The sequence below is a fragment of the Ascidiaceihabitans sp. genome (genome assembly GCF_039986515.1).
Taxonomy (GTDB): Bacteria; Pseudomonadota; Alphaproteobacteria; order Rhodobacterales; family Rhodobacteraceae; genus Ascidiaceihabitans.
In genome coordinates this window covers 281437-338338 of sequence record NZ_JBDWQO010000014.1, presented here as the reverse complement: position 1 = coordinate 338338, position 56902 = coordinate 281437, and the positions used below count along the sequence as shown (strand labels likewise).

The following is a 56902-nucleotide window of genomic DNA, read 5'->3' as shown; positions in this document are numbered from 1 at the left end:
ACTGGAAGCCGCAAACGCGGCAGAGAAAATGGAAGCTGCGCAGCTTGATCTTAGTCGTACGCTTGCGGGGCGCGACCGATCGTTGAGTGGCCCTTTGATTATCACGGCCCCGTCGCTGGTTATTGAACGCGTGCTTGCGCCGATCCTTACAGCATTTTCGCAAACCCATCCCAACATCGACATGTCATTGATCGCCAGCAACACACCGTTGAACCTGGCAAGGCGCGAAGCAGACATCGCCTTTCGGATCGCGGACGAGCCAACGGAAACACTTGTCGGCATCCGGATTGGTCCCCAGAAGGCATGTGTTTATGCGAGCAAAGAAATAGTTGCGGGTTTGGGGAACCCAAGCATTACGACTTTGGATTGGGTGCGGTTTGCGCATTGGCCGGGCTTGCCTGCAGAAATTCGCAGCGCTTGGCCGAAACGGCGTGTGACGGTTGTTGTCGACGATATGGTTGCAGCGATCGGGGCCACGCGTGCAGGTATGGGAGCCACGCGCATGCCATGTTTTCTGGGCGACAGTGATCCAAATCTTGCGCGGGTGCCTGGAATTGCACCGTTTGACTATCCTGCAATTTGGGTTCTGACCCATCCCGATGTGCGTGATGTTCCACGCATAAAGGCTTTTATGGGGTTCGCAGCCATACATCTGCGTGCGATGCGCCCCAAATTTTTGGGGCACACCGACGGTGCAACTTAGGCTTTCAATGCCAATTGCGGCGACAACACGTCTAGCCCCAAGGCTTTGCCAACGGCAAAATAGGTCAGCTTGCCTGCATGCACATTCAAACCAGCAAGCAGATGTGGATCATCTTCGCAGGCTTGGCGCCAGCCCTTGTCGGCCAGAGCAAGCATGAACGGCATCGTGGCATTGCCAAGGGCAATGGTCGAAGTTCGCGCAACGGCGCCCGGCATGTTGGCGACGCAGTAATGCATAACGCCATCCACATCATAAATCGGGTCCTGATGCGTGGTGGCACGGGACGTTTCAAAACACCCGCCCTGATCAATCGCCACATCCACAAGGGCTGCCCCCGGTTTCAGTTCGGACAATTGTGCGCGGCTGATCAGCTTGGGGGCCGCAGCGCCCGGGATCAGCACGGCGCCGATGATCATGTCGGCTTCACGGGCCAATTCGATGGTGTTGCCCGCGCTGGCGTAGCTTGTTTTGAACTGCCCGCCAAACACATCGTCGAGGTAACGCATGCGCCCCAAAGACCGGTCCAGCACGGTCACGTCGGCGCCCATGCCCGCCGCGATGCGCGCCGCATGCGTGCCGACCACGCCGCCGCCGATGACGACCACACGTGCAGGACCCACACCTGGAACGCCACCCATCAAAACGCCGCGCCCGCCGTTGGCTTTTTGCAAAGTCCATGCTCCGACTTGAGGGGCCAGGCGCCCTGCGACTTCGGACATCGGGGCCAGCAACGGCAAGCCGCCCGCGGCGTCAGTTACGGTTTCATATGCGATGGCTGTGCAGCCTGATTCCAGCAGATCGTGCGTTTGCTCTGGATCGGGGGCAAGGTGCAGATATGTAAACAATAGCTGGCCTTCGCGCAGCATTTTCCGCTCACCTGCTTGGGGTTCTTTTACCTTCACGATCATATCTGCCGAAGCAAAGATTTCCTCTGCTGTTGCTGCGATTTCCGCGCCTGCTGCGATGTAGTCTTCGTCCGGAAAGCCAGCACCTGCGCCCGCATTCGTCTGGATCACGACGGCATGGCCGTGTGCGACGGCTTCGCGCGCAGCATTGGGCGTCATACCGACGCGATATTCTTGGGGTTTGATCTCTGTTGGGCAGCCGATACGCATGTGCGTTCCTCGTTGGGTTTTTTGAACTGCCTAATTATTAGGCAAGTAGATGCGCAAATTGATACGGAAGATTGGCCTTTTGGGTGGGGTATTGTCGAAGATTGTGTTAATAATTTTGTGATTAATCGAAGGAATCTGCGCATATGAGCTTGGACACAACAGACCGTCGCATCCTAACTGTTCTGCAACGCAAGGGGCGGATGTCCAATGCGGACCTGTCCGAAGAAGTGAACTTGTCAGCATCTGCGTGTCACCGGCGTGTGCAACGGTTGGAAACGGACGGGTACATAAAGGACTATGTTGCCTTGTTGGATGCGCGAAAACTGGGCGTGCCGACAACTGTGTTCGTGGAAATTACGCTGCGGGGGCAAGCGGATGACGTGTTGGACGCATTTGAGAAAAGTGTGCGCCGCATCCCTGATGTGTTGGAGTGTCACTTAATGGCGGGAACGGCTGACTATTTGCTTAAGGTCGTGGCCGAAAACACCGAAGACTTCGCGCGCATTCACCGCCAGCACTTGGCCCGTTTGCCTGGGGTGCAGGGGATGCAGTCCAGTTTCGCGTTGCGCACGGTGTTCAAGACAACGGCCTTGCCTGTCTAATTTTCGCTGAGTGGCGTGGATTGTAAGGGAACGGGATTTTGATGCCTGCATCGTCCAAGGCGCGTTTGACAGTGGCAACCACCTGATCACGCGACTGGCGCACTTCCACCGGTTTTGATCCGGTCCACCACGTCACCTCGAAATTGATGGAAGACTCCGCGAACTCTAGCGCGACGATCTGGATCGGCTTGTCGTCTTGATGGACAGTGTCGCAGGTTGAGACAGCTGTGGCGATGACGTCGCGGGCTGCGTCGACATCCTCATCATAGGCGACACCGCAAATCACAGTGACGCGGCGCGTGCCCCAATCTGCCCGTCCGTGCGGCGGATATGGCTTTCGCGGATCGCAAAGTGATCAGCAAAGAAAACAAGTCTTTGAGGCTTTGACGCAACTTCGTGTGGGTCAGCGCGCGGCCAAAGATGAAATATACCAAGTGGTTGATACCCCAAACAGCCACCAGCACGACGACCGCAACAGCAATTTGCGGGATCATTTCGATGCTAGCACGCAAAATTTGCTCAAGCTGTTCGATCAGGATTTTGACAGGTTCCATGGGTTGCTTTCTGTTGGTCTACAGTCACAACGCACGGCGGCCAGAAAGATTCACGGGAAGCGGAGAAAAAGACCCCCCCGCTGATGGCCCAGCGGGGGAGCTACGTCTACCCAATGGGCAGTGTTTACGCCATCAGGAACACATCCTGATCTTGGGGAACAATGTACTCGTCCAGATCGAAATCGCGCAATTGATCCAAAGCCATGGTCTCTGCGGCAACAAACGGTGCTGCCGCGTCTTGTGATGCGACAGGATCATTGTCCTGGGAAGCTGGTTCTGTGGGGGCGACGGTACGCAATCTGAAGCTGTCCCAGTCTCCCCATTCGGTACCGTCGTGTGCTCTGATTTTCATATTCCCGCGATCGCCCATGCTGTCGGCTGTGATACGAAGGCTTTCAATGTCGTCGGCGTCGATGCGGTAGGTGCCGGGATCATCAAAGGTGCGACCGTCGATCTGGATTTTGAAATCATCCAACTTGTTGCGCACCATAAACTTGGTCGGGGCATCACCATCAGCATCGCGAAATTTTACAAGTTTGCCAGCGTCCAACCATTCATTGGGTGAAAAGGTCAAACGGTTCAGCCAGGCAACGGGGGGCATGTTGTCTTCGGGTTCCGGGTCCGGCGGCGGGGGTGTCGTGCCGCCGTCAATGCGCAAAGGCGCATCAGTTGCGGCAAAATTCTGGGTGACCATCACGGAATCATAGCCTTTGTAGTCGCCGCGCTCGATGCCGATGCCGATGACCTCAAAATCGGGATTTAAAATGTTCGCTCTGTGTCCGGGGCTGTTCATTAAACCGGCATGCAGGTTCTCGACATCGTCTGAAATCCCTGTGCTTCCGCGCTCTGATTGCCAGGCTATGTTTTCGCCCGAGGTCCAATTCCCGCTGAACTCGAAATCCGAATCCCGCATTCTGTCACCCGGGCTTGAGTCATTGCTGCCAGTGTGTGAAAAGACGTCGCTGTTTAACATCCACTCGCTGTGGTCTTCGCTGGATGCGTTCAGCCGTAATTCCAACTGCAAGGGATCCAATCCACGGGATGTGCGTTCTTCGTTGATCAGTTCCAGCATCTGCTGTTCAAACAAACTTGCTTTAGACATTTGGTTCTCCATTGTTGTCTGCGTGCCAGTGCTACTGTCGCGCTTTGCAAGCTGGCCAGAGGATCGAGGAGATGGAACCGGAATGGGCTGAACCAAGCCTGTTTCGCTGTTCACCATCGGCAGCGTCCAGCCGTTTTGAAAAAGTGACCAAATCGGCTGTTTCGCGCTGAAAGAGCGCAGGCAAATGAACGCCCAGTATAACGCGGATAAAAGAAAACCCCCGCCGATCACTCAGCGGGGGGTCTCAAATTTCCGACAATGCGGGGCTGACTTACATCATACCTTCGCGTTGTGCTTTCTTGCGTGCCAATTTACGGGCACGGCGGATCGCTTCGGCCTTCTCGCGTGCTTTTTTCTCGGACGGCTTCTCGAAATGTTGCTTAAGCTTCATTTCACGAAACACACCTTCGCGCTGAAGTTTTTTCTTCAGGGCGCGCAGCGCTTGATCGACGTTGTTATCGCGAACACTAACCTGCATGTGGTTTTCACCACCTTTCTAGTTTGAAGTTGCAAGGATTTGCAGGAAGTTGGCCAATAGCAAACCAGACCTATATTGTCTAGTATATAGCTTGGAATGCGCAGGAGAGTCCTATGACCACCCCCTATGAGACCACAAAATCGCAGCTTTTGGATGCCGCATTGATGCATGTCGCCTTTGATGGCTGGTCTGAAGCCACATTTCAGGCGGCGGTGCGGGATGCAGATGTCGAATCGCCGATGGCGCGGGCGGTGTGTCCACGTGGGGCCGTTGATTTGGCCATTGCCTACCACAACCGTGGTGATGCGGTGATGGTTGAGCGGTTGAAAACAGAAGACCTAAGCGACATGAAGTTTCGCGACAAGATTGCAGCCGGTGTTCGTTTTCGGATTGAAGCTGTCACGGACAAAGAGGCGGTGCGGCGCGGTACCACTTTGTTTGCTTTGCCCACGCATGCGGCGGATGGTGCGAAGCTGGTGTGGGGCACTGCGGATCATATCTGGACGACGCTTGGCGATATGTCGGACGACGTGAACTGGTACACAAAACGTGCCACATTAAGCGGTGTTTACAGTGCGACAGTTCTGTATTGGTTGGGTGACAACAGTCCCGACAACGCAGCGACGTGGGACTTTTTGGATCGGCGTATTGACGACGTGATGCAGATCGAAAAGATGAAAGCCCATGTGCGCGACAGCCCGACCCTTAGCAAGCTGATGGCTGGCCCCAATTGGCTTTTAAGCCACATAAAAGCGCCGACGCGGATGCCAAATATTGATTTGCCCGGCAGCTGGACCAGCCCGCGTGACTAAGTGCGTAGGGTGATCAATGTGATTCCCAACACCACAACGACAAAGATGTGTGCTTGCACCACAGCGTGGCCTGGCCCGACAGCCACGACCGTGGCCAGTTTGTAAACGATTTGTAGTGTAAACAACACAATGGCGATCTGGTTTGCGTCCATGCCGGCATTGTTGGTGAGCAATGCGTAGGTCAGTGGGAAAACGATAAGGCAGTTTAACGTGAGGGCGAAGACGAGCAAGGATGCTCCTTTGCGGCTTTGCCATGGCAGATGCACCTGATACGCAGGGGGAAAGCGAAAGGATCACCCATGACCACCACAATGCGTGCGATAGAAATCACCAAACCTGGCGGACCGGAGGTCTTGCAGGAAACGACGCGGCCTATGCCTGTCGCAGACCATGGCCAAGTTGTTCTGAAAGTGGCGTTTGCTGGGGTGAACCGCCCGGACGCTTTGCAACGCGCTGGCATGTATGCTCCGCCTCCGACGGCCAGCGACTTGCCCGGTCTGGAAGCATCCGGTGAAGTGGTCAGCGTAGGCGATGGTGTGAGCGGTCTGGCTGTGGGCGACAAGGTTTGCGCCCTGCTGCCCGGTGGTGGATATGCGCAATACGTAGCGACCCCTGCGGCGCATTGTTTGCCTGTGCCTGCGGGCCTATCGTTAAAAGAAGCGGCTTGCCTGCCCGAGACGTTCTTTACCGTATGGTCCAACGTCTTCACGCGGGGTGGATTAAAAGCAGGTGAGCGGTTTTTGATTCACGGTGGATCCAGCGGGATTGGTACGACAGCCATCCAATTGGCGCACGCCTTTGGCGCACGGGTGTTTGTGACAGCGGGCTCCGACGAAAAATGCGCAGCCTGTGTGGCGCTTGGGGCCGAGCGGGCAATCAATTACCGCGACGAAGACTTCGCGACAGTCATGAAGGCCGAAGGTGGCGCCAATCTGATCCTTGATATGGTTGGTGGGGATTACATTCCGCGTAACGTAGCCACTTTGGCCGAAGACGGGCGTCTGGTACAGATTGCATTCTTGCAAGGGCCAAAGGTGGAACTGAACTTTGCGCTGATGATGATGAAGCGATTGACGATCACAGGCAGCACCTTGCGCCCGCAAAGCGACCTTGCGAAAGCGCGTATTGCCCAGGATCTGGCAGAAGCTGTGTGGCCCCTGATCGAGGCCGGCAAAGTGAAGCCCGTGATGGACGAGACCTTTGATTTTGCAGATGCGGCGAAGGCACATGCGCGCATGGAAAGCTCCGCGCATATTGGGAAAATTGTTCTAAGCGTTGCTGGCGGCTGAAACGTCCAGACATTTTGGTACTTTGAAACACCGCAGCCCGTCTTAAGCGTCAAACCTTAAGGCGGGCTGTTTTTCTTTGTTGCTTGTTTTTCCAAAGAAAAGCGCAATGCATGTCCGGGGTCCGGCGAAAATTTGCGATTGTGAAAAATCAATCTTGCAAATTGCGTCTCATATGAGACATACATGTCTCATGAAGGCGCTTAAACTCACAACCGAACAAGCAATCATCGAAGCCGGTTTTGCCGTGTTCAGCGCAAATGCCGGGGCATCGATGGCCGACGTTTCCAAGCATGCCGGTGTCGGGCGGGCGACTTTGCACCGGCATCATCCATCCCGCGATGCGCTTCTGAACACGCTTGCCAAAACAGCTTTGACCGAACTTGATGCTGTTGTTGTGCAGGCCACCGAAAACGCCACAAGCTACATGCAAGGCTTGGAATGGGCGCTGGGTGCAATCCTGCCTTTGGCCAACCGACAGATGTTTCTGGCAACTGCAATTTTTGAAGCAGATGCTGCATTGCAAGAGGCATACGCAGCTGAAGACGCAAGCCTGCTCAGCGACATCGACAAGGCCAAAGCGGAAGGCGGGTTTGACCCTAATCTTCCAACCGCCTGGATAGCCGAAGCCTACACACATTTAATATATGCCGCCTGGAAGCTGGTTCAGGACGGCGCCGCGACCCCAAATCAAGCAGCCGCTTTTGCGTGGCGCACACTTTTGAAAGGCAATGGCCCATGACATCCGAGACATTGGCACAACTCTCGACCCAGATTGATGATGCATTCTTAGTGCTTGGCGCATTGATCCTGTTGATCGAAATCGCTGAGACGCTGTTTAAAGGATCCCATAAAGGCAGAACCTTTGCTGAGATGTTGGTAAGCGCATCAACACAGATCCCGTCCATTTTGGTGGAGGTGACCATTCTAACCGCGGGCTACGGGGCCTTCTTTATGCTGTCCGATGCGTTTGTGCCTTGGGTAATGCCCATAACATGGTGGAGCGTTGCGTTGGTCGTACTTGCAGCAGACATCGTATACTATTGGGAACACCGCATCGCCCATCAGGTGCGCTTGCTGTGGACGCAGCACGCGGTTCATCATTCATCGCGCGATTACAACATCATCACCGGTATTCGTTTTGGTCCCTTGGAAGGGCTGTGGTCATTGATTGCGCATTTGCCGTTGGTTTTTGTCGGCTTCCCACCGCAATTGATTTTCTTCGGACTTGTAATTGTGCTGGCGTATCAGACTTGGATTCACACAGAAACGATCGGCAGGTTAGGCCCGTTGGATCGTATCTTTAACACACCCTCAAACCACCGTGTGCATCACGGATCAGATGATAAATATCTGGATCGCAACTATGGTGGTATTTTGATCGTGTGGGACCGTTTGTGGGGGACATTCCAAGCGGAAGAGGAAACACCGCGCTATGGATTAAAACGCGATTTCGATAGCCGCAATCCTTTGCGGGTGTGGTTTTCAGAGCTTCCGGGCCTGATGCGTGATGTCAAATCTGCCCAGACATGGGGGGATGTCTGGGGATACTTGGTGAAAGCGCCAGGCTGGAAACCGAGCCATTCACCGAACCGGAGTGAATAACGCGTCTTTCATTTTGCAATCACGCACCACGTCTTGGCCGCAAGGCACGGGTTTCAAATCCCGACTTAGGCAAATGCGCGCTTCCTGGATATGTGCCTGCTTGCAGGTGATGGTCACGCCGTCCCGTTCCAGCGTGGGGTTCGCTTTCAAGAACGCGTCTTCGACAACAGAGGCTGGCAGTTTCACGTCTTTGGTCAGTTTGCGGAACACCTCCGGACGGGTCACGGTCGCGTAAGCTTCGCGGGACAGGGCATAATACTGGGCGGCACTTAGACCTGTGCAGGTGCCGTGCTTTTTCCACTGATGCCAAGCCAAGCCGCCGGTGCCCATAGTGTCTGCCATGGCGTTTGTCATGCCGCGTGACGGGGGGCGTTCCGCTGTAGGGCAATAAGACGGGAAACCGCGGTGGAATTGCGGCCACAGCCCATGCAGGATCCACCCATGATCGTGGCGTGCTTCGCACTGTGGCGAATTCCGGGAATCGCCTTCAAGGGCGCACCAGTTGGGTGACCAGCTTAGCGCCATGACATAGTAATCAAACTGCCCCGCTTTTTCGCCCTCTGATAGCGCAGGCAGTGTCGCCGTCAACCAGATCAGAAACGCTGTCAAATACCTGTGCATATGGGTCTTTCCTTATTGCTTGGTCCCGACTATATACGCTTCAAGTTCCCCTACAATGGAAACCGCCTTGACCGCCAAGGCAGCCTATTTCAGGCGACGGGGAAGATATGGTTGACGATATGCATAAGGAGCATGTGACATGGCAAAACCGATTATGGCGAAAGCCACGGCTGTTTGGTTGGTAGACAACACAACAATCAGCTTCAAACAGATTGCAGACTTTGTTGGCATGCATGAACTTGAAGTGCAGGGCATTGCAGACGGTGACGTCGCTGCGGGTGTCAAAGGTTTTGATCCGGTGACGAACAACCAGTTGACCCAAGACGAAATCGACGCCGCACAAAACAGCCCGTTGCACAAGCTTGCGTTGAAATTCAACGCTGCAGCGCAAGGTGAAGAAAAGCGTCGCGGGCCGCGTTATACGCCACTGTCCAAACGTCAGGATCGTCCGGCGTCCATCCTGTGGCTGGTCAAGTTCCACCCCGAATTGACAGATGGTCAGGTCAGCAAGCTGGTTGGTACAACCAAGCCGACGATTCAAGCCATCCGGGAACGCACGCATTGGAACATCGCCAACATCCAACCCATTGATCCGGTCGCTTTGGGGCTGTGCAAGCAATCTGAATTGGATGCCGCGGTCCAGAAAGCTGCTGCGAAAAAAGCCGCTGCGGGCGAAGTCATGACAGACGATGAGCGTCGCAAGTTGGTCAGCACCGAACAATCCCTGGGCATGGATGCGGAACCAAAGATCCCGACTGCTATCGAAGGTCTTGAGACGTTTTCGCTATCGGACGACACATCCGATGATGAAGATGACAACACATCCGGTTTGGTTGATGCTGACAGCTTCTTTAACCTGCCGTCAGGCGGCGGCGACGAAGACGAACAACCCTAATCTGTTGTTTGGACACGAAACCTAGATTTTTGCAGGGTTTGGCTTAGGGGCGTTTAGCCCTATGCGTTCAAGCTCTGCAAAAAGATCTGCCCTTTTTAGCGGTTTAGGTAAAAAACCGTCCATCCCCATGCGGCAATAGTTGCGCCGTGCGTCGTCAAGCGTATTGGCCGTAAGTGCAATGACCTTGGGGCGCAGAACATCCTTGGGCAGGTTTTGCATTTTGTCAAAAACCACTGTTCCGTCCATGTCTGGCATTTTGATGTCCAACAATAAGACGTCCTGATCCGAGACTTTCATTGCCTCAAGCGCCGCGGTTCCGCCTGAAACAATTGTCACCTCAGCCTGTGTGGAATTTAGAAATTTCTCTACGATGTACCTGTTTGCGGGGGTGTCGTCAGCGGCCAGAATGCGCCAACCCGTCAGGTCAGGTGTCTTGTTGTCTTGTACAGCTTGGGAGGATGCGGCGGGCGCTACGCGGGTACATGGTAGGGTCAAAACAAATTCTGATCCTTTACCGATTGTGCTACGAACTTTCAGTGTTCCACCCATTGCCGTTACCAAACCATGTGAAATGGACAGACCCAATCCTGTCCCCATAGCTGCGCGGGCATGTTCGTCGTCGACTTGACTGAAATCGCGAAACAATTGCCCCATTTCGTCGTCGGTCATGCCCCGCCCGCTGTCGGCCACGATGACTTCCAGAATGGGCAGGCCCCTGTTGTTTGGCATCAATGTCGTTTTGACCACCACGCTGCCTTGGTCGGTGAACTTGATGGCGTTTGAAACCAGATTGGACAATATCTGTCCGATCCGTAACCGATCCATTGAAATGGTCAAAGCTTCATCGTCGGGGCGAAATTCGCAGCGCAATTCCAAATGCTTTTGTTGGGCGTTGGCCTGAAACAACGCAACAGTGTGCCTTACGACATTGCGTAAATCTACCGGTGCATAGATCAGTTGCATTTGCCCGGCTTCGATTTTCGCTTGATCCAGAATGTCATCCAGAATGGATTTTAGGCTTTCGCTTGTGTCGATCAGGATGTTTGCCTGATGTAGGCTATCTTGGGTTTTGGCCTGGCTGCGTTGAAGTTCTGCAATCCCCATAATTCCATTAAGAGGTGTTCGAATTTCGTGGCTGATGGTTGTCATAAAGCGCGTTTTGGCTTTTGCGGCTTCCGTAGCTTCGTGCTGGGCTTTGTTTTTGGCCCGCATAACGGATCTGGCTTTGTAAATAACCATGATGGAATGCAAGCTTAGAATAAGTAGTCCGGCCAGTCCTGCCCATTGGTGTTCGGTGCTTTTAGTGAAATACATTGTGATGGCGGATGCAATACACACGGGAACTATGAGGCACCCGTAGCTTAGGGCGATACTGCCTACGCCGATCAAAAGAGGCTGGGTCATGCAGCCAACGATAACCATAAAGCCCATCATGACAGCGGTCGGCGATGAGTGCGTGACCAAGAACAAGGCGAGGCTGCAAAATGAGAAAGCGGACAAGATATTGAGGGACGCCCAAACCCCATACAGTTTTAATGAAAAATGTGCTTTGCTGATCCGAACACAGGCAATTTCGGCAACCTCTGCCACAACGATGGCTATGGCGATCACTGCAATGACTTGCCACTTTAAAAAGTAGCTGGAAAGCGCAAAAATCGCGATAACTGCAGATGTACGGGCAATAAAATCAGCCTGAATGGCTGCAGCACCCGCTGCCATATCCTGTTCCAGCATTTCTGTTAATCGGGTCAAAGTCATCATGTGACCGAACTACAGCCGACTTCTTAAAAGGAGGTTATGGCCGGTAGACTAAAGTGACTTCCGCGCACGCATCGCTGCCGATATCGTGCCGTCATCGAGGTAATCCAGCTCACCGCCGATGGGCACACCTTGGGCCAAAGACGTCAACTGAACCTGCCCCTCCAATTGGTCAGCAATATAATGGGCTGTTGTTTGACCGTCGATGGTGGCGTTCAAGGCCAAAATGACTTCGGAAATGCCTTCGGCTTGCACCCGGTTCAACAATTTAGGGATGCGCAGTTCGCTGGGCCCCACTGCGTCCAGGGCTGACAACGTGCCACCCAAAACGTGATATCGGCCTTTGAACACGCCGGATCGTTCCATGGCCCACAGGTCTGCCACGTCTTCCACCACGCAAAGTTCACCGTTTGCACGCTTTTCTGACGTACACAAATCACACACATCCAAAGTGCCGACATTGCCGCAATTCAGACATTCTCGTGCTGTGGCTGCGACGGTTTGCATCACATCGGCCAAGGGGGTCAGCAACAAGGCGCGTTTGCGGATCAGATGCAGCACCGCACGGCGGGCGGACCGTGGGCCTAGGCCCGGCAATTTCGCCATCAATTCGATCAAGTCATCAATGTCTTTGGTGCTGCTCACTGTGCAACCTCTTTGGGGGTCGGGATACGGTCCACTTTAAAACCGGCGTCTCTTAGGACTGCGATCATGCCTGTTTCGGTAGGCAAATGCCACGACCCGATGGCCATAAACAGCCCGCCTTGGGACAATTCAGGCAAGGCCGCTTCCAAAAATTGACGATTGCGTTCGACCAGCAGGTACGCGTCGACACGGTCCACAAGTGCGGGCCCAATATTATGTCCAAAAAAGGCCTGTGCGGCACTGCGTTCCCACATCATGGCAGCGCCGTTGCGGCCCTGAAGGTACAAGGCATAGCTTGTGGCGCGGGCTGTGTCCGGGGCAGCAGGATTCAGCGTCGCGCCGTACAGGTTGATAAGATCAAATGCCAAGCCGCGGTTTTCCGGTTTGTTCAGATGCTCAAGAAATGCATCTTGGGGCTCCAGTCCCATAATTTTCGCCCCTGCAATTGCACCCAAAGTCTGGATCAGGCTGTCTTGGGTGGGATAAGTGCCTGATGCAAAATCGGAGCAGGGGTCGTTCAGCATGATTTCTGCCAGACCGGTGGGTGTGATCCATTCCACGGCATCCGCCCCCCAGCCGATCCCGTCCAGACGCGCTTTTAACCATGCCAGGATACGCAGATCAATTTCTGTGTAGACCTCTGATGCGTCTTCGCCCGGCTCGCGCAGAATGTCCAAGCCAGAACGGACCTGATCCATTTTTGTGCGTGACTGGAAGACGAAATTGGTTTCCAACGCAACAACGCGCGCAGCGGCTATGGCATCGCGCACAGATTGTGGCAAATCCAGCAGCTTGGGATCGTTGGAATGGTTGGTGCCCCAGATATGGGAAACCATCCCCTCGGTAGAGGTAATCCTCCAGAAATTGCCAACCCCATTAGGCAAGGCCGCGCCATCGGTGATCAGCGCGTCCAAATTGGCGGGGGCAACGGCTGTGTCATGCAGGGCCACGGTGTCCACCTGACAGGCGTCATAGGTGAACCAATCCTGAGCCGACACCGAACAGGCCAGCGTCGATAGCACTGCCCCTGCTATGGCAGCGCGGATCAGAATGGCAGCTTCATGTCTTTGGGTAGACCCAAACCATCGGTCAGCTTGGTCATTTCTGCTTCGGCCTTCGCCGCCGCTTTGGCTTGCGCGTCTTTGATGGCGGCCAGGATCAGGTCCTCGACCACTTCTTTTTCGTCACCGTTGAAGATGGACGGGTCAATGTCCAACGCCTTCAAATCGCCCTTGGCGCTGGCCGTGGCCTTCACAAGGCCCGCACCAGATTCGCCCACAACCATGACGTTGTGCAGGTCGTCCTGCATTTCTGCCATCTTTGTTTGCATTTCTTGGGCTTTTTTCATCATGCCGGCCATATCGCCAAGCTGGCCAAGTCCTTTGAACATCGCGTGTCTCCGTTTGGGTCAAAGCCGCGTGCTGCGCGGCGAGGTATACAGTATCGTTGCAATACATATTGCAGCGACAACCAGAATGAACAAGGCCGGCGAACCGACGCAGCCTTCAAGGGTGGCTTGTTGTTGCACGGCGTCCCCTGCGCCAACCATCGACACAACCGACACCCAAGCTGCCCATGCCACAGTGACGCCCAATCCGCCCCACTTGCTGCGAAAGCGCAGGACAAGGGCCGTGGCGACCAACAGCACCAAAGACGGCGGCGTGCCGAACAGGGCGATCATTTCTGTGAAAGCGGTGGCAGGTGTGCCGGGCACCCAATGGGGTCGGACCTTGTCGCAGACTTCGGCCAGCGCAGAGGTGGGCAGCGCCGCCAAAATCAATCCTCTTCGAAGGGATCCCATTCGTCTTCCACTTCTGGCAGGGCATCTTCGTCTGCCTCTGCGGCTATTTGTTCCGCGGTGCGGATGGCTGTGATCTTTGCACCGGGAAATTGGGTTAATACGGCTTGCACCATCGGGTGATTTTCGGCTTTCGCTTGCAGTTCCAAGTCAGCCGCGTCGCGGATTTCGGCGATGGTCTTGGCGCCGCCTTCATTGACGATGGTGACAGCCCAGCGGTTGCCCGTCCAAAGTTGCAGCTTCGCGCCAAGCCGTTGGGCCAGATCACGGGGGGCCGTGGGGGTGGGCACAAATTCGATGCGCCCGGGCTGGTAAGAGGCCAGTTGCAGGTCGGTTTCCACATCCACCAACAGCTTGCCATCGCGGTTGATGCGGATCAGTTCGACAACATGCTCAAACGTGGGAAACCGGGCAAGGGCCGCATCTGCGTCGACCGCAACGGCGGCCATTGTGCCACCACTGCCGGGCTGCGCGGGGGCAGCTGTGGCCGCGTAAGCTGCCGTGGCTGACTGTCCCCCTTGGCCTCCTTGGGGCGCAGCAGCAGTGCCGCCGCCATTTGCAGGGGCAGGGGGCGGCGAGATACCGTTCAGCTTGCGTACCAGTTCTTCGGGGCTGGGCAGGTCGGCCACATGGGTCAACCGGATGATCGCCATTTCTGCGGCCATCATGGCGTTGGGGGCTGCAGCCACTTCGTCCAATGATTTCAACAGCATCTGCCACAGGCGTGTCAAAACACGCATGGGCAAGTTTTCGGCCATGGCCAGCCCGCGGGCACGTTCATCTGGCGATACTGTGGGGTCTTCGGCTGCATCCGGTGTGATTTTGACGACGGACACCCAATGGGTGATTTCCGCCAGATCGCGCAAGACAGCCATTGGGTCTGCGCCGTCTGCATATTGACCCGAAAGCTCTGTCAACGCAGCTGCGGCGTCACCGCGCAGCACCATGTCGATCAAGTCCAGAACGCGGCCCCGATCGGCCAAACCCAGCATCGCGCGCACCTGATCCGCGGTGGTTTCGCCCGCGCCGTGGCTGATGGCCTGATCCAGCAAAGATGTGGCATCGCGCACGGACCCTTCGGCGGCGCGCGTGATCAAAGCCAGCGCATCATCCGCGATTTCGGCACCTTCCGCCGTGGCGATCTTGCGCATCAGGGCGATCATCACTTCGGGTTCAATGCGGCGCAGATCAAAGCGTTGGCAACGCGAAAGAACCGTGACGGGTACTTTGCGGATTTCGGTGGTGGCGAAGATGAATTTGACGTGGGTGGGCGGCTCTTCCAGCGTTTTGAGAAGCGCGTTAAAGGCCGAGGTGCTCAGCATGTGCACCTCATCGATGATGTAAATCTTGTAGCGGGCCGACGCGGCGCGGTAATGCACTGAATCGATGATTTCACGGATGTCGCCAACGCCGGTGCGTGATGCGGCATCCATTTCCATGACATCGACGTGGCGGCCTTCCATGATGGCGGTGCAGTGTTCGCAAACGCCACATGGATCGGTGGTTGGGCCACTTGTGCCATCGGGGCCGATGCAATTCATGCCCTTGGCGATAATGCGTGCTGTGGTTGTTTTGCCGGTGCCACGAATGCCTGTCATTACAAAGGCTTGGGCGATGCGGTCTGCCTCAAATGCGTTGCGTAGGGTGCGCACCATGGCGTCCTGTCCCACCAGATCGACAAAGGTCTCAGGCCGGTACTTGCGGGCCAGAACCTGATAGGCAGGAGCAGGGGTGTCAGACATCAATTGGCTTTCTGTGGATTCGTCACAAACAGAAGGTAATGCGCCCCGCGCTGAACGTCCACAGCGGCAAGTGTTGTTGAGGAATTTGAAACAGTTCGTTTCGCACGTCGTGGCTGGAATAACTTGTTAAAAATGCGACGAAAATCTATTGATAGTTGTATTCTTTCATTCGGGGAAATTCGTCCATGTTCGGTTTGTTGGCTCTTTTAGGTTTGGGTCTGGGGTTTTCTGCTCTGATTGGAGGCGACGATAGCGGCGACGATGCGTCAGGTGATCAAGCGTCTCCGACAGAAGGCGCGGACGTTGTTTCGGACGAAGCATATCGCGCAGATTTTGTCGCGGAATTCGACGATCTGGTTGCAGAGGGCGAAATCACGCAAGGTCAAGCCAACCAGGCGTTGGGGCAAATTGATTTTGTTAGCGGTGCGCAAGACATCGATGCATTGGGCGGTGATGACTACCTTCTTCTTGGTGCGGGCGACGATACAGTTGATGGTGGTGCGGGTGACGATGTGATCCTGACCGGTTTGGGCGATGACAGTGTAGATCTTGGCGAAGGCAGCGACGTTTATGGTGCTGATTTTCGTGACATCCCAAGCGTAGATGACATTCAGCCCTTTCCCACAGCGGATGACAGCGGCAACCTGTCTGAGGCAACGGTTGAAGGTGGCGACGACACGATCAATGGCGGCGTTGGCAACGATGCGATTTCTGACAGTTTCGGATCAAACGTGATCAACGGCCAGCAAGGGACCGATTTCATTGTGTCAGTGGATGATGCGTCGGACCAAGGAACGGCAGACACGGTCAGCGGTGGCTTTGGTTTTGACACGCTTGTGGCTGATGAAGGCGATGTTGTTGAAACCGGCAACGGACGCGACAGCGTTGTGGTCGAGACCTACAACGGCGTCGAAGAAGGGTATGATGTGGTCACGATCACGGATTTTGAACAGGGTGAGGATTCCCTTGTTGTTCAAGGCCAGCCCGGTCTTTTGAACCCCGTCGGGGATGAAGACACCGTTACAGTCGAGAATTCGCAAGACGGCGAAGACGCGATTGTGTTGATCAACAACATTCCGGTTGTGCGGGTTGTCGGCGGCGCAGGCCTTGCGGAAAGCGATGTGACGGTGTTCGTCGACAGCCGCTAAACCGCTGTTACAAAGACCAAAGCACGCCGCCTGTCGCCAGCTTTGCAATCGTCATGGCCACTGCAAGTTTTGTAAAACTTTTTGACGGTAACGCCTCGGCGTCGTGTTGCGTGATCCGTTCAAGGGTTTTGCACGCCTGTCGTCGCGCCATCCAAAACACCCCGATGGCAACGACCAGAAATATCGAAGCGACAGCCTTGGCAACCCAAATCGGGTCTGTGGCGCCGAAGACGGCCTTCAACCCGATCGCTATCCCCACGGCCCCCAATCCCATGCCCATCCATGATGCGAATGTGCGTTCATTGGCCAGAACGGTGCGGTCTTCGGCCCAATCGGTGCGTGTTTGTGACGAATCGTTAGCCACAAACCTCACCATAGGGACAGCGGGCGGATTGGGTAGGGGCTTGTGCGTTGGGAAGTGGAGGTGAGGGCCGTTTTGGGTGTGACGGTCGGTGCTGCCCTCTCGTAGTATCTTGCGGATACCTCTGCCGGGCTACGCGCAAATTGCTTTGCAATTTGCGCTTGGGTGAGAGATTGACAACGACCCAAACGGGACTCGTTACGGCTGCTTCCTTCCGGATCTGACCGGGTTGGCGAGGCGCTTGCCCGCGCCAACCTCTCGATTGACCATATAATGAGTCGTGAAACGACGTGCAAGGGCCGTGGCGTTACAGGTGCAAACGCAATGCACAAAAACCGTCTGCGGTGTCGCCCAGATCAACGGGCTTATACCGCGCGATTTGTGCAAGGTGTGTCCGCGCGGCAGGGCTTGTTTTGTAGATCGTATGCAGATCCAGGCCCGGCGACAGGGCCCAACGGCTTTCCGGGGCGTCTGCCTGACAGAGCGGATTGTGGATCAACCACGCCAGCGCATCGTTGACTGTTTCTTCGCATCTCACGCTGACGGCTTGGGTGGTGCAGCCGGGATATTGTCCGCCCCCCGCCAACCTGTAGCTGTTGGATGCCATCAAAAATTGCTGTGAGTCTTCCAATGGCGCACCGTCAAACGTCAGGTTTTCGACACGGTATGCGGTTTTATCAACAAGGGTGCCGTCGGGATCGTAACGGCTTGGACGTGTTGGGTTTATTGTGAAATCGACGCCGTGCAGAACGTCAAAGTTGAACCCCGGTGCGTTTGGATCAAGCAGCATTTGATCCGGGGTATCCGGCCGTTGGATCGCAAAGACGGCCGCACAGCGTTCTAGCCATTCACGCACGTCTCGTGCCGTGACGACACGGCCCCAAATCGCATTATCAAAGGGCACAAGGGGGATGACATCACGGCGCCGCAACGGGCCTTTGTCAAATGCGACGTAGTTGTCTGGCCCGGCTTTTCCGCCCGATGCTTGCGCCGAAGTGCTGACCAGAAGGGGCAGTTCAGCATGCGCTGTGCCCGCTATGTGGCGTTGCATGGCAAGACGTTTCGCGTGGGCGATGAATGTCAGGTCCGAACTGGTATGGAGCAACGAAAAATAACTGTTTAGCGGGGCCGAGGCGACCCCGACGGCTTCTTCCATTCTTACTTTGGTGCGTTGATGCGCTGCATCGGTGGCTTGCAAAATGGCAGGATCGTGAAGGGTCGTGCAGGGGGCACTGCGCAAAGTGACGCAATGGTTCAGCACATGCCATGCGCCATTTGCGTGTCCCAGGTTCAGGTCCAGAACCGCCAGATGCGACCCGCCAAATCCGGGCATCGCCGCGGGTGTTCCGTTTAAGGTGCCCTTTACAGGATCGCTGCCGGGAACAGCCTGCGATGCGCAATCAGGAAACAAATTATGTGTGTGACCCGCGATCACAGCATCGATGTCCGGGGTATTCGACAACTGCAACGCTGCGTTTTCTGCGTCCTTTGGGCCATCGTCACGCCCAATGCCAGAATGGGCAAGCAACACAACCAAATCCGCGCCGGCCGCTTTGACTTTTGGCACTTGCAGGTTCACGGCGTCTTGCATGCTGCCGATGGAAGCACGGCCCGACAGATGCTTGCTGTTCCAGATCATCGTTTGTTCGGGCAGTACAGAAACGACACCCACCTTCAAATCGCGGACCACCCCGTCAGAGCAAGTGGCCTGTTGGTCAACAATCGTCCACATACGCACGTCCGACAGCGCCTCAGAGGCGATGTTGCTGCACACTGTCGGGGCTTTGTATTGGGTGCTGACCGTGTCCAAAAAATCCAATCCATAATCAAAATCATGGTTTCCCAGTCCAATGGCATCGTAGCCAAGGGCATCAAAGGCCAAAGCCATCGGGTGATTGTACGAAAGCGGAGGTTGCGCTGCGGTGTCAGCGATTGGGGCGCCTTGCAAAGCGTCACCGTTGTCCAAAAGAATACACGCGCCTTCGCCGTTTTCGGTGCGGGCTTGCGTGATCATGCTGGCAAGTTGCGCCAGCCCTGCTTTGGCCTGCGGTTTACCGGTGATGTAATTGAAGCCTCTGAGGTTCATGTGCAAATCACTGGTAGCAAGAATGCGCAAGCTTGCCTGAGCGACTACACCGTCGCGCCATTGATGTTTTTGGCCGGAATTCACGTCTTTATTCCTTCTTCGGATCATAGACTAAACCAGCATCTCGCCCGTTGCGATAGTAAACGTAGGGTAAAACCCGCCAAAGGCGAAGTTTGTGACGCGGCCCCAGACGAAAGCCGTGATTTTGGGCATCGGGATTGAACCCGCCTGCGCGACATGCCAAGCCTGCGGCAATGCGGAAAAGGGGCCAGACATGAAACATGCGGAAACAGTGACATTCGGAGGGTCGGGCCTTGATCGCGCGGGTGAAATTCGCGGCAATACCAGTGCAGTAGCATTTTTACGCAAGGCAAGCGACAGCCGGGCCATCGTGTTTTGGCGTGGCAAGCCCCTGATCCAGACGACGCGCCCTGCTGCATTGGTGCGCTTGCCAATGGACCATCCGATTTTGGAGCACGCGACGGAAGATCCGATTTTCTTGGGGCGTGAAGACGGGGAAGGCCGCTTTGCATTCGACGTCTCGGCTTGGGAACCCCGCGACCTTGACCCACATCTGTTGGGCGGCTTTTTAGACCCCAGTGAACAACACCATCCCGACCTTGCCGATGATAAGGTGTTTGCCGAGTTGCGCCGCACCATGACATGGTTGTCGCCGCGTGATGCTGAACTGGCAGCCAGTGGACGCGCCATTCAGATGTGGCATGCCAGCCATGGCTTTTGTGCGAAATGCGGCGCCAAGTCGGAAATTTCTCATGCCGGGTGGCAACGCAATTGCCCAAGCTGCAATGCGCATCACTTTCCGCGCACCGACCCGGTTGTCATCATGTTGATCACGCATGGCAATTCTGTGCTGATGGGGCGGTCTCCGGGGTGGCCACAGGGGATGTATTCCTTGTTGGCCGGGTTCGTGGAGCCGGGCGAAACACTGGAAGCTGCTGTGCGCCGCGAAGTGTTTGAAGAATCCGGCGTGACGGTGGGCCATGTTGACTATTTGGCCAGCCAACCCTGGCCCTTTCCCGCATCGCTGATGTTTGGATGTCGGGGGGAAGCGACAAGCCGCGATATCACCATTGATCCCATAGAGATCGAAGACGCCATGTGGGTCACCCGCGAAGAGATGATGCAAGCCTTTGCTGGTGAACACCCGAAAATCCTGCCAGCCCGTAAAGGTGCAATTGCACGTTTTTTGCTGGAAAACTGGCTTGCGGACACATTGGATTAAGACGACACTGGATCAAACCAACTATACACTGAGCAGAGCATGATTTTTTCGACCCGCGAAGATATTGACGCACCGATTGAAACCGTCTTCGACATGCTATGCGATTTTGACATCTATGAACGCGCCGCCATGCGTCGCGGTGCTGAAGTACGGCGCATGGATAAGCTGACGGCTCAGGGTGTTGGAATGAAATGGCACGCAGAGTTTTCGATGCGTGGCAAACATCGTGAGGTTGATGTTGAAGTTACATGTTTTGACAGGCCGAATGAAATCGCGCTGATGTCCACGTCGTCCGGATTGGAAGGCAAAGGCTTTGTGCAGTTGTTGGCGTTGTCCAAAACACGCACCCGCATGAGCGTTGAATTCGAAGTCAAACCGACATCGTTGCCCGCACGTCTTTTGCTGCAATCCCTGAAGCTGGCCAAAGGGACCTTGACCAAACGCTTCAAATTGCGTGCGGCCGAGTATGCGAAGACTCTGGAAGATCGGGCAAGTAACCTCGCTTGATCCGCGGGTTTCAAGTGTCCCTGCGATACTGAACTTCGGCTAAGACGTTGGGTTAGGTCCGTATTTGTGCAGACGGATAGACGCCCAGAATTTCAAGCGTGTTGGTGAAGTATTCCAGTTCTTCAAGGGCGCGCGCGACCGCTGGATCGTCCGGATGTCCTGAAATGTCGGCATAGAATTGCGTGGCTGTGAACGCACCCCCCACCATGTAGCTTTCCAGCTTGGTCATGTTCACGCCATTGGTCGCGAAGCCACCCATCGCCTTGTACAGCGCTGCGGGAATGTTGCGGACCTGAAACACGAATGTGGTGACCATGTTTTCACTGCGCCGTGTCTCATCGGCTTGGGGGGACATCAGCAAAAAACGCGTTGTGTTGTGCCCCTGATCTTCAATGTCACGCGCCAACACCTGCAAGCCATGAATGTCTGCCGCCACATGTGAGGCCAGCGCCCCAACACTCATTTCACCGCTTGCAGCAATATCTGCGGCGGCTCCGGCGCTGTCTACGGCGCTTTCAAAGGTGATATTTTTAGCGTCAAGAAAAGCGCGGGCTTGTGGAATGAGAACCATATGCGCACGGACATGCTTGATGTCTTCAAGCGATTGCCCCGCATTCGCCATCAACGATATGCGCACGCGCACAAAGGCTTCGTCGATGATGTGCAGCCCGCTTTCCGGCAACAAGCGATGGATGTCTGCAACGCGGCCGTAAGTGGTGTTTTCCACAGGCAGCATGGCCAAATCAGCGGCCCCGTCATGAACGGCTTGAAAGGCATCCTCGAATCCGCGGCAAGGAACTGGTGTGGCGTTGGGCCGCGCTTTTAGCACGGCTTCGTGGCTGTAGGCGCCCAACTCTCCTTGAAAAGCGATGCGTTGGCTCATTTTCGGTTATCCTAAATTCACTTTTTCATGCCATTGCAGTGCTGAAATAGCAGGGGCAGGGCGTTTGGTCGCGGTAACTACACCTAGACAGCGCCAAAGGGAACCAATAGATACCCGCCCAACAGTACAGCCAACCCCGTAGAGATGGACAGCAATACTCATGTTCGACACGATGACATTTACAAAAATTGCCGGCGGCCTGTGTGGTGCCTTGCTGGTTCTGCTGCTTGGCAAATGGGCAGCTGAGGAACTTTACCATGTGGGCGGTCACGGTGATCATGCCGCAGCTTACGTGATTGAAGTTGAAGAAGAAGATTCTGGTGCCGCCGAAGTTGAAGAAGTCAGCTTGGACGACCTGTTGGCATCGGCCGACATTGGTAAAGGCGCGAAAGTGTTCAAGAAATGCTCAGCTTGCCACAAGCTGGAAGCCGGTGCGAACGGCACAGGCCCTTACCTTTACGGCGTTGTGAACCGCGAAATCGGTGCGGCGGATGGCTTTGGCTATTCTGACGTATTGGCAAGCATTGGTGGTGAATGGACAGCCGAGAACCTTGATGGGTTCTTGGCCAAGCCAAAAGACTGGGCGCCGGGCACAACAATGGGCTTTGCCGGTCTGAAAAAACCAACGGACCGCGCCAACCTGATCGCATATCTCGACAGTCTTGACGAATAATCTGATTCGCGAAAAATAGCTTTCAAGGCCGTATGCACAGAGCATGCGGCCTTTTTTATTGCGCAACGGGGCGCCGCGCGGTGCGTTAATTCTTCGTTCACATATTCGCAACTTGAATGTCACAGCACTGGCACAGTAGCGTGAGCGCAATATATTGAGCAGACGTTTACCAAAAACATGAACAGGATCAGCAGCATGCAGCAGACCCGCAGTCAGAATAAAACTCAGGCCAAAACCAAGCATTTTGATCTGCGTCCCGTTATTTGGACGCTTGGGATCATGGGGTTAAGTCTGATCATGCTGGCAGCGTCGATGGTGCGTGCGCAGGATACGGTCAAAACACACGGCTATTCGTTTTACGGGGATTTGACATATCCCGAAGACTACCCGCATTTCGATTATGTGAACCCGGATGCCCCCAAGGGTGGGGAAATTTCGATCGGTACTTTGGGCACATTTGATTCGATGCATCCCTACACACGCAAAGGCCGTGCTGGGGCATTGTCTTCGGTGATGTATGAAAGCCTGTTGGGGGGCGGCACCAACGCCGACGCCCCCGCCGATGTTTATGCGGAATATTACGGGTTGTTGGCCAAAGGGCTCGAATACGATGAAGGCCGAAACTGGGTGATTTTCTACATGCGCCCCGAGGCGCGGTTTTCTGATGGCTCCCCGGTCACCGCCCACGACATCGCTTTTTCGCACAACCTGCTTTTGGACGAAGGTTTGAAATCATATGCGGATGCCGTGCGCAAAAGCATTCCCAAAGTCGAAGTCATCGACGATCACACCATCAAGTTTTACTTTACCGAAGGGATCTCGCGGCGCAGCTTGATCGACCAAGTGGGGTTTGTGCCGGCATGGTCCAAGAAGTGGTATGAAGAGACGGGTGCAAGCCTAAACGAATCCCGCCTTGAGGTTTCACCCGGCTCTGGCCCCTACATGATCGAGGATGTGGATGTGAACCGCCGCGTCGTCTACAAGCGTAACCCCGACTACTGGGGCACTGATTTGCCTTTCAATGTCGGGCGCAACAATTTTGACCGTATCCGAATTGAATACTTTGGCGACGACACAGCCCGCTTTGAAGGGTTCAAGGCAGGTGAATTCACCATGCGTATCGAAAGCGACAGCAAGCGCTGGGCGACAGGGTACGACTTTTCCAAGATCGACGACGGGCATATCGTCAAGAAAGAACTGCCTGATGGTGCCCCCGCGACGCCATCCGGTATCGTGTTCAACCTTGGGCGGGAGGTGATGCAGGATCGCCGCGTCCGGCGGGCCTTGGCCTTGGCATATAATTTCGAATGGACCAACGAAAGCCTGCAATATGGCCTGTTCCAACAACGTGCGTCATTTAGCCAGGACACTGAAATCATGGCCAAAGGCACCCCCGAAGGCGCGGAACTGGCGTTTTTGCAAAGCCTTGGTGATCTGGTTCCGGCTGAAATACTGTCAGAACCAGTTGCTGTCCCCCATACATCCAAAGCAGGCCGCCTTCTGGACCGCCGCAACGCACGCACTGCGATGCGGCTTTTGGATGATGCGGGCTGGGCCGTTGGGGATGACGGGATGCGGCGCAATGCGGATGGCCAGCCCTTAAGCGTTAACTTTTTGTTCAATTCGTCTTCACCATCGACCCTGTCTGCGGCGATGGAAAACTACGTCAACAACGTGCGGAAGCTTGGCATCGACATCACCTTTGAAAAGGTGGATTCGGCCCAATACACGTCGCGTGAACGCGACCGTGACTATGACTTGGTGTACGACAGCTATGCCGCATTTTTGGGTGCGGGAACGGGATTGATGCAGCGCTACGGGTCCGAGACAGCCGCGTTTTCCCTGTTTAACCCTGCCGGATTGGCCAGCCCGCTGGTGGATGCGATTATCGAAGCATCACTGCAATCGGAAACCCGCGAAGAAGAAGTGGCCGCGTTGCAGGCATTGGACCGTGCACTGCGCCACGAGTTTTTCATGATCCCGCTGTGGTACAAAGCCAATCACTGGGTCAGCTACTACAACATGTTCGAACACCCAGAAAACCTGCCCGCCTTTGATTTGGGCTACCTTGATTTCTGGTGGTACAACGCGGACAAAGCCAGCGCTTTAAAGGCCGCTGGCGCATTGAGGTAAGCGCATATGGGCGCCTATATTGCGCGGCGGCTTTTGCTCGTCATTCCGACGTTGATCGGGATTTTGCTGGTCAATTTTGTGCTGACGCAATTTGTGCCGGGCGGTCCGGTTGAACAGGCCATTGCGCGGGCGCAAGGGGGCGGCGATGTGTTTGGCAGCTTTGCGGGCGCCAACAACGATGCGGGCGTGACCGAAGAATTGAACACGGCGTCTGACAGCACATATGTCGGGGCGCGCGGCCTGCCGCCAGAGTTCATCAAAGAACTGGAAGAACAGTTCGGTTTCGACAAACCGGCGCATGAACGCTTTTTTCTGATGCTGTGGAATTATGCCCGCTTCGATTTCGGAGAAAGCTATTTCCGGTCGATCGAAGTGATTGATCTGATCAAGGAAAAGCTACCTGTTTCGATTACTTTGGGCCTTTGGTCGACCCTGATTGCCTATGCCATTTCCATCCCCCTTGGCATTCGCAAAGCTGTCCGCGACGGTTCCAGCTTTGACACTTGGACCAGCGGCATCATCATTGCCGCCTACGCTGTGCCGGCCTTTTTGTTTGCCATCATCCTTTTGGTTCTGTTTGCGGGCGGCAGTTACTATCAGATTTTCCCGCTGCGGGGGCTGACCTCTGACAACTTCGACGAATTGTCGGCTTTGGGCAAAGTTGCGGACTATTTCTGGCACATCGCCTTGCCTGTTCTTGCGTCGACCATCGGGGCGTTTGCCACGCTGACGTTGCTGACCAAAAACAGCTTTCTGGACGAGATCAAAAAGCTGTATGTCGTCACCGCCCGCGCCAAAGGCTTAAGCGAACGGCAGGTGTTATATGGTCATGTGTTCCGCAACGCTATGTTGATTGTGATCGCAGGTTTTCCAGCCGTGTTTGTGTCGGTATTCTTTGGCGGATCGGTCATTATTGAAACCATCTTTTCCTTGGACGGTTTGGGGCGTCTTGGCTACGAGGCCGCTGTGGCGCGGGACTACCCCATTGTGTTTGGCACCCTTTATATCTTTGGCCTGATGGGGCTGCTGGTCGCCATTCTGTCTGATCTGATGTACGTGCTTGTGGATCCACGCATCGACTTTGAGCGGAGGGAAGGCTGATGGCTTTGTCCCCTCTGAACGCGCGGCGTTGGTCGAATTTCAAAAAGAACAAACGGGCCTATTGGTCGCTTTGGATTTTCAGTGTGCTGTTTGTTCTGTCGCTGGGGGCCGAGTTTTTGGCCAACGACAAGCCGCTTTTGGTGCAATACCGCGGCGAATATTATACGCCTGTTTTCAACTTCTACGCCGAAACCGAATTTGGAAGCGACTTTGAAACCGAAGCTGACTACAAAGAAATCGAAGTCGAATGTCTGATTGTGTCGGGCGGGTTGGAAGACTGCTTTGACGACCCTGAAGGCGTTGCACAGGACGCGGCAGACGGTGAGGTCAACGGCGAGGCCATCGAAAAAGGCTGGATGATCTGGCCGCTTGTCCCTTACAGCTTCAATACCGAAGTGGACCGCCCGGGTGCCGCCCCGTTGCCCCCCAACAACCAGAACTGGCTGGGCACCGACGGGACCAAACGCGATGTCACCGCGCGGATCATCCACGGCTTCCGATTGTCTATTTTGTTCACGCTTATTGTAACCGGGGTGGCGACAGTCATTGGAGTTATCGCGGGTGCAATTCAGGGGTTTTTTGGTGGTTTGACCGATTTGATCTTTCAACGTGTCATCGAAATTTGGTCCGGTATTCCGTCCTTATATGTCATCATTTTGATGTTTGCGATTATGGGGCGCAGTTTCTGGCTGCTTGTGTTCTTGCTGATCCTGTTTTCATGGACAGGGCTTGTGGGGGTCGTGCGTGCCGAATTTTTGAGGGCGCGCAATCTGGAATATGTGCGGGCGGCGCGGGCCTTGGGTGTGTCCAATACGACGATCATGTTCCGGCATATGCTGCCCAATGCCATGGTCGCCACGTTGACGATGCTTCCCTTCATCATCACAGGCACCATTTCTACGCTGGCTGTCCTTGATTTTCTCGGTTTCGGCTTGCCCAGTTCTGCCCCGTCTTTGGGCGAGCTTACGTTGCAGGCAAAACAGAACCTGCAAGCCCCATGGCTGGCCTTTACCGCGTTTTCGGTGTTTGCCGTCATGTTGTCGCTGCTGATCTTCATTTTTGAAGGCATCCGCGATGCGTTTGACCCCAGAAAGACCTTCTCATGAGTGCTTTGTTGCAGGTGAAAGACCTGAAAGTTGGTTTCCGTCAGGACGGGACACTGATCCAAGCCGTCAAAGGCGTCAGCTTTGATGTGCACCGGGGTGAAGTGGTGGCTTTGGTGGGCGAATCCGGATCGGGGAAATCCGTGTCTGCATTGTCCACGGTGTCATTGCTGGGGGACAGCGCCGAGGTGTCGGGGTCGGTCACATATGACGGTCAGGAAATGATCGGGGCGGATGCCCGTTTGTTGCGCAAGGTGCGTGGCAACGACATCAGCTTTATCTTTCAAGAACCGATGACGTCGCTAAACCCGTTGCACACCATTGAAAAACAGCTGACCGAAAGCATTGCGTTGCATCAGGGTATCATCGGACCCGATGCGCGGGCGCGGGTTCTGGATATGCTGAATAAGGTGGGTATTCGTGACGCGGAAAGCCGCCTTGGCAGCTACCCTCACCAATTGTCTGGCGGTCAACGGCAACGCGTTATGATTGCGATGGCCTTGTCCAACAAACCCGACATCCTGATTGCCGACGAACCCACCACCGCGTTGGATGTGACCATTCAGGCGCAAATCCTTGAACTGTTGGCGGACCTCAAAGACGAAGAGGGCATGGGGCTTTTGTTCATCACCCATGATCTGGGTATCGTGCGCCGCATCGCAGACCGCGTGTGCGTGATGCAGCACGGTGAAATCGTTGAAACGGGGCCAACAAAAGACATCTTTGACAATCCGCAACATCCCTACACCAAAAAGCTGTTGGGGGCCGAGCCATCGGGTGCGCCCGCGCCGGTCCCTGCCGACGCGCCGGTTATCGCCGAGACCCAGAACCTGAAAGTCTGGTTCCCCATTCACAAAGGATTCCTGCGCCGTGTCGCTGGGCACGTCAAAGCGGTGAACGACGCCAGCATGACCGTCAAAGCAGGCGAGACCTTGGGCATTGTGGGCGAATCCGGTTCGGGCAAAACCACAATGGCACTGGCCATCATGCGGCTGATCTCGTCCAAGGGTATGATCAGTTACATGGGGCAAGATATTCGCGCGTGGTCCACCAAGGAATTGCGCAAGCTGCGCAAGGACATGCAGATTGTGTTTCAGGATCCCTTTGGCAGTCTAAGTCCGCGCATGACCTGCGCCCAGATCATTTCCGAGGGGCTGAAGATTCACAATGTTGACCCCGACAGGGAAGAACGGGATCTTGTCACGGAAGTGATGCAAGAGGTCGGCTTGGATCCGGCCACAATGGACCGCTACCCGCACGAGTTTTCCGGTGGTCAAAGGCAGCGGATTGCAATCGCGCGGGCGATGGTGCTGCGTCCCAAGCTGCTTGTGCTGGATGAACCAACATCGGCGCTGGATATGACCGTGCAGGTGCAAATCGTGGACTTGCTACGGAACTTGCAGGAAAAATATGGTCTGGCCTATTTGTTCATCAGCCACGACCTGAAAGTTGTGCGCGCCATGTCGCACAAGGTGATGGTGATGAAGCAAGGCGATGTTGTGGAACAGGGTGCCGCAAGTGACTTGTTTGAAAACCCGAAGACCAATTACACACGGCAACTGCTGCAGGCCTCACATTGAAGCATGTTTTACTGGTCTGCCGGCTTACTTCTTTTCCGCGCCCCCCCGCGAAAACCAGTAGTTAAGAACCTGAGACATAGACGCCGCCAAAACGCCGACCAGTATCTTCAAAATATCCAACAACGAATTGTCGCCCAGCTTCATATTCACGACATCGCTGGCTTCAATATAAACGAGCGCGCCAGTCAGGCCCACGAAACTGCAAACGATAATTATGCTTAGGATCGCTTGGATGTTCACGAATAGTATCCTTTGAAATTAATCCAAGCCGCACGTGCGGCGTTGAGTTTTTAAAAATGGGACGCAATACGCCCCTATTGTATGAAAAATAGCAGTAAATAAGTCCCCCCACGCTACAGAGCACATGAAGACCGGTCAAGTCGCGGGGTGGTTGTCAGATCGCTGATGCGTGACCTTTGCGGTCCATGTGATAGGCATCTACCGCACGTGCAATCAAGCGGGTCAGCGGGGCAGCATCAGCCGGAATTGTCAGCGTGTTGCCATCAAATTTGACAGCGCCTTCAAACGCGTTTGCGATCTTGCGCAAAATCGACGACACGTGATCTTCGTGTCCAGGAAACTGCGCGGCGGATGCCTTGAAATCGCACATAAGCCGTTCAATCAGCCGTCCGCGCAACAGATCTTCTTGGGTCAGGGCATGTCCTTTGACGGTTGCCATGTCGCCACCACGGACCAAACCTGCATAAGCTGACGTCACAGGTGCGTTTTGGGCATACCCTTGCGGGAATTTCGAAATTGAAGATGCGCCCAGACCAATCAGCGTGTCACTGGTATCGTCTGTGTATCCTTGAAAGTTGCGACGCAGGGTGCCGTTGCGCCGGGCAATGGCCAAGCCATCAACTTTGCGGGCAAAATGGTCAATGCCGATGGCATCGTAGCCATCCCATTCGAACAATCTCGCTGCGGTTTCAAACAGGCGCAAACGCTCTTCGGGTTTTGGCAGCAGATCCGTGGGGATCATGGTTTGACGACGCGCCATCCAAGGCACATGGGCATAGCCATAAAGCGCCACGCGATCGGGACCAAGCGACAGCAGCTTTTGCACGGATTGTATGATCTTTTCACGGTCTTGACCCGGCAGCCCAAACAGAATGTCTGTGTTCAGACTGGTCACCCCGACGGCCCGCAACATGTCAACGGCGCGGGCGGTTGTTTCATAGCTTTGGATGCGCCCGATCGTCTTTTGAATGGCTGGGTCAAAATCCTGAACGCCGATTGATCCGCGCGTCATGCCTGCGGCTGCTAACGCATCGACACGGGGTTGATCTATTTCGCCGGGGTCAATTTCGACCGAAAACTCGGCGTTTGGACCAAATGGTAAGACCGCCGCGACATGATCCGCCAGTTCCGTGATCATCTCGGGCGTAAGCAAAGTAGGCGTGCCACCGCCCCAGTGCATGCGTGACAAGGTTATGCCCGGCGCCAATTGTGCGGCAAGCATGTCGATTTCCACCTTGAGCGTATCAAGATATCCACGCACTGGTGCACCGCTTTGGGTGCCTTGTGTGCGACAGGCGCAAAACCAGCACAGCCGACGACAAAAGGGGATGTGCAGATACAACGACACTTGCCCGTTTTTGGGCACGGCCTGCACCCAATGGCTGAATGTATCCGATCCGACATCGCCAGAAAAATGAGGGGCTGTCGGATAGCTCGTGTACCGTGGCACATGAGCGTCAAAAAGACCCAGTTTCGAGAATTCGGTTCGCTTTTCCATACGGGAAGGATAAACTTTGGCTAACTTTTCTACTTTGACACAGATCAACATGCCGTATCTGTGCACACCTGCGAAAAACTCTAAGAAAGCAGCGCCATGACTGTCTCTTTCGCTTCTATTAACCAAGACTGCGTTGACTGCCCTATCCGGCATCGCGCTGTGTGCGCACGGTGCGATTCTGAGGAATTGGAACGGCTTGAAGAAATAAAGTACTATCGGTCCTTTGAAGCGGGCCAAACGGTTGTCTGGTCTGGTGACAAGATGGATTTTGTGGCGTCCGTTGTGTCGGGCGTCGCCAGCTTGACCCAGACCATGGAAGATGGCCGCCGCCAAATGGTGGGCTTGCTGTTGCCCTCTGATTTTGTGGGGCGTCCGGGCCGCGATCATGCGCATTACGACGTCGTGGCCACCACTGATTTGGTTATGTGTTGTTTTCGCAAGCGCCCCTTTGAACGCTTGATCGATGAAACCCCCCATATTGCGGGGCGTCTGTTGCAAATGACGTTGGATGAATTGGACGCAGCGCGTGAATGGATGCTGGTTCTGGGGCGCAAAAAGGCGCGTGAAAAGATTGCATCCCTGTTGGCGATTATCGTCAGGCGCGACGCGTCTTTGCACTTTGGTGAGGCCAAAAGGGACGTCACAATAGACCTGCCTCTGACCCGTGAAGCGATGTCTGACTATTTGGGCCTGACCCTTGAAACGGTGAGCCGTCAGATGTCTGCCCTGAAGCGCGATGGTGTTATAGTTCTGGATGGCAAACGCAAGGTCGTTGTGCCCGATGTAGATCGGTTGATGGAAGAAGCCGGCGACGACAGCGATGGCGGTGTTCTAAGCTGACGCTGGGGCTATGATAACTTGCACAATCTGGTGACCTGCACCGAAACTGTTTTGCAAATCAGTGCGTCGCATGCCACGTCTTGGCTCTGTTAAGAAAGATTTTTCCCATGCGTGCTATGCCTGCTTCTGTTTATCGCTATATTTTCCGCTACTCCAAAGCACGACAAGCCGTCGTGATTGCATTGACATTGATGCTTTTGCCGTTGGCACCAATCCCGCTGGAATTGCAACGCAGGATGCTGGACGACGCGGTGGCCAACAAAGACCTTGATCTGTTGGTTTGGTTGGGGTCGCTCTACGTGGGGGCCCTGGTTCTGTCTGCGGGCTTGAAGCTGGCAATGCGTGTGCAACGTGAACTGATCTCTGCCAAGATTGTGCACACTTTGCGCCGTTCGGTTTTTTACTGCATTTACACCATCACGCCGCCTGCCAAAATCAAGGCCAGTGCAGCGGGCGAAGATGTCGTAGACGAAGGGGCCGTTGTGTCCATGTTGTCGTCAGAAGTCGAAAAGCTTGGCGGATTTGCAGGGGCCGCGATTTCAGGTCCTTTGTTGCAGATTGGCACATTGATCACCGTGCTGGGCTACATGTTCTACATCGAGCCGCTGGTGGCCACGATTGCTTTGGCATTGTATTCGCCGCAATTCATTATTGTGCCGATTTTTCAGGCCCGCATGAACCGGCTCGCGGCGAAGAAGGCGTTAAAGACACGCGCCTTGGGGAATTTTATCGTCGACAATGCCGAAGTCGAACTTTTGCAACAAGAGCCGCCCGTTGCTTTTACCACGCTGACTGACACGATTTTGCAAATCCGCACCAAATTCTTGATGACAAAAAACGTGATGAAAACAATCAACAACCTGCTGATCGCTCTGGGGCCGTTTGGGGTCATCGCATACGGGGGATATCTTGCGATCAATGACCAGATTGAAGTGGGGGTCATTCTGGCGTTTGTGTCCGGGCTGGAACGGCTGGGGGGACCGATCCGCGAACTTATCGGCAGCTACAGTGCCATCACGGACGCCCGGATGCGCTATGGTATTTTGCTAAGCAGTTTTCCGTCCCACATTGATGCGGATGATCCTGTGCCTTTGCCGCCTATGATCGGTGCACAGTTGGATTGATCGTGCCGCGATTGCCCAATTTCGTGTTCTGATCTATTGAAAATGAACATCTGGATTGAGTTTGATATGCGCCACAGTCTTTTCGCTTTGTTTTTACTATGTACGGCCCCTGTGTTTGCCCAAGACAAACCATGGCCCGATATTCTGGTTGATCCTTCTGCCAAATTGCATCCCGCAGCGGATTTGATCCTGCCGATGGCGTGCGGTGGCGGCATGGCGTTTCAGCGCGTCAATGTTCCGGTGAATGTGGAAAGCCCGCTGGCGGACCGTCCTTTTCGCATGGGGCAATCGGATGCGACAACAGCCTTCTCTGACTATTTGAAGCCGACGTATCTGCGCGGGGCCTTTGATGATGTGCAGGCCGGTGTCAGCTATTACTACATTGCGCGCTACGAGATGAACGAGGCCCAATACCGCGCCATCAAAGGTGAGTGTGATGGCCCGTTCAAGCCAATTGAATCGCGCGCCAAAGGCGGGCTGACATGGTACGAGGCCGTTGATCTATCGCGCAGCTACACCGAATGGTTGATGCAAAACGCCCGCGACACCCTGCCAAGCCAAGGGGATCGCACGGGCTTTTTGCGCCTGCCCACGGAGCCCGAATGGGAATATGCCGCGCGCGGCGGGGCCAAGGCTGATGGGTCAACTTTTGCGGCACGCCGGTTCTTTTCGGACGGCAGTTTGGGCGATTACGCCGCCTATCTTGCGCCGGGCAGCGGCAGCAAAGGGCTGACCGTTATGGGCGGGCGTCGCAAGCCGAACCCTATCGGGCTTTTGGATGTGTACGGCAACGCCGAAGAATTGATGTTGGAGCCTTTCCGCCTGAATGCCATCGGGCGCACCCATGGACAGCCGGGCGGTTTAGTGACGCGCGGCGGATCGGTCGACTTGGAAGATGCGCAAATCTACACCGCCAAACGCAGCGAATACCCCCTGTTCAGCAGTCTTTCAGGACAAGCGCTGGCAGGTGAATTTTTTGGATTGCGCATGGTTTTGACGGCCGTTGTGGTGTCCGAGGACCGATACGAGAAAATCCGCGAAAACTGGGCAGCAGAAGCGGACAGACCCGCGGATGCTCAGGCTGATCCGTTGGCCGCCTTGTCTGCCCTTTTGGATGAAGAGGTGGACCCGAGACGCCGCGAGGCCCTAAGCGGGTTGCAACTTGAATTCCGAGTCGCGCGTGAAGCGGCCGCAGAGTCCCTGTTTCAAGCGGCCAAGTCCACGCTGTTAAGTGGCGCCGCATTTGTTGAGACGATCAATGAAGGCGATCGTGAAATTGACCGTTTGACCCGTGACAGTCTGGCGTTGCGTGACACAATTCAACTGATGTCTGGCACGCAACGTGCCGAAATGATGCAAACACTGGTGTTGAATGTGGACCGTTTGACGGGATTGCGCGACAGTCTGGACACTTATCTTTTGTCGTACCGGGCGACATTGGAAACCCTTGTGTCGGATGTCGATCAGGAGGTGCGGGAACGGGCCTATACGAGCCTCGCACAGGATCTTGCGCAAGCCGAACAAACCCAATTGCTAACTATGTTGAACCGATTCTGGAGTGACCTGTTGGTCTATGTCCAGCGACCGGACATGGGCAAAGGCGATTTGCTGCAAGTGGCGATAGATTAGCCTTAATCCCTGCGATTAGTACGTATTATACCTAAAAGGTGCTGAAATTGCGCAAAAAGGTGGTTTGATGTGCCATTTTTTGTAAAGTGCAAAGAACACGGATTCGGGTTACAACGATTTTACAGATATTCTGCTTGCTAGGGAGATAACGAATATGACGCGTCAGTTTATGGCCAAGACAGTAGGTGGTGCGATGATCGCAGCATTTGCATTTACTTCCACCGCAGAGCAGGCTTCGGCCGACCTGAAAGACGCAATCATCGGCGGCATTGTGGTTTGCGGGTTGACCAAATGTGGTCAGAAAAAGAGATCTTCCGGCAGCCGCAAGACATACAAAGCCCCACGCAAATCAGGCATCAGTTCCGCACAGCGGCAACAAAACCGCGATGTTCAAAGCTCATTGAACGCGTTTGGCTTTCCAGTTGGTACAGTTGACGGATCGTTGGGCAAGCGCAGCCGCTCTGCCATCCGCGACTATCAGGGGTATATGGGCTACCCCAGCACAGGCCAATTGACCGACTTTGAACGCCAAACACTGGTGAACGGTTGGCAAAAATTCAATGCCGGTGCAGGCAACGCCTATCCGCGAACAATGGCTGCCTTGGGCCCGCGCGGTTTGTTGAAGATTGAACGCGATCCGAATTTTGCAGCGCAATATGGCGACAACACGGGCCAAGCCTATGCAGGCAACAACAATAACAATGGCCAGAACGGGTTTAACAACAACACCGGCCAGAACGGTTACAACAATAACAACGGTCAGGCGGCCTTCGCCAACAATGGCCAAAACGGGTTCAGCAACACGGCTCAAACCCAAAACGGAAACGCGCAGCAACCAATCCAGCCTTTGCCAAAAGCCAATCAGGCGGGCCAAGTCGTGGCAGGTGCCATTCCAAAACTGAAGCCACTGCAACCTATCGGAAAAGTGGCTGTGTCAGCGGCTTCACGGTGTGAACTGGTGGATCAAACGACCCGTATTCAGGGCTTTATCCAAGCGTCAAACATGACGGATTCCAATCAAGCCCTTAGCGAAAAATTCTGCGAAGCGCGTGGCTATGCCATCACGCAAGGCGGGTCAGTCGCGTCTCAGTTCCAAGTGTCCGAGACCGAATTGACAAGCCTGTGTGAACAGATCCAGGGCGGTTATGCTGGTGTCGTGGCGACGTTGCCCACGGCGCAAGAAGCGCAAGTGGTTGCATCTTCGCAGTCGACAGCCGCGCAGCTGGGATTGACTGATCCTGCGACCACGGCTGCGTATGGCCAAATCTGCATTGGCATCGGATACCGTCTGGACAACGCCGAAATGGCTTTGTCCGGTGCGTTGGCGATGCTGGCAGCGGGGCAAGCGCCATATGGTGAAATTGTTGGACACCACCTGCGTGAAGGATTTGGCGTTGCAGCGACGCCAGCGGCCGCAGCACCTTGGTATCGCAGCGCTATGGGCGCATTGGAGCAAGGCGCAACACCTGCCTTTGTGCCAAGCACGACGGCAGAGCGGGTGCAAGTCATCCGTGCGGCACTGCAACTGGACCAGCAACGCGCCAGCGGTGGTGGTAACGGTTTGCCAAAGCTGATCCCGACAGCGGCACGTTTGCCGGCTTTGACGGTGACAAAACCCTAAACGCCACGCATCAGACCTTGAATGAAAGGGCGGCCATTGTGGCTGCCCTTTTTTCACGCGGGGGCTTCGGTTTGGTCCAACATCACGCAGCACTTAACGTCTTGAAACAACAGTTTTTGTGCGGGGATGCAGCCATCATTTCGATTATCGCGCAATTTGGCTTTTTACGTTGACCCATTGTCCAGAGTCACGTTTACTTAGCTTGAATGAGGGGTTTTCTGTCTATTTATGCGTGCGGTTTTCACATACGGCGGCTCAGTTGTTTTGGTGGGCTTGGTGCTTTGGGCTGCCTTGGCCGTTTTGCCCGCGTGTGGGGCGCAAAACCGGATCGCTTGGACCTGGTCTGACTGGTGTCCTGTGAACACAAGTCTGGCAGCGGAAAATCAACTGGCGTCTTTGACGGATGCCAACCGCAGCTTGGAACGTGCCATTTTGCAGCGCGAACGCGAACTGGCGGCTTTGCAATGTGTGCCGGACGTGCCTGTGCAGATTGCAGAACCCAAACAGACCGAGCCCGAAAAGCCCCCCTTGCCAGAAAAGATTGATCGCAAGGATTGGAACGACAGGCGTATCGGGTTGCTTGAGGGATGTTGGGAACTGGAAAGCCGTTTTGTGACAAACAACCGCGAAACGGGTGAAACGTCGCGGTACAATGTCTGGGAAATGTGTTTCGATGCTGCTGGCAAAGGGCGCGAAGAGATGTTGGCCGATAATGGCGCCACCTGCGAAGGCCCCGTGCAAGGGCGCTTTGATGGCAATGGCAAGCTGATCATCGAAGAACCGGCAAACCTGCAATGCAGCGACGGTGAATACATTTACCGGCTGCGCAGCGCGTGTGAATTGAACGACAATGGAACCGCAAGCTGCGTGGTTTCGCAACCGGAAGTTGGCGGGTCAACCACCGTCGAGTTCCGCAGATCAGCAAGAGACAATTGATGGCAGAGCATTTCCTGACGAAATCGCAAATTGAACTACGCCAGTGTTTGGAAGTTGGCGGGGGTCTGGCACTGGAATCCTATCCTGCGTTGTTAGAGGTCTTGCGCACCCGCATCGGCGAAGATGCCACCCAGTTGTTTGCAGAACCATTGCTAAGCCGCGGCAACGATCAGGCGACCCCGTCCGTGTCGTGGTACACCGAGGCGCAAGGCAATGCGCAACCGTTCGGGCGACTGGACGAGGCACAGCAGGCGGCCCTGTCCAGCGAACTCAGCCGCCAGCTACGCCCGATCCGCGACTTGATGGATGATCCTGACGACGGGGCCTTGATTGCAAACGCATTGTATATTTCTGATCCCAACGACATTTGGTCTGTGGGCGGCGTTCCTGTCATTATCAACTGGGGTATGATGCCTCCGGATATGGCGCGCGATGCCGCGTCGCGGTCTGATCACTATGGGCGGACTTTGGGGCGCTTCTTGCCATTGGCGGCGGCCCCACCGTTGACGGAAACCGAACGGGCATCACGCCAAAATCGCCAATCAAAAGACCCGCAAACGGTCAGCGGCGCAGCACCTGTTGCCGGAGCCGCAATTGCAGGGGCCGCAGTTGGGGCAGGCGGTGCCAGCATCGCAAACGCCTCCAACACCCAGCAAGAGGACGCAACCAACGCCGCGTCCGCAGTTCCGCCATCTGCACCGCCGCCACATACCGACACTGCTCAGGCACCAACAGGACGTGTTCCCCTTTGGGCATGGCTGCCGCTGGCTTTGATGTTGCTTCTTGCCGGCATTGTGCTGATCTGGTTGCTGATCCCGGGCACCCGTATCTTCCCGGATCGCGCGGCGAACCGCGTCATCACCGACGAAGCCGCTTTGGGGGCGGCCCAAGACGTGAACCGCGCCCTTGAACAGCGATTGGCAGAACTGCAAACAGCACTGGATGGTGCGATGTGTATCGATGACGGCACGCTTTTGATGCCGGATGGCCGCACCATTGAGGGGCTTCTTCCCCCTGATCCCAACGATCGCAGCGACATTCCGGGCGCCGTGCGTCCTGCAGACCGTACCGCGATTTTGCCCCCTGATCCGCAACGGGTGCAGATCCCTGATTCAACGGACCCCAAAGAAACACGCAGCCTTCTGGCGCATATCGAAGAACGCACAGCAATCGTTTTGGCCCCGACACCGACGGGTCTGTCCAGTGGCACGGGGTTCTTTGTCGGGCCTGATCTTTTGGTGACGAATTTCCACGTCATCTCGGGGCAAGGGGTCGATGCAATCTATGTCACGAACAAAGCGTTGGGGGCCGTACAACAGGCGCAGGTTCTGAAAACGATGGGGCCGTTTGACACCACTGGCGGTGATTTTGCGCTGCTGCGTGTGCCCGGTGCAAACCAGCCGGCGTTTGCGGTTTTAGAAGCGGATGAAAGTCTGCGGTTGCAATCGGTGATTGCAGCGGGCTATCCGGGTGATCTGTTGCAAAGCGACGCCAATTTCCAGCAATTGCGCACAGGAGACACCACCGCGGTGCCGGAATTGACCGTCACGGATGGCACTGTCTCGGCAGAGCAAAACTTCAACGAACGCACCCGCGTCGTTGTCCACTCGGCCCCTATTTCGACGGGCAATTCGGGTGGGCCATTGATCGATATGTGCGGCAGGTTGGTCGGGGTGAACACCTTCGTCAAACAAGGGGCTTTGCGAAACCTGAATTTTGCACTGTCTTCGGGCGATCTGACGCGGTTTTTGGCGGATACCGGCGCGTTGCCGCAGGTGGTGACCCAAACGTGCAATCCGCAAATCCAGCGCCCCAAAGCACCTGAAACGGCGGCGGCTATCGCACCCGAACCAGACACCACCAAGCCGACGCTTCCGGCCCTTGCACCAAAGTCCGAGTGAGCGCCGCAATGTCCGAAGCCTTCCTTGCAAATACGTCCACCCAAGGGTTGTCGCCTTTGGGCACAGCGCCGCAAAGATCCTATGAGCTGATCTCGGGGACGATACGGGATGCATTGGGCGACCGACATGCAGCCGTGTTCGCGGAACCTGTTGCCACGCAATACGGCGATCGTTTTGACTGGTACGCAGTCGCCGATGGGAAACCACAGCGGCTTGATGCGTTGGACGATGAAACGCGCCAGTTGGTGCAAGATGATTTGGACGGGCTTGTCGCGGACATCGCGGCGTTGGGCCAAGACCTTTTGGCGAAAACCAACCCCGACGAACAGCGCTTGGGCGAAGCGTTAAGCAATGCGGTGCGCTATCCGGGCGCCGAGTGTGTCTACGTGTTGTCGGGCGGCGACGAAATGCAGCCTGTGTTGCTGAACTGGGCGTGGGTGTCTGACACGCAGGCTGTCGTGGCGGGGGATCTCAGCGGCACGGAAGGGGCGGCACGTGCCAAAAAAACAGCCGCAATAAAAGCCGCCGCTGCTGCACAAGTGGCGGCAGCCGCAGCCCCTGTTGCGCCACCGCCAAGGGCCGATGAAAGGGATCGTGGGCCGTTCGGGCTGTGGTGGTTGTTGTGGCTTGGTTGGTTGCTTTTGCTGATTATGATTGCGGCCATTTTGTATCTGATGGTTGAGGCGTGTGCCCTGCGTATTCCGGGTGTGGCCGGTTATTGCCCGCCCCCCGGTCCGGTGGCGTCAGTCGAAGAAAGGCTAAGCCTGAGCCTGCGTGACAGGATCGCCACAGCAGAGCGGCAAATCGCCATCGCTGATCGCGCCTGCCAGCCCAAACAACAGGCCAGCCTGATCCCTGATGCGGACCAGACGCGGCTGGCGGATCGGGGGGCGCGGGAAGGCAAGCTGACGGTGTCTTTGCTCTGGGACAGCATTGCCGATCTACATCTGGATGTAAGGTGTCCCGCTGGTGACACAATCAACTACGGCAAGCAAAACGCCTGTGGTGGAGTGTTGGATGTGGGCGGCAATCACAGTCGCACCACGGCACAGGCGGATGCCATCGAAAGCATGTATTTTGATGCGCCGCAAACCGGTCAATATTCGGTCAGCGTGTCCCTGTATAACCCCTATGGTGGGGCAACCACTGAAGATTTCCGGTTGCGGGTTCGTAACGGCGACAAGATTGAGACTTACAATGGCCGCGTTGTGCGCGGGCAGGGCCCTTGGACAAAGACATTTACCGTTGGAAAGGGCAACTGATGCTCAAAGAGCGTAAAGCGCAAATCAGAACACTCGCGAACCTGCGCAACGAAATCACGTTGGTGCCCTATTCCGGTGTGCAAATGCTGGATTTCGGGTTTGATCTGAACAAGCTTGATATTCGTCCTTTGCGCTACATTGAACGTGTGACGCGTGAACAGGATGATGAAAACATCCTGACGCTGTTTCCGTTGTCGGGTGACGACACGCGGGACGCTGATGTGTTGGACGCGCGGCGTGACGACGACGACGAATATTCGGTACGCACAGTCGCAGCCCTTGAGCCGTTTTTGGAAAAATGGGTGCCTGTGCCGTTTTTACGCGTCAAAAGCCAGCGCGGCCCGGCTGGTGAATTGCAATATGATCCTGGCCCCTCAAGTTGGGCGCGGATGCGCACGGTCGAACTGGCTGAACCTGATCCCGAAACCGGCCACACGCACCGTATTCAGATCGCACTTGATACATCTTTGATCGACGCGCAGCAGGACACCAACTATGTGGTGCCTGAAACCTCGGACGCCGAAAAGGCCCGCGATTTCAAACTGGTGTCGGAACCCAATGACATGCGGTGGTTCCTGCGTCGCCCGGAAACGGACGAAGACGGCAACGTCCTGGACCACCAGCGTTGGGTGTCGGATTGGCTGAAAGAGCTGTTTTTGACCTTCAAACGCGCCGAACGCCCCGGTCGCCGTTTTGCCGAAGAAGATCTGCCGCACCGTTTTGAGCACTGGGCGCGGTATTTGACCTATCTGAATTTGGTTCAGGTCGCAGTCAGCCCGCCACAGGTCCGCTTCGCCAACACGGTCAGCGAACGCGATGCGGTCACGCCTGTGAACGTGGATCTGGTGCTGGACGTGGGCAACAGCCGCACCTGTGGCATCCTGATCGAACAATTCCCCGGTGAGACACGCGTGGATCTGGCGCGGTCTTTCCCGCTGGAAATCCGCGATCTCAGCCGCCCTGAATTCTACTATTCCGGCCTCTTTCCCAGCCGTGTCGAATTTGCCGATTTGCGCTTTGGCGATGATCGCTACGCGAGCCGCTCTGGCCGCCGCAATGCGTTCATGTGGCCCAGTTTTGTGCGCATTGGTCCCGAAGCCGTGCGTCTTGTGCAGGGCGAGGAAGGCACCGAAACGATTTCCGGCCTGTCGTCGCCGAAACGCTACCTATGGGACAGCGTTGCGGTGCAACAAGACTGGCGCTTTCACAACCACATGGACCCCAATAACCTGCCCAAGGCCGTGCGGTCCGCCATGCGCCACCTGAATGAAGCGGGTGATGTGATGAAGCAGGTCCGATACGAGGAAGAACAACGCCTGCGCAAACGCGGTGACACGCCCAGCACCCCTGCAATCCGTCCCCGTTTTTCGCGGTCATCGCTTTTCGGGTTTATGATGGGCGAAATCATTGCGCATGCGCTGATCCAGATCAACGATCCTGCGTCACGGTCGCGTCGTGCACAATCCGATCTGCCACGCCGCCTGAACCGCATTATCCTAAGTCTGCCCACGGCCACCCCCATCAAGGAACAGGCCATCATCCGATCACGCACCCAAGGGGCTTTGGGGCTGATTTGGCAACAGCTTGGCCTGGACAAGGCGCAGCGTCCCTATTCCATCAAACCTGATGTGACGGTGGATTGGGATGAGGCATCCTGTACCCAACTTGTCTATCTTTACAGCGAGTTGACCCAAAAGTTTGACGGGCGCATCGACACCTTCCTGACGTTGAAAGGGCAACCGCGCCCCGGCCCTTCGGGGGCGGAAGAACCATCGCTGCGCCTTGCCAGTATCGATGTGGGTGGCGGCACAACCGATTTGATGATCACCACGTATCGCAGCGAAGCCAACCGCGTGTTGCATCCCGAACAGACCTTCCGCGAAGGCTTTCGAGTGGCGGGGGACGATCTTATCCAAAGGGTTGTCAGCGCCATTGTGATCCCGCGCATTCAGGAAAGCATCGAAGCTGCGGGCGGTGTGTATGTTGCTGAAAAGCTGCGCGAGCTGTTTGGTGGCGACATTGGCGGACAAGACCAGCAAGCGGTGCAACGCCGTCGCCAGTTTTCGCTGCGGGTGTTGATGCCTTTGGCAGAAGCCACACTGGCGCATTGCGAAACGTCAGAAGAATTTGACCGCTTTGAATTGCCTGTGGCCCGCATTCTTGGCCTGCCGGAACCTGTTGAAGCAGGCGAAGACGATGCCCCTCAGGACGCCCAAACCAATGAAGGCGCCGCGCAAATCGGAACTGAAATTCTGTCGTACGTGGAAACGGCCGCCAAATCGCTTGGGGCACATGATTGGAAATTGGCCGATCTGGTTCTGACCACATCGCGCGAAGATGTGGACGCAATCAGCCGCGAGGTGTTCCAGCGCGTACTTGGCAATATGTGCGAGGTTATCGACCATCTGGGCGTTGACGTGGTGCTTTTGACGGGACGGCCATCGCGTTTGCCTGCGATCCGGTCCATCGTCGAGGAAATGCTGGTCGTGCCGCCGCACCGCTTGATTTCCATGCACAACTACAAGACGGGGCGGTGGTACCCGTTCCGCGATCCTGTTTCGCAGAAAATCGGCGATCCTAAATCCACGGTGGCTGTGGGCGGGATGCTGATTGCATTGTCCGAAAACCGTATCCCGAACTTCAAAGTGACCACGGGCGCGTTCCAGATGCGATCCACCGCGCGCTTTGTAGGTGAAATGGACATCAATGGGCAAATTCCGGATGAACGTATCCTGTTTTCGGATGTTGATCTGGATGCGGGCGGACAGGCCAGCGACACCGCGCAGGTGAACTTGTATTCACCTGTCTATATCGGGTCACGTCAGCTTCCGCTTGAACGCTGGACCACCACCCCGTTGTTCCGCATGGACTTTGCCGACACCGGAAACCAGTCGCGGCCTTTGCCCATCAAAGTCGAATTGCGTAAGACGGATTTTGACGACAGTGATGGTGAGACCAGCGAAGATAAACTGCGCCGCGAATCCATGCGTGAGGCCTTTGAAATTGATCAGGTCGAAGACGGCGAAGGCGGGGCGATGAAATCTGGCGACGTAATCCTGAAGCTGCACACGCTTGGGTTTGAAGACGAATACTGGATCGACACCGGCGTGTTCCAGGTGTGATGGAAGGGAAATGACATGAGCCAACAAGACGCCCTTTCGACCCGATGCGCTGATGTTGCGCGGCTTTCGCGTGCAGCACTCGATTGGATCAACGATCCCGAAAACGCCCAGACTGTAGAAGGGCGCACTGCCCATCTGCCCAAAGTTCTGCGCAAATCTGCCCGTCGCGCAGAACGTCTGGGACGCGCGGCCCAAACCAAGATGAGCGTCAGCGTGTTCGGCCCGTCGCAAGCCGGCAAGTCCTTTTTGGTATCGGTGCTGGCACGTCCCAACGAAGGCCGTTTGGTTGCCGATTTCAACGGCCCCGGCGGCAAGCTGGACTACATCAGCCAAGTGAACCCCGCAGGCGACGGCGAATCCACCGGCCTTGTCACCCGCTTCACCATGAGCCGTGCACCCACCCCTGACGGTTTCCCCATCCAGCTCAACTTGCTGACCGAAGCCGACATCGCCCGCACGCTAATCAACAGCTTTTATGAAGACGGTGACCTGTCGGAAGAGCCGCCCAGCCCGGATCAGTTGGCCGCGCACTTTGCGGCGCATGCCCCCAAAGCCCAAAGTGCAGATGTGGGTGGGCTTGACTATGAAGAGGTCTTTGAAATCGCGGATTACGTCCAGAAATGGATCAGCAAATCCGCCTACGCCTTCAACTTGGGTGGTTTCTGGGACGAGGCCGCGGAATTGGCGCCGCGCATGACCCCCGAAGATCGCGGGCAATTTTTGTCGATCCTATGGGGCGGATATGCGCCGTTGACGGATTTGTATATCAAGCTTGCGAAGGCGTTGGCGACCATCAACCACGCCGAGGTCATCTACGCAGGGCTCGATTCCCTGCAGCCGCGCGAAACCTCGATTATTGATGTGAATACGCTGGGTGGGCTGTTTGGTCCGGAAGGCGAGGATATGCTGGATATCCAGACGGCAGCGGGCAAAAACGGCAAACTGAACCGCGCCATTGTCACGGCTTTGGCGGCGGAATTGGTGTTTCCCATGGAGGAGCAGCCTTCGCCCTTCTTTGGCGAGACGGACTTGCTGGACTTTCCGGGGGCACGCAACCGCTTTGAAGCGCCGCTGTCTGTGACATTGCGCAACCCCGAGGAGGCCGTGACCAACATGTTGTTGCGCGGCAAAGTGGCCTATTTGTTTGACCGCTACGTGTCGAACCAAGAAATCACATCAATGCTTTTGTGTGTGCCGGACAGCAACATGGAAACGCTAAGTCTGCCGGGGCTTGTTGAACAATGGATTGACCTGACGCATGGCAGCACCCCGGCTGAGCGGGCGCAAAACGACTGCATCTTGTTCTTCGTGATGACCAAGTTCGACAAGCATTTGGGTGAAAGCGCGTCGGGCGGCAATGAAAGCGAACGGTTTGAACGGCGGATGGATGCGTCCTTGCTGAAAGGGTTTGGCAAGTTGACGGAATCGTGGGTTCACAAATGGACCGACAGCCAAGCGTTCCAGAACTGCTATTGGTTGCGTAACCCCAACTACTTTGTCGAAGGGTTGATCGAATACGACGATCAGGAACGCGAAACGGCCATTCGCGCCGAAAAGCTGGCGCGGGTTGCGGAACTGAAAGCCGGTTGTTTGCAAACGCCATCGGTGCAAACGCATTTCAAGCAGCCTGAACGCGCTTGGGATGCGGCACTGACGCTGAACGACGGCGGCGTTGGCTATCTGATCGAAGAACTGACCAAAGTGTGCAAACCCGAAAGCAAGCTGCGCCAGATCACCACGCAAATCGACGCGCTGGCTGGCAAAGTCCATCAAGAACTGGCGCAATTTTATGTGTCGGACGATGTGGAAAAGCGGATTGAAGAAAAACGACTGGCCGCCGCAGAAATAATCGACGGGTTGGAAATGACCCTGTCGCATCACCGGTTTGGTGCGTTTTTGAACGCGCTGTCAGTGGATCAGGACGCGGTACAAGACCGCATTTCGCGCGTGCCGTCTTCTATTCGGATTACAAACGCCGTGACCAGCGAAGCGCCCAAACCGACCATGGCGACTGCGGCACCAGCGGCCAGGCGTCCGGGTGCTCCGGTGCGCCCCGGTGCCCCTGCACGACCGGGCGCGCCGTTGCGTCCCGGTGCCCCCGCGCGCCCATCACCTGCACCAGCTTTGGATGCGGGTGACACAACAAAAGCGCCACCTGCCGCACAGTCTATTCGCACCATGACCCCCGAAGCTTTTCAAGCCGACACCGCGATTGCCGTTTGGATGGAAGGGCTTGCACGGTTCCGCGAAGACGATGAAAAACTGGCTGTCTTCCAATTGAACGAAGAAACGGCAGGCAATCTGGTGAATGAAATGGTGCATGGCTTTAGCCGTGTGGATGTCCGCGACGGGATCATGGGCATGCTGACAGGGATTTCTTATGGGCTGACCGTAGACAAACAGGCCCCCTCGGCCGCTATTGTTTGTTCGGAACGGATCAATAATTTTGTCACGATGCTTGGTGCACGCGATATGATGAACGGGAAGGGTCTGATGATCGACCTGGGCAATGGCGAAAGCCGTCCTGCGTTCGAGCACCGCAAAGGCGCGGACAGCGCAGACAGCTTGCCTGCGCTGCCAAGGGCCTCTGCTGCGGACGCTTGGACCGACTGGGTGTTTGCGCTGGATTCACTTTTCGTGGAAAACGCCAAAGACGGAGACGCAGGCACGGTCAACATCGAACAGAATATCCGCTTGGGTGGCGTTCTGTCAGAGCTTTCGCCAAATGTGGGATAAGACGTGGTAGTAGACATCAGACCAGACCCGAAGCACCCGCGTGGCGGCTTTGCGGAAATCACGATCGAAGGGGCAACCGCTGCCAGCGATCCAGTGGGTGTCGCCGTCTACAACAGCTACCAGCAAAAGTGGTTGGGGCCGGAAGGCTGGCAACCCAACCGTGCTGAACTGCCAGCGCGTGCAGCGACCCAAGACGGGGGGGCGCTGCGGCTGATTGTTGGACCGGACATCGTCAATCAGTTGGAAGAAGATACGCCCGTTCGCATTGAAGTTGGCGGCGTCGGGTTTGATACTTATTGGCCCGACGATATCAACGCCGGTCCGGATGAGGCTGTGGTGGGGGATATTGGCGGAACCGGTGCCGCGCCCTTGGCCAAAAAGCCAATGGTGGTGGTGGCTGAACCTGATCCGGTCCCCGAAGACGTGATGCCTGATCCGTCGGATGGTCTGGAAGAAGAGATTGCCGCAGACGCGCTTGAAGATGACGCGGGCGACCATGAGGATTGGGAAGACGAAGAAGAGGAAGAAGAACGCCGCCCACGTTGGCGTTTGTTGTTGATCCTTCTGGCACTTCTTGCTGTTGCGGCAATCGTCGCCAATTATGTGCTGTTTGGCATGGAAGACGCGGCACAGCCTGAAGAACCGGCGCCTGCCCCTGCGCCCGAAACATCGCGCACGGCCGTTGCGGATGGATGTGATGTGGGGGCTTTGGCCAGCATGCAATCCCAAGGGTTCACCGCGATGGCCGACAAGCTGCGCAGCTGTGGCAGTGCCGTGTCACCGGATGGCGCGTTGGGCCTGGTAGAACAGGGGGCTGCGGCCAATGATGCCGATGCGTTGAACCTGTTTGGCGCACTTTACGATATTGGTGTGACCGAAAAAGAGATCGAGGGCACCATCGGGCTGACCTTCGCAGATGATCCAGCCCGTGCTGCCGATTATTACGCCCGCGCCATCAATGCAGGATCGACACAGGCGCAATCGCGTTTGCAAGCTGTGTGCCGCCGTCTTTTGCTAAAAACCGACACGCTGTCTGCAAGTGCGCGTGAAGACCACTGCCAGTAACCAAGGAATTCTGCCCATGTTATCCGCGCTGCTACACCGCCTGACCGCCACTGTTGCGATGATTTTGATGCTGGGCACCAGTGTCATGGCGCAAGACCGCAAGCCGCTGACGCTTGAGGGCACGACGTCCATCTATGAGCGGGTTCTGACCCGTCCCGGCATCACGCAGCACAGTGCACCTGACGGGCCTGCAACAGACACGTATCCTGCGTTTCAACCGCTTTATGTTTTTGCCCGCAATGGCGACTGGATCGAAGTCGGGCCCAGCCCGAACGCCCCGCCCGAAGGCTGGGTGCGCGAACCGGGCACGGTGCAGTGGAAGCAAAACATCGTGGGCGCCTTCACAAATGCGGCGGGGCGCAGCCGTCAGTTGTTGTTTGATACGCAGCCGGATCTGGAATGGCTGATGAACCACGAGGCGTTGCGCGACGTACAAGAACGTCTGGTGGCTGAAGCGTCGGCGGGCCTGACAGGGGGCGAACGTGGCGTGGTTTCGGTGGAACCTGCCGAATTCGTCAACATCCGTGATGATCTGTATCTGATGCCGATTTTGGACTTCACAGAGGCGCTTCATCCGCTGACTTACGATGAGATCCTCATGATGCAGGTGGCTTCGGTGCCAAAACAAGCGCCCAAAAATGCACAAACCCTGACCACAGACAACGCCGCTTTTGATGTGGGGATCGTATTTGTTCTGGATACCACGCAGTCGATGGAAAACTACATTTCACTGACCCAACGTGTGCTGCAAAACACCGTGCGCCAGATTGAAGGGACTGAAATCGGCAAACTGGTGAATTTTGGCGTGATCGGTTTTCGCGACAACATCGAAGCTGTGCCTGAACTGGAATACCGCACTGAAACATTGATCGAATTGGAGAGACGTCGGGATCAAACACCGGTGCTGGCAGCCATTGGGCAGGCCACAAACGTGGCGCGGGCCAATTCGCCGGGGTTCAACGAAGACAGCCTTGCTGGCGTCGAGGATGCCATTGATCAGATTGATTGGGAACAGGCCAAAGGCGACGGCGACAAGATCGATGCGCGCTATGTGATCCTTGTGACCGATGCTGGACCAAAAGATCCCCGTGACCCCAATTCACGCTCAGAAATTGGCACGGTTGAGCTGCAAAAGGATGCTGAAGGCCGCAACATCGTGGTCATGACATTGCACCTGAAAACACCCAACGGTGCTGGCAATCACGCGTATGCCGCCAGCCGGTATCGCGAATTGTCGCGTTTTGCGGGGCAGGAATTTTATTTCCCAATCGAAGGTGGATCAGAGTCTGCCTTTGAAGGGGTTGTGACGAGGCTTGTCACCGCTTTGACAGACCACGTCCGCCTTGTGCGTGGCGAAGACACTGTTCTGAACAACGAGGAAGCAGGCGATAAGCTGGTCGAATTGGGCCGTGCGATGCAGCTGGCATGGTTGGGTGAACAAAAAGGCACCCAAGCGCCCGATGTCATCAAGGGCTGGGTGTCAAACCGTGCGGTTGAGGCCCCGAACCGCTTGGCGATTGAACCGCGACTGCTGGTGACAAAGAACGAAATGGCCAGCATGGCGGACTTTCTTGATAATATGGTGCGCATCGGTGAAACGGCGCAGTCTTCGGAACAGTCCATCGACTTTTTCGGACAGGTGCGCGGGTTGATTGCGGATATGGCGCAAAACCCCGATCTGTTGGTGAACGCGAATGCGGATACGCTGGGCGGTGCTTTGGAGTTTCTGGACCGCTTGCCGTATCAAAGTCAGGTTCTGGGTATGTCTGAACAGCGGTGGGCCGAAAGCGCCATGATGCGCCGCAGCTTGATCGACGGGATGCGCCAAAAACTGGTGCAGTACCGCAAGTGGCTGTTTGACAGCTCTGTGTGGACGCCGTTGTTTGACGGAGCCCCTGACGGAGAGCATGTGTTTGCGATGCCCTTTGATGTGCTGCCCTGATCCATGCCTGCACGTCTGATCCTGAAAGGCGTTGAAGTCAGCTTGGCAGACCGCGAACGCCGCTTCACCTTATCGGTGCCGGACCTGTCGATCGGGGCAGGCGAAGCCGTGGGGCTGACGGGACCAAGTGGCACAGGCAAGACCTTGTTGCTTGAACTGTTGGGCTTGTTGCGCCGCCCCAGTTCTGTGACGGCGTTTGGAATATCTTCAGACAGGCAAACCCTTGATCTGGCCTCCGTTTGGACGCCGGGTGCGCAATCCCCTGCGCAGGTTCGCGCAGATATGTTCGGCTTTGTCCCCCAAAGTGGCGGGCTGCTGCCGTTTTTGTCTGTGACAGAAAACATCCATTTGGCGCAAAGCATTTCAGGGCGCGAAGATGTTGCATGGCAGGACCATCTGGTGGGCCAGTTGGGGCTGGGGGATGTGCGCCAGTTGCGCCCCGGATCGCTGTCTATTGGGCAACGCCAACGTGTTGCCATCGCGCGTGCCTTGGCCCACAGGCCTGCGTTTGTGATCGCGGATGAACCAACGGCCGCTCTTGATCCGGGGGCTGCAAGCACGGCTATGGGCTTGTTGATAGATGTGGCGTCGACAGGTGGGGCGGGGGTCATCATCTCGTCCCATGATCTGGCCCTTTTGGACCAATTCCCGATGCGCCGTGTGGCCCTGGAACTGGTCAGCGCACCCGGCGCTGCAGAGGCGCGCAGCCAGTTGATGCACCAAGAGGTCCTTACATGAAGTTGCTGATCGACCTTGCCCTGCGCGACTTGTTGCGCGAACGCATTCACCTGATTTGCAACGTGGCCATTCTGGCAGGTGTTCTGGTGCCTTTGATGGTGATCTTCGGGGTAAAGAACGGTGTTTACGATGCGCTGATCGGTCAGCTTTTGAACGACCCTGCCACTTTGCGCATCGAAACCACAGGCAACAGCAGCTTTACCCAAAAGGACGTCGATCTGGTGGCGGGCTGGCCCGAAACTGGTTTCGCCACGGCCAAAACACGCAGCGTTTTCGATTTTGTAAACGTGCGTCGTGCTGGTGCGACACCCAAACGTGATGCGATCCTTGTGCCGTCAGGCACAGGCGATCCGACCTTACCGCAGGGCGTGGAATTGGGGCCGATGGATGCGGTGCTTAGCGCCAGTTTGGCCCGCCAGCTGGACATGAAGGCAGGCGATACCGCCCAGATTTTTACGCAAGCCAGCGACCGCCCGCGCCAGTTGATGCTGCCCCTCAATGTCATTGCTGTGCTGCCCGACGCGCGGCTTTCCGGGCGCTCTGTCTTGGCGGACATCGCGGTGCTGGATTTGGTTGAAGCCTTTTATGATGAATACGCATTGCCCGATCACGGCATCACCCAAGGCAAGGATGTGGCCGCCCGTGTCACCACCTTTGAAGGCATGCGTGTGTTTGCGCGGGATCTGACGCAACTGGCTGCATTGCAATCAAGCATTGAAGAAAAATTCGGCATCCAGACAGAGGCCCGAACAGCAGAAGTCAGCGGTATCCTCACTCTGGGTCGCAATTTGAACATTGCGCTTTTGCTGACAGCGGCGGTGGCCAGTCTGGGTTTGTCTGCGGCACTGATCTTTGGGTTTTGGGGCGAAGTTGCCCGCAAACGCCAAACGCTTGCGGCGTTGGCGTTGCTTGGGATTGGCCCGGACCGTTTGTGGTTGTTTCCGGTTGTGCAGGCGCTGGTATCTGCTGTGGCGGGTCTTTGTGTCAGTTTCGGATTGTACTTTATTGCGGGCATCGTGGCCGAGACGCTGTTTGATAGCGCCTTGACGGCTAAGGGCGGGTTGGTTGTGCTGACCTTCGCGCAAGCTGCGCTGATCGTTTGCATCACTTTGGTTTTTGTAGGTGCCGCGTCGTTTTTCGCGGCGCGCAGTGCTGCCCGTGTCGATCCGGCGGACGTGCTTCGGGACGGAGCAACGTAAAAACCTTTACGGCTTTGTCGAGTGGGTCGGCATGTTTTCGAACACCTTGTCAGCGCTGTCGATGGGAATACGTTCACGCCCCGGCGAGAAACTTGCCGAAATATAGGGACGTTTGCGCCCGCCCCCCGGCTTGTCTGCCGTTTCGACAAGCGAAAACAGGGTGACAGTCTGACCTGTGAAATCGGCAAAAGTACCCACAGGTGCTTCGCCTTGGTTTGGCACAGATTCCCAGTGTTTCAGCAGGTCGCGGGCGATCACAATCACACGCGACGCCAAAAGCACATTGCCGATGAAATCCCCGTCTGTGGAGGGGTTTGTGGTGCCTTGGAACTGGGCTTGCGGCAGGATCGCTTGCAGGGCTTTGTTGGCGTTGGGCTGCCAGATGTCGTGATCTGTGCCGATCAAAATGCCGCCGCCGTTTTCTGACAATGCGTACATCTGGTTCATAAGCAAACCGCCCCCGGATTTATTAACGCCGGGAAATTTTGTGGTCGGGTTGATGTCGATGCTGCGGATGGCAAAAGACCCATCCAGCATCAAAGCAGAGCGCCCGGTGCCGTAAAACTGGCGCAAGGCCTCTTGGTCTTTTGCGTTGATCAGCGCATCGCGGTTGGTCATATCCAACACAACAATATCGTATTGGGCCGCGGACAAGGCTGCGGCCAGCCCTCCGCCGCTGGTGCGATGTGTGTATGTGACGTCAAAGGCTGTGCCGTCGCGGTATCCATCTACATAATTAGACATTTTCTTGCGATGGCGCGTGGTGAAGGTGGGCGGGATATCGGGCATGCCGTTGAACCAAAGCACCTTGCGGGCGTCGTGTTGGGCCACAGCGATTTGGGGGGACGACACCGCAATAACCACCATAAGGGTTGCGGCCAAAAGCGACCTTGGCATCAAAGACTTCCAAACTGACACAGACATATCCTTTTTACCCGGAAACTCAGGCGCACTTTATGGCACACCTTTACGTGCCTTAGGTTACGAAAAATGGGGAAACCTGTCACCGGGTTTCGGTCAGGGTGCGCATTGACCGTGCCGGAATTATCGGCAACTCTGAAATCGACCGGAATTTGTGGCTTTTGTTTTTGATGTCTTCACGCCTCGCCTTTCCAATTGTGTTTGGATCTTTTGTTTTGACGGCTCTCGTTGGCGTGGCGGCTGTGCTTTTGTTGCGGGCTTGTGCGCTGCCTTTGCCCTTCTTGAACACGTATTTATCGGCATGCGCCGCCCCTTCGGAAATCGCGACTGCACAAGCGCTTGATGCGTCCATGGGGCAGGGGCTGGATCTGCAACGGCGCATTTTTGAGCTGGAACGCGAACTGGCAGCCCGCCAATGTGTAAAAGCGCCCCCTGATCCGACAGCCCCCATGACAGATGAAGCTTGGAACGCGCAAGATCTTGAAATGCTTTATGGGTGCTGGGCTTTGGATACGACATACAGAACGCGCGACGTCGATACGGGAGAAATCCGTTCGTATGCGCAGTGGCAGATGTGTTTTGACGCGCATGGCAACGGCACTCAGACGATGCAGTCCAATGACGGTGTGACCTGCGAAGGCACAGTGCGTGCAGAGTTCTCTGGCGGCAGTTTGCAATTTATTGAACCGGGCAATCTGGCTTGCGGAGACACCGGTTATATCCACAAACGCCAAATCACCTGCACCCAAGATGGCGCAGGTGCGATCTGTGAGACGCTACAGCCCGAAACCGGCGGCAAGGCGACCGTTGGCTTTGATCGGGCCGCGCCGCCGCAATGAACTTCGCAATCGTTATCTTGCCATAAACACAGGGACGGTTGCCCCTTCCAGCATGTTGCGGGTCGCCCCACCAAAGATCGCCTCGCGGAAACGCGAATGGCCATACGCCCCCATAATCAGCATATCGGCGTCCTTGTCCTGGACGTGACGGTTCAACACATCGCTGATGCGCGGCAGGGTTTTGCCCAGAACATCAACTTCGCACCGAACACCATGGCGGGCCAGCATCTGGCTGAGAGGGCCGCCGGGATCACTGCGGGTCGGGCCATGCGTTGGCGGATCAATGACGGTTATGAACACGGTTTCGGCCGCCTTCAAAATTGGCAAGGCGGCGCGGGTGGCTGCCAGTGCTTCGGCGCTTTCGTTCCACGCCAGAACAATGCGGCGCGGGGCTGCTGCCTGAGTGATGTGTTTTGGGCAGATCAAAGTGGGGACGCCTGCATCGAAAAGACAGGCTTCAACCACCGCCGCTGCATCGGGTTCTGCATCTGGACCATAGGGCTGGTTCAGCACGACAAGATCGTTAAAGCGGGCGTGACTGGCCACAACGCGGGTGATGTCGCTGGTTGTGGCAATCGCCTTCATGATCGCCGCGCGCACCGAAGCACCACGCAGCACTTGCGTTGCCTGACTTTCCAGTGCTTCGGCTTCCTGAATGGCCGCCGCACGCGCGGTTTCCTGCACCAGCGCACTGATGTCGCCATAAGTGTAACCGGTCTGTGTGCGATCCAATCCAAGGGCCAACGCATCCAGATGTGCATCATACTGCTGTGCAAGCGCCATCGCAGGGGGCAAAGCAGTCATACCATCGGTGCCTTCCGTCAGAACGGTCATGATTGATTTAAAGGTCATGTGTCATCTCCCATTTGGCTGAACAACATATGGGAAGACTGCCACTATTCTGCGCGTGTCGCATTGACGCGCATCAAGCTATTTTCCGGTTTGATTTGATGCAGATCAAAGCCTTGTTCAGGCCAGTCCTTCACAAGCAATGTACCGATGCGGTGCGCAGCCCTGTGCGCTGGCCTCATCGTGCCTATTAAAGAAGGACGGTAGAATGGCAAATTATGTGAAGCTTTTCGTGCTGGGGCTGTTGACGCTTTTTTCCATGATCGCTGCAAGTTATGCCCGCGATTTAGCGTATCAGGTCCACATGGTTTTGTTCATGGTTGTTGCCGGGGGATTGTTTTTGATCACCCTGCGACAAACCGATGAACCGGTGTTTGTGGCCTCCCAGAACGAATATATGGATGACGTTGTAAGGGCGGGTGTGATTGCCACCGCCTTCTGGGGTGTTGTCGGCTTTTTGGTCGGCGTTGTCATCGCCTTCCAATTGGCCTTTCCGGCGCTGAACTTCGAATGGGCCGAAGGTCTTGCCAATTTCGGTCGCTTGCGTCCCTTGCACACCTCTGCCGTCATTTTTGCATTTGGGGGCAACGCCCTGATCTGCACGTCATTGTTTATTGTCCAACGCACATGTGCCGCACGCCTATGGGGTGGCAATACCGCATGGTTCGTATTCTGGGGCTATCAGCTGTTTATCGTTCTGGCCGCGACAGGCTACTTGCTGGGCGGCACTCAATCCAAAGAATACGCAGAGCCCGAATGGTATGTTGATCTGTGGCTGACAGTTGTCTGGCTGACCTATCTGGCCGTTTTCCTTGGCACAATCGTCAAACGGAAAGAGCCGCACATCTACGTGGCCAACTGGTTCTTCCTTGCCTTCATCGTGACCGTCGCCATGTTGCATGTGGTCAACAATATCTCGATCCCTGTGTCGATCTGGGGCAGCAAATCGGTGCAGGTCTTCTCGGGTGTGCAGGACGCCATGGTGCAGTGGTGGTATGGTCACAACGCGGTTGGCTTCTTCCTGACGGCGGGGTTCCTGGGCATGATGTACTATTTCATTCCCAAGCAGGCCGAACGTCCTGTTTTCTCTTATAAATTGTCGATCATCCACTTCTGGGCGTTGATCTTCCTTTATATCTGGGCGGGTCCGCACCACTTGCATTACACCGCGTTGCCCGATTGGGCGGCGACCCTTGGCATGGTGTTTTCCATCATCCTCTGGATGCCAAGCTGGGGCGGCATGATCAACGGTTTGATGACGCTGCAAGGCGCATGGGACAAGCTGCGCACCGATCCGGTGATCCGCATGATGGTCACAAGCCTCGCCTTCTACGGCATGTCCACATTCGAGGGGCCCATGATGTCGATCCGTGCGGTCAATTCGCTGTCGCATTACACCGACTGGACGATTGGGCACGTGCATTCCGGCGCACTTGGCTGGAACGGTATGATCACCTTTGGCGCGCTGTATTACCTTGTGCCAGTGCTATGGAAACGTGAGCGTTTGTATAGTCTGAGCCTTGTGAACTGGCACTTCTGGCTGGCGACAATCGGTATCGTTCTTTATGCGGCCTCCATGTGGGTGACCGGCATTATGGAAGGTCTGATGTGGCGTGAAGTTGATGCAAACGGGTTCCTTGTGAACAGCTTTGCAGACACCGTTGCCGCCAAATTCCCGATGTATGTGGTGCGCGGTATGGGCGGGGTTCTGTTCCTCACCGGTGCTCTCATCATGTGTTACAACCTTTTGATGACTGTGCGTGCAGCTCCGGCGAAAGCCGGGCTGATGACAGCCGTCCCAGCAGAATAAGGAGGGGACGACGATGGGTATTCTTGATCGCCATAAGATCCTCGAAAAGAACGCAAGCCTGTTGCTGATCTTCAGCTTTTTGGTGGTGACCATCGGGGGGCTGGTGCAAATCGTGCCGCTGTTCTACCTGGAAAACACCATCGAGAAAGTCGAAGGGATGCGACCCTATTCACCGCTGGAACTGACAGGGCGCGATATCTACGTGCGCGAAGGGTGCTATGTGTGCCACAGCCAGATGATCCGGCCGATGCGGGATGAAGTCGAACGCTACGGACACTATAGCCTCGCGGCAGAATCCATGTACGACCACCCGCACCAATGGGGGTCCAAACGGACAGGGCCAGACCTTGCGCGGGTTGGCGGGCGCTATTCGGATGATTGGCACATCGACCACCTGCGCGACCCGCAAGCGGTGGTGCCTGAATCCATCATGCCGAAATACGGGTTCCTGGAGCGGACCATGATCGACGGGGAATACGTGGAAGACCTGTTGAAAACGCACAGGCTGGTGGGGGTGCCCTACACACCCGAAATGATCGAAATGGCCCAAGCGGATTTCAAGGTGCAAATCGACCCCGACGGCGCTTACGAGGAAATGCTGGAACGCTATCCGGGGGCGCAGGTGCGCAACTTTGACGGGGCGCCGGGTATTTCTGAAGCCGATGCGTTGGTTGCTTATCTGCAGATGCTGGGCACATTGGTCGATTTCTCGACCTTCACGCCCGATGCAAGCCGTTAAGAAAGGGGGCTGATATGGAAACCTATTCCCTTTTGCGTGAGTTCGCAGACAGCTGGATGTTGTTGCTTTTGTTCTGCATTTTTGTGGGCATTGGCATTTGGGCCTTCCGGCCCGGTGGCAGTAAAGCTTTTGAGGACACCGCAAACATCCCGTTCCGCAACGATGACAAACCCGCCCCTGATAGGGAGGCAAAAAAATGACCAGATTGAACGAGAACGACAAGAAAATCGGGACCACCGGACACAGCTGGGACGGGATCGAAGAACTGAACAACCCGATGCCGCGGTGGTGGTTGTACACCTTCTATCTCTGCATTGTTTGGGGGATTGGCTATACAATCGCCTACCCTGCATGGCCCTTGGTGTCGGCGGCAACAAGCGGGATGCTTGGGTACTCCACGCGCGGTGAAGTGGTGGAACAAATCGCAGAGGTCGATGCCGCAAATGCAGCGATCAACACGCGGTTGGCGTCTGTTGACTTGGGCGAAATCATCACTGACCCAGAACTGGAAAGCTATGCTACGTCTTCGGGCAAGGCTGTGTTCAACACATTCTGCGTGCAATGCCACGGGCGCGAAGGTGGCCTTGGGGCTGTGGGATACCCTGTGTTGTCGGATGACGACTGGCTGTGGGGGGGTGACATCGAAAACATCCACCTGACTGTGGCCCACGGTATTCGCAACGAAGACGATGACGATGCGCGGTATTCCGAAATGCCTGCCTTTGGCGAAATCCTGGAACCTGAAGAAATTGAGCAGGTTGTCAATTTTGTCATGTCGCTGTCAGAAACACCGCAAGACGCAAGTTTGGTGGATGCAGGGGCAGTTGTGTATGAGGACAATTGTTCTGCGTGTCATGGTGAACAGGGGTTGGGTGATCGCGATCAAGGGGCACCAAACCTGGCGGACGCAATCTGGTTGTACGGCGGCGACGTCGATACGTTGCGCGAGACCGTAACCTACAGCCGCTACGGCGTCATGCCGCCATGGTCCAACCGCCTGTCGGAGGCCGAAATTCGTGCCGTGTCTGCCTATGTGCACCAACTTGGTGGCGGCGAATAATCAAGCAAACGGGGGCCAGCTTTTCAGCTGGCCTCTTTTGCGTGTGGCACCACAGTCGCATAGGTGCCTGACAAGCTGGCCATAAAGGCTGCATGCACATCCGATGCTGACACGCTGTGCCCATTCCATGCCACTGATCTGGCGGCCACTGCGTCTGCCACAACTTCGACTTCAAATCCGAAATCTCGGGCGGCCCGCGCCGTGGCGTCTATGCACATCTGCGCCATCGCGCCGATAATTTGAACGCGGGTGACGCCGGTCTTGCGCAGTATGTCCAGCAATTCGGTCTCATGAAAG

At 55.9% G+C, this 56902-nt stretch carries 54 protein-coding genes and 1 other RNA gene (2 of these 55 running past the window's edge); 33 read left to right on the top strand and 22 right to left on the bottom strand.

From position 1 onward, the window contains the following. Positions 1–703, top strand: the 3' portion of a protein-coding gene (locus tag ABJL60_RS14055; protein WP_348375993.1) for a LysR family transcriptional regulator. The gene continues 185 nt to the left of window position 1, outside the view; only the last 703 of its 888 coding nucleotides appear in the window; the start codon falls outside the window, past its left edge; the stop codon is at positions 701–703. On the opposite strand, the gene ald is transcribed toward ABJL60_RS14055, so the two are convergent. Further along, positions 700–1818 (bottom strand): alanine dehydrogenase, encoded by a 1119-nt coding sequence (ald, locus tag ABJL60_RS14050; RefSeq protein WP_348287781.1) that lies wholly within the window; start codon positions 1816–1818, stop codon positions 700–702. The two genes, ABJL60_RS14055 and ald, sit on opposite strands and share 4 nt — an antisense overlap. A 143-nt stretch (positions 1819–1961) precedes the next feature. Here ald and ABJL60_RS14045 point away from each other — a divergent pair, with 143 nt between their 5' ends. Beyond that, positions 1962–2420, top strand: a complete 459-nt coding sequence (locus ABJL60_RS14045; RefSeq protein ID WP_108827165.1) for an Lrp/AsnC family transcriptional regulator — start codon at positions 1962–1964, stop codon at positions 2418–2420. Here ABJL60_RS14045 and ABJL60_RS14040 read toward each other — a convergent pair. From ABJL60_RS14040 to rpsU, 4 genes are all read right to left on the bottom strand, one after another. Then, entirely contained in the window at positions 2395–2706 is a 312-nt protein-coding gene (locus ABJL60_RS14040; protein WP_348375992.1) for a mechanosensitive ion channel family protein, read from the bottom strand. The two genes, ABJL60_RS14045 and ABJL60_RS14040, sit on opposite strands and share 26 nt — an antisense overlap. Then, positions 2684–2974 carry a hypothetical protein gene (locus tag ABJL60_RS14035; RefSeq protein ID WP_348375991.1) on the bottom strand — a complete coding sequence of 97 codons (291 nt, stop codon included), beginning with the start codon at positions 2972–2974 and terminating at the stop codon, positions 2684–2686. The genes ABJL60_RS14040 and ABJL60_RS14035 overlap by 23 nt, the downstream gene beginning before the upstream one ends. A 124-nt stretch (positions 2975–3098) precedes the next feature. Then, positions 3099–4076 carry a CAP domain-containing protein gene (locus tag ABJL60_RS14030; RefSeq protein WP_348287786.1) on the bottom strand — a complete coding sequence of 326 codons (978 nt, stop codon included), beginning with the start codon at positions 4074–4076 and terminating at the stop codon, positions 3099–3101. A gap of 271 nt (positions 4077–4347) precedes the next feature. After that, positions 4348–4554, bottom strand: a complete 207-nt coding sequence (gene rpsU, locus ABJL60_RS14025; protein ID WP_007118112.1) for a 30S ribosomal protein S21 — start codon at positions 4552–4554, stop codon at positions 4348–4350. A 113-nt stretch (positions 4555–4667) separates the two neighbouring features. On the opposite strand from rpsU, the gene ABJL60_RS14020 reads away from it, so the two are divergent. Beyond that, positions 4668–5366 (top strand): COQ9 family protein, encoded by a 699-nt coding sequence (locus ABJL60_RS14020; RefSeq protein WP_348375990.1) that lies wholly within the window; start codon positions 4668–4670, stop codon positions 5364–5366. On the opposite strand, the gene ABJL60_RS14015 is transcribed toward ABJL60_RS14020, so the two are convergent. After that, positions 5363–5596: a hypothetical protein gene (locus ABJL60_RS14015; RefSeq protein WP_348287790.1), complete on the bottom strand. Its 234-nt coding sequence runs from the start codon at positions 5594–5596 to the stop codon at positions 5363–5365. The genes ABJL60_RS14020 and ABJL60_RS14015 overlap by 4 nt on opposite strands. A gap of 69 nt (positions 5597–5665) precedes the next feature. On the opposite strand from ABJL60_RS14015, the gene ABJL60_RS14010 reads away from it, so the two are divergent. The 3 genes from ABJL60_RS14010 to ABJL60_RS14000 all read left to right on the top strand — a co-directional run bounded on the left by ABJL60_RS14010 (position 5666) and on the right by ABJL60_RS14000 (position 8257). Further along, entirely contained in the window at positions 5666–6655 is a 990-nt protein-coding gene (locus tag ABJL60_RS14010; RefSeq protein ID WP_348375989.1) for an NAD(P)H-quinone oxidoreductase, read from the top strand. A 190-nt stretch (positions 6656–6845) separates the two neighbouring features. Continuing rightward, positions 6846–7394: a TetR/AcrR family transcriptional regulator gene (locus tag ABJL60_RS14005; RefSeq protein WP_348375988.1), complete on the top strand. Its 549-nt coding sequence runs from the start codon at positions 6846–6848 to the stop codon at positions 7392–7394. Then, on the top strand, positions 7391–8257 hold the full coding sequence (locus tag ABJL60_RS14000) for a sterol desaturase family protein (protein ID WP_348375987.1): 867 nt from the start codon (positions 7391–7393) through the stop codon (positions 8255–8257). Before ABJL60_RS14005 ends, ABJL60_RS14000 begins: the two co-directional genes overlap by 4 nt. Here ABJL60_RS14000 and ABJL60_RS13995 read toward each other — a convergent pair. Next, positions 8237–8878: a ribonuclease T2 gene (locus ABJL60_RS13995; RefSeq protein ID WP_348375986.1), complete on the bottom strand. Its 642-nt coding sequence runs from the start codon at positions 8876–8878 to the stop codon at positions 8237–8239. The two genes, ABJL60_RS14000 and ABJL60_RS13995, sit on opposite strands and share 21 nt — an antisense overlap. A gap of 139 nt (positions 8879–9017) precedes the next feature. Here ABJL60_RS13995 and ABJL60_RS13990 point away from each other — a divergent pair, with 139 nt between their 5' ends. Further along, entirely contained in the window at positions 9018–9773 is a 756-nt protein-coding gene (locus ABJL60_RS13990) for a DUF1013 domain-containing protein (protein WP_108827174.1), read from the top strand. Between the two features lie 21 nt (positions 9774–9794). On the opposite strand, the gene ABJL60_RS13985 is transcribed toward ABJL60_RS13990, so the two are convergent. The 6 genes from ABJL60_RS13985 to ABJL60_RS13960 are packed head-to-tail and all read right to left on the bottom strand — an operon-like array spanning position 9795 to position 15716. Next, positions 9795–11534, bottom strand: a complete 1740-nt coding sequence (locus tag ABJL60_RS13985; RefSeq protein ID WP_348375985.1) for an ATP-binding protein — start codon at positions 11532–11534, stop codon at positions 9795–9797. Positions 11535–11582: 48 nt separating this feature from the next. Continuing rightward, a complete protein-coding gene (gene recR / locus ABJL60_RS13980; protein ID WP_348287804.1) occupies positions 11583–12176 on the bottom strand; it encodes a recombination mediator RecR in 594 nt (197 codons plus the stop codon). Beyond that, complete coding sequence (locus ABJL60_RS13975; protein WP_348375984.1) at positions 12173–13198, bottom strand: TraB/GumN family protein; 1026 nt, start codon at positions 13196–13198, stop codon at positions 12173–12175. The genes recR and ABJL60_RS13975 overlap by 4 nt, the downstream gene beginning before the upstream one ends. Positions 13199–13221: 23 nt before the next feature. Next, positions 13222–13566: a YbaB/EbfC family nucleoid-associated protein gene (locus tag ABJL60_RS13970; protein ID WP_108827178.1), complete on the bottom strand. Its 345-nt coding sequence runs from the start codon at positions 13564–13566 to the stop codon at positions 13222–13224. Positions 13567–13584: 18 nt separating this feature from the next. Continuing rightward, complete coding sequence (locus tag ABJL60_RS13965; RefSeq protein WP_348375983.1) at positions 13585–13977, bottom strand: hypothetical protein; 393 nt, start codon at positions 13975–13977, stop codon at positions 13585–13587. Next, positions 13953–15716 carry a DNA polymerase III subunit gamma/tau gene (locus ABJL60_RS13960; protein WP_348375982.1) on the bottom strand — a complete coding sequence of 588 codons (1764 nt, stop codon included), beginning with the start codon at positions 15714–15716 and terminating at the stop codon, positions 13953–13955. Before ABJL60_RS13960 ends, ABJL60_RS13965 begins: the two co-directional genes overlap by 25 nt. Before the next feature lie 185 nt (positions 15717–15901). On the opposite strand from ABJL60_RS13960, the gene ABJL60_RS13955 reads away from it, so the two are divergent. Then, on the top strand, positions 15902–16864 hold the full coding sequence (locus ABJL60_RS13955) for a hypothetical protein (protein ID WP_348375981.1): 963 nt from the start codon (positions 15902–15904) through the stop codon (positions 16862–16864). A 7-nt stretch (positions 16865–16871) separates the two neighbouring features. On the opposite strand, the gene ABJL60_RS13950 is transcribed toward ABJL60_RS13955, so the two are convergent. From ABJL60_RS13950 to ABJL60_RS13940, 3 genes are all read right to left on the bottom strand, one after another. Next, positions 16872–17228 (bottom strand): DUF202 domain-containing protein, encoded by a 357-nt coding sequence (locus ABJL60_RS13950; protein ID WP_348375980.1) that lies wholly within the window; start codon positions 17226–17228, stop codon positions 16872–16874. A gap of 160 nt (positions 17229–17388) precedes the next feature. Next, an RNA gene (ffs, locus tag ABJL60_RS13945) (signal recognition particle sRNA small type) lies at positions 17389–17486 on the bottom strand. A 46-nt stretch (positions 17487–17532) separates the two neighbouring features. After that, the gene (locus tag ABJL60_RS13940; RefSeq protein WP_348375979.1) at positions 17533–19419 is read right to left on the bottom strand and encodes a 5'-nucleotidase C-terminal domain-containing protein; all 1887 of its coding nucleotides are present in this window, start codon (positions 19417–19419) and stop codon (positions 17533–17535) included. Between the two features lie 166 nt (positions 19420–19585). Here ABJL60_RS13940 and nudC point away from each other — a divergent pair, with 166 nt between their 5' ends. Then, positions 19586–20554 carry an NAD(+) diphosphatase gene (gene nudC, locus ABJL60_RS13935; RefSeq protein ID WP_348375978.1) on the top strand — a complete coding sequence of 323 codons (969 nt, stop codon included), beginning with the start codon at positions 19586–19588 and terminating at the stop codon, positions 20552–20554. A gap of 39 nt (positions 20555–20593) precedes the next feature. After that, positions 20594–21061: an SRPBCC family protein gene (locus tag ABJL60_RS13930; protein ID WP_348375977.1), complete on the top strand. Its 468-nt coding sequence runs from the start codon at positions 20594–20596 to the stop codon at positions 21059–21061. A 52-nt stretch (positions 21062–21113) separates the two neighbouring features. On the opposite strand, the gene ABJL60_RS13925 is transcribed toward ABJL60_RS13930, so the two are convergent. Beyond that, a complete protein-coding gene (locus tag ABJL60_RS13925; RefSeq protein ID WP_348375976.1) occupies positions 21114–21944 on the bottom strand; it encodes a prephenate dehydratase in 831 nt (276 codons plus the stop codon). A 160-nt stretch (positions 21945–22104) separates the two neighbouring features. Here ABJL60_RS13925 and ABJL60_RS13920 point away from each other — a divergent pair, with 160 nt between their 5' ends. The 5 genes from ABJL60_RS13920 (at position 22105) to ABJL60_RS13900 (ending at position 28534) form a co-directional block, all read left to right on the top strand. Beyond that, a complete protein-coding gene (locus ABJL60_RS13920; RefSeq protein ID WP_108827185.1) occupies positions 22105–22617 on the top strand; it encodes a cytochrome c family protein in 513 nt (170 codons plus the stop codon). A gap of 279 nt (positions 22618–22896) precedes the next feature. Further along, on the top strand, positions 22897–24750 hold the full coding sequence (locus ABJL60_RS13915; RefSeq protein ID WP_348376062.1) for an extracellular solute-binding protein: 1854 nt from the start codon (positions 22897–22899) through the stop codon (positions 24748–24750). A 6-nt stretch (positions 24751–24756) separates the two neighbouring features. After that, entirely contained in the window at positions 24757–25851 is a 1095-nt protein-coding gene (locus ABJL60_RS13910) for a microcin C ABC transporter permease YejB (protein ID WP_348287819.1), read from the top strand. Continuing rightward, positions 25851–26957, top strand: a complete 1107-nt coding sequence (locus ABJL60_RS13905; protein ID WP_348287821.1) for an ABC transporter permease — start codon at positions 25851–25853, stop codon at positions 26955–26957. The genes ABJL60_RS13910 and ABJL60_RS13905 overlap by 1 nt, the downstream gene beginning before the upstream one ends. Further along, positions 26954–28534: an ABC transporter ATP-binding protein gene (locus ABJL60_RS13900; RefSeq protein WP_348375975.1), complete on the top strand. Its 1581-nt coding sequence runs from the start codon at positions 26954–26956 to the stop codon at positions 28532–28534. The genes ABJL60_RS13905 and ABJL60_RS13900 overlap by 4 nt, the downstream gene beginning before the upstream one ends. Before the next feature lie 24 nt (positions 28535–28558). On the opposite strand, the gene ABJL60_RS13895 is transcribed toward ABJL60_RS13900, so the two are convergent. Continuing rightward, positions 28559–28774 (bottom strand): hypothetical protein, encoded by a 216-nt coding sequence (locus tag ABJL60_RS13895; RefSeq protein ID WP_348287825.1) that lies wholly within the window; start codon positions 28772–28774, stop codon positions 28559–28561. A 154-nt stretch (positions 28775–28928) separates the two neighbouring features. After that, positions 28929–30272 (bottom strand): oxygen-independent coproporphyrinogen III oxidase, encoded by a 1344-nt coding sequence (gene hemN, locus ABJL60_RS13890; RefSeq protein WP_348375974.1) that lies wholly within the window; start codon positions 30270–30272, stop codon positions 28929–28931. A gap of 96 nt (positions 30273–30368) precedes the next feature. Here hemN and ABJL60_RS13885 point away from each other — a divergent pair, with 96 nt between their 5' ends. From ABJL60_RS13885 to ABJL60_RS13825, 13 genes are all read left to right on the top strand, one after another. Continuing rightward, positions 30369–31112 carry a Crp/Fnr family transcriptional regulator gene (locus ABJL60_RS13885; RefSeq protein ID WP_348375973.1) on the top strand — a complete coding sequence of 248 codons (744 nt, stop codon included), beginning with the start codon at positions 30369–30371 and terminating at the stop codon, positions 31110–31112. 107 nt (positions 31113–31219) lie between these two features. Next, positions 31220–32236 carry an ABC transporter ATP-binding protein gene (locus ABJL60_RS13880; protein WP_348375972.1) on the top strand — a complete coding sequence of 339 codons (1017 nt, stop codon included), beginning with the start codon at positions 31220–31222 and terminating at the stop codon, positions 32234–32236. 66 nt (positions 32237–32302) lie between these two features. Continuing rightward, positions 32303–33865 carry an SUMF1/EgtB/PvdO family nonheme iron enzyme gene (locus tag ABJL60_RS13875; RefSeq protein WP_348375971.1) on the top strand — a complete coding sequence of 521 codons (1563 nt, stop codon included), beginning with the start codon at positions 32303–32305 and terminating at the stop codon, positions 33863–33865. 154 nt (positions 33866–34019) lie between these two features. Beyond that, a complete protein-coding gene (locus ABJL60_RS13870) occupies positions 34020–35486 on the top strand; it encodes a peptidoglycan-binding domain-containing protein (protein ID WP_348285155.1) in 1467 nt (488 codons plus the stop codon). 228 nt (positions 35487–35714) lie between these two features. After that, entirely contained in the window at positions 35715–36422 is a 708-nt protein-coding gene (locus ABJL60_RS13865; protein ID WP_348285156.1) for a hypothetical protein, read from the top strand. Next, the gene (locus ABJL60_RS13860) at positions 36422–38323 is read left to right on the top strand and encodes a trypsin-like peptidase domain-containing protein (RefSeq protein ID WP_348375970.1); all 1902 of its coding nucleotides are present in this window, start codon (positions 36422–36424) and stop codon (positions 38321–38323) included. The genes ABJL60_RS13865 and ABJL60_RS13860 overlap by 1 nt, the downstream gene beginning before the upstream one ends. Positions 38324–38331: 8 nt before the next feature. After that, positions 38332–39585 carry a hypothetical protein gene (locus ABJL60_RS13855; RefSeq protein ID WP_348375969.1) on the top strand — a complete coding sequence of 418 codons (1254 nt, stop codon included), beginning with the start codon at positions 38332–38334 and terminating at the stop codon, positions 39583–39585. After that, on the top strand, positions 39585–42707 hold the full coding sequence (locus ABJL60_RS13850) for a virulence factor SrfB (protein ID WP_348375968.1): 3123 nt from the start codon (positions 39585–39587) through the stop codon (positions 42705–42707). The genes ABJL60_RS13855 and ABJL60_RS13850 overlap by 1 nt, the downstream gene beginning before the upstream one ends. A gap of 15 nt (positions 42708–42722) precedes the next feature. Next, positions 42723–45443, top strand: coding sequence for a virulence factor SrfC family protein (locus ABJL60_RS13845; protein ID WP_348375967.1), 2721 nt, complete (start codon positions 42723–42725; stop codon positions 45441–45443). Between the two features lie 3 nt (positions 45444–45446). Next, positions 45447–46508 carry a hypothetical protein gene (locus ABJL60_RS13840; RefSeq protein WP_348375966.1) on the top strand — a complete coding sequence of 354 codons (1062 nt, stop codon included), beginning with the start codon at positions 45447–45449 and terminating at the stop codon, positions 46506–46508. A 16-nt stretch (positions 46509–46524) separates the two neighbouring features. Then, positions 46525–48450, top strand: a complete 1926-nt coding sequence (locus ABJL60_RS13835) for a vWA domain-containing protein (RefSeq protein ID WP_348375965.1) — start codon at positions 46525–46527, stop codon at positions 48448–48450. A gap of 3 nt (positions 48451–48453) precedes the next feature. Then, positions 48454–49188, top strand: a complete 735-nt coding sequence (locus ABJL60_RS13830) for an ATP-binding cassette domain-containing protein (RefSeq protein ID WP_348375964.1) — start codon at positions 48454–48456, stop codon at positions 49186–49188. After that, entirely contained in the window at positions 49185–50387 is a 1203-nt protein-coding gene (locus tag ABJL60_RS13825; RefSeq protein WP_348375963.1) for an ABC transporter permease, read from the top strand. Before ABJL60_RS13830 ends, ABJL60_RS13825 begins: the two co-directional genes overlap by 4 nt. Positions 50388–50393: 6 nt before the next feature. On the opposite strand, the gene ABJL60_RS13820 is transcribed toward ABJL60_RS13825, so the two are convergent. Next, complete coding sequence (locus tag ABJL60_RS13820) at positions 50394–51305, bottom strand: hypothetical protein (protein WP_348375962.1); 912 nt, start codon at positions 51303–51305, stop codon at positions 50394–50396. A gap of 104 nt (positions 51306–51409) precedes the next feature. Between ABJL60_RS13820 and ABJL60_RS13815 the strand changes: the two genes are divergently transcribed. Then, positions 51410–52147, top strand: a complete 738-nt coding sequence (locus tag ABJL60_RS13815) for a hypothetical protein (protein ID WP_348375961.1) — start codon at positions 51410–51412, stop codon at positions 52145–52147. 12 nt (positions 52148–52159) lie between these two features. Here the strand turns inward: ABJL60_RS13815 and ABJL60_RS13810 are convergent, their stop codons facing one another. Continuing rightward, positions 52160–52999, bottom strand: a complete 840-nt coding sequence (locus ABJL60_RS13810) for a universal stress protein (RefSeq protein ID WP_348375960.1) — start codon at positions 52997–52999, stop codon at positions 52160–52162. Between the two features lie 205 nt (positions 53000–53204). Here ABJL60_RS13810 and ccoN point away from each other — a divergent pair, with 205 nt between their 5' ends. From ccoN to ccoP, 4 genes are read left to right on the top strand one after another with little or no spacing between them, the layout of a single operon-like run. Further along, complete coding sequence (ccoN, locus tag ABJL60_RS13805) at positions 53205–54806, top strand: cytochrome-c oxidase, cbb3-type subunit I (protein WP_348375959.1); 1602 nt, start codon at positions 53205–53207, stop codon at positions 54804–54806. 13 nt (positions 54807–54819) lie between these two features. After that, positions 54820–55545, top strand: coding sequence for a cytochrome-c oxidase, cbb3-type subunit II (gene ccoO, locus ABJL60_RS13800; RefSeq protein WP_348375958.1), 726 nt, complete (start codon positions 54820–54822; stop codon positions 55543–55545). Between the two features lie 14 nt (positions 55546–55559). Then, entirely contained in the window at positions 55560–55745 is a 186-nt protein-coding gene (locus ABJL60_RS13795; protein ID WP_108827207.1) for a cbb3-type cytochrome c oxidase subunit 3, read from the top strand. Then, a complete protein-coding gene (ccoP, locus tag ABJL60_RS13790) occupies positions 55742–56605 on the top strand; it encodes a cytochrome-c oxidase, cbb3-type subunit III (RefSeq protein WP_348375957.1) in 864 nt (287 codons plus the stop codon). The genes ABJL60_RS13795 and ccoP overlap by 4 nt, the downstream gene beginning before the upstream one ends. A 23-nt stretch (positions 56606–56628) precedes the next feature. Here the strand turns inward: ccoP and ABJL60_RS13785 are convergent, their stop codons facing one another. Continuing rightward, positions 56629–56902 carry the 3' portion of a cysteine hydrolase family protein gene (locus tag ABJL60_RS13785; protein WP_348375956.1) on the bottom strand. The gene runs 269 nt beyond the window's last position, so 274 of the gene's 543 nt are visible here — the last part of the coding sequence; its start codon lies beyond the right edge, outside the window; its stop codon occupies positions 56629–56631.

What these genes read in the sequence shown, in the direction of transcription:
- ald (WP_348287781.1), bottom strand. Translation starts at nt 1,818, where the DNA reads ATGCGTATCGGCTGCCCAACAGAGATCAAACCCCAAGAATATCGCGTC.
- ABJL60_RS14045 (WP_108827165.1), top strand. Translation starts at nt 1,962, where the DNA reads ATGAGCTTGGACACAACAGACCGTCGCATCCTAACTGTTCTGCAACGC.
- ABJL60_RS14035 (WP_348375991.1), bottom strand. Translation starts at nt 2,974, where the DNA reads ATGGAACCTGTCAAAATCCTGATCGAACAGCTTGAGCAAATTTTGCGT.
- ABJL60_RS14030 (WP_348287786.1), bottom strand. Translation starts at nt 4,076, where the DNA reads ATGTCTAAAGCAAGTTTGTTTGAACAGCAGATGCTGGAACTGATCAAC.
- rpsU (WP_007118112.1), bottom strand. Translation starts at nt 4,554, where the DNA reads ATGCAGGTTAGTGTTCGCGATAACAACGTCGATCAAGCGCTGCGCGCC.
- ABJL60_RS14020 (WP_348375990.1), top strand. Translation starts at nt 4,668, where the DNA reads ATGACCACCCCCTATGAGACCACAAAATCGCAGCTTTTGGATGCCGCA.
- ABJL60_RS14010 (WP_348375989.1), top strand. Translation starts at nt 5,666, where the DNA reads ATGACCACCACAATGCGTGCGATAGAAATCACCAAACCTGGCGGACCG.
- ABJL60_RS14005 (WP_348375988.1), top strand. Translation starts at nt 6,846, where the DNA reads ATGAAGGCGCTTAAACTCACAACCGAACAAGCAATCATCGAAGCCGGT.
- ABJL60_RS14000 (WP_348375987.1), top strand. Translation starts at nt 7,391, where the DNA reads ATGACATCCGAGACATTGGCACAACTCTCGACCCAGATTGATGATGCA.
- ABJL60_RS13995 (WP_348375986.1), bottom strand. Translation starts at nt 8,878, where the DNA reads ATGCACAGGTATTTGACAGCGTTTCTGATCTGGTTGACGGCGACACTG.
- ABJL60_RS13990 (WP_108827174.1), top strand. Translation starts at nt 9,018, where the DNA reads ATGGCAAAACCGATTATGGCGAAAGCCACGGCTGTTTGGTTGGTAGAC.
- ABJL60_RS13985 (WP_348375985.1), bottom strand. Translation starts at nt 11,534, where the DNA reads ATGATGACTTTGACCCGATTAACAGAAATGCTGGAACAGGATATGGCA.
- ABJL60_RS13970 (WP_108827178.1), bottom strand. Translation starts at nt 13,566, where the DNA reads ATGTTCAAAGGACTTGGCCAGCTTGGCGATATGGCCGGCATGATGAAA.
- ABJL60_RS13965 (WP_348375983.1), bottom strand. Translation starts at nt 13,977, where the DNA reads ATGGGATCCCTTCGAAGAGGATTGATTTTGGCGGCGCTGCCCACCTCT.
- ABJL60_RS13960 (WP_348375982.1), bottom strand. Translation starts at nt 15,716, where the DNA reads ATGTCTGACACCCCTGCTCCTGCCTATCAGGTTCTGGCCCGCAAGTAC.
- ABJL60_RS13955 (WP_348375981.1), top strand. Translation starts at nt 15,902, where the DNA reads ATGTTCGGTTTGTTGGCTCTTTTAGGTTTGGGTCTGGGGTTTTCTGCT.
- ABJL60_RS13940 (WP_348375979.1), bottom strand. Translation starts at nt 19,419, where the DNA reads ATGATCCGAAGAAGGAATAAAGACGTGAATTCCGGCCAAAAACATCAA.
- nudC (WP_348375978.1), top strand. Translation starts at nt 19,586, where the DNA reads ATGAAACATGCGGAAACAGTGACATTCGGAGGGTCGGGCCTTGATCGC.
- ABJL60_RS13930 (WP_348375977.1), top strand. Translation starts at nt 20,594, where the DNA reads ATGATTTTTTCGACCCGCGAAGATATTGACGCACCGATTGAAACCGTC.
- ABJL60_RS13925 (WP_348375976.1), bottom strand. Translation starts at nt 21,944, where the DNA reads ATGAGCCAACGCATCGCTTTTCAAGGAGAGTTGGGCGCCTACAGCCAC.
- ABJL60_RS13920 (WP_108827185.1), top strand. Translation starts at nt 22,105, where the DNA reads ATGTTCGACACGATGACATTTACAAAAATTGCCGGCGGCCTGTGTGGT.
- ABJL60_RS13915 (WP_348376062.1), top strand. Translation starts at nt 22,897, where the DNA reads ATGGGGTTAAGTCTGATCATGCTGGCAGCGTCGATGGTGCGTGCGCAG.
- ABJL60_RS13910 (WP_348287819.1), top strand. Translation starts at nt 24,757, where the DNA reads ATGGGCGCCTATATTGCGCGGCGGCTTTTGCTCGTCATTCCGACGTTG.
- ABJL60_RS13905 (WP_348287821.1), top strand. Translation starts at nt 25,851, where the DNA reads ATGGCTTTGTCCCCTCTGAACGCGCGGCGTTGGTCGAATTTCAAAAAG.
- ABJL60_RS13900 (WP_348375975.1), top strand. Translation starts at nt 26,954, where the DNA reads ATGAGTGCTTTGTTGCAGGTGAAAGACCTGAAAGTTGGTTTCCGTCAG.
- hemN (WP_348375974.1), bottom strand. Translation starts at nt 30,272, where the DNA reads ATGGAAAAGCGAACCGAATTCTCGAAACTGGGTCTTTTTGACGCTCAT.
- ABJL60_RS13885 (WP_348375973.1), top strand. Translation starts at nt 30,369, where the DNA reads ATGACTGTCTCTTTCGCTTCTATTAACCAAGACTGCGTTGACTGCCCT.
- ABJL60_RS13880 (WP_348375972.1), top strand. Translation starts at nt 31,220, where the DNA reads ATGCGTGCTATGCCTGCTTCTGTTTATCGCTATATTTTCCGCTACTCC.
- ABJL60_RS13875 (WP_348375971.1), top strand. Translation starts at nt 32,303, where the DNA reads ATGCGCCACAGTCTTTTCGCTTTGTTTTTACTATGTACGGCCCCTGTG.
- ABJL60_RS13870 (WP_348285155.1), top strand. Translation starts at nt 34,020, where the DNA reads ATGACGCGTCAGTTTATGGCCAAGACAGTAGGTGGTGCGATGATCGCA.
- ABJL60_RS13865 (WP_348285156.1), top strand. Translation starts at nt 35,715, where the DNA reads ATGCGTGCGGTTTTCACATACGGCGGCTCAGTTGTTTTGGTGGGCTTG.
- ABJL60_RS13860 (WP_348375970.1), top strand. Translation starts at nt 36,422, where the DNA reads ATGGCAGAGCATTTCCTGACGAAATCGCAAATTGAACTACGCCAGTGT.
- ABJL60_RS13855 (WP_348375969.1), top strand. Translation starts at nt 38,332, where the DNA reads ATGTCCGAAGCCTTCCTTGCAAATACGTCCACCCAAGGGTTGTCGCCT.
- ABJL60_RS13850 (WP_348375968.1), top strand. Translation starts at nt 39,585, where the DNA reads ATGCTCAAAGAGCGTAAAGCGCAAATCAGAACACTCGCGAACCTGCGC.
- ABJL60_RS13845 (WP_348375967.1), top strand. Translation starts at nt 42,723, where the DNA reads ATGAGCCAACAAGACGCCCTTTCGACCCGATGCGCTGATGTTGCGCGG.
- ABJL60_RS13835 (WP_348375965.1), top strand. Translation starts at nt 46,525, where the DNA reads ATGTTATCCGCGCTGCTACACCGCCTGACCGCCACTGTTGCGATGATT.
- ABJL60_RS13830 (WP_348375964.1), top strand. Translation starts at nt 48,454, where the DNA reads ATGCCTGCACGTCTGATCCTGAAAGGCGTTGAAGTCAGCTTGGCAGAC.
- ABJL60_RS13825 (WP_348375963.1), top strand. Translation starts at nt 49,185, where the DNA reads ATGAAGTTGCTGATCGACCTTGCCCTGCGCGACTTGTTGCGCGAACGC.
- ABJL60_RS13810 (WP_348375960.1), bottom strand. Translation starts at nt 52,999, where the DNA reads ATGACCTTTAAATCAATCATGACCGTTCTGACGGAAGGCACCGATGGT.
- ccoN (WP_348375959.1), top strand. Translation starts at nt 53,205, where the DNA reads ATGGCAAATTATGTGAAGCTTTTCGTGCTGGGGCTGTTGACGCTTTTT.
- ccoO (WP_348375958.1), top strand. Translation starts at nt 54,820, where the DNA reads ATGGGTATTCTTGATCGCCATAAGATCCTCGAAAAGAACGCAAGCCTG.
- ABJL60_RS13795 (WP_108827207.1), top strand. Translation starts at nt 55,560, where the DNA reads ATGGAAACCTATTCCCTTTTGCGTGAGTTCGCAGACAGCTGGATGTTG.
- ccoP (WP_348375957.1), top strand. Translation starts at nt 55,742, where the DNA reads ATGACCAGATTGAACGAGAACGACAAGAAAATCGGGACCACCGGACAC.